The following is a 43,595-nucleotide window of genomic DNA, read 5'->3' on the forward strand; positions in this document are numbered from 1 at the left end:
AGCGCCCCCAGATCCGGCAGTGACGGTACCTGGATTACCGGGGCAATGCTGCTCGCCTACGAGGAGATGCACCGCCTGGGCCACGCGCACTCGCTGGAGGTCTGGCGGGGCGACGAATTGGTGGGCGGACTCTACGGTTTGGCCTTCGGAAGGGTATTTTTCGGCGAATCCATGTTTCACCGGATACCAAATGCGTCCAAAGTCGCTTTTGTCCACCTGGTGCGCGAATTAGAATTGTGGGGCTGCTCGCTCATAGACTGTCAGGTTAGCAATCCGCACCTCCTGAGTCTCGGAGCGAAGGAGATTCCCCGCAAGGAGTTCGAACACCTGCTGCGGGAGGGCCTGTCGATGCCGCCCTTCCAGCAGCCGTGGAGATCCGTGTGGCGCTATGAGTAAGTTATCCCGGCTGGATTCCGTGCGCCTGCTGGCCACCCTGCCCCACCCCTGTGGCTACCTGCCCGACCGGGAGGCCACCACTGTGTTTATCGATCCGCAGACCCCGGTGGACCGCAGGCTCTACAGTCGCCTGTCGGAACTGGGGTTTCGGCGCAGCGGCAGCTATCTGTACCGCCCCCAGTGCGCCGACTGCAGGGCTTGCGTGCCCACCCGTATCCCGGTGAATCTCTTCCGCCCAAACCGCGGGCAGCGGCGCTGCTGGCGCCGTAATTCGGACCTGGAGGCTTTGCAGGTCCAGTCCATCGACACCGACGAACACTACGAACTCTACGCGCGTTATATCGAGAACCGCCACGCGGACGGTGAGATGTATCCACCCAGCCGTCAGCAGTTGCGGGATTTTCTTATCCCGGCCTGGGATTCTACCTGTTACGTCGAATTTCGTGCCCAGGGGCGACTAGTCGCCACAGCGGTTACGGATCTGCTGATCGCCGGAATGTCGGCCATCTATACTTTTTTTGACCCGGAAGAGCGCCAGCGCGGACTGGGCAACTACTGCATCCTCTATCAGATACAGTGGGCGCGCCAACTGGGGCTGGACAGCCTCTACCTCGGCTACTGGATCGAACAGTGCGACAAAATGGCCTACAAGAGGCAGTTCAGGCCGGTGGAAATGTTGCGCGGCAACCACTGGTCCCGGTTGTCTGAGGGGGACTGAATCCGGGGTCTAATCGCGGAAATTTTGCGCTGGCGTGCCTTTTCGTGCAAAATGCACGCCCGTCGCACCGCGGCCCCGGCTGCGGGCACCGGGCTTAAAGTCAGAACACAAGTTAAAGGTTGTTGCCGCATGGCAAAAGACGATTATATCGAAATGGAAGGCGAAGTGATCGACACCCTTCCCAACACCACTTTCCGTGTCAAACTGGAGAACGGTCATGTGGTAATCGCGCATATTTCCGGAAAAATGCGCAAAAACTATATTCGAATCCTCACCGGTGACAAGGTCAAGGTAGAGCTGACCCCCTACGATCTCAGCAAAGGCCGGATCACCTACCGCGCCCGCTGACCCGGGTCTGCACGACGCAGACGAAAAAGGCCACCGCAAGGTGGCCTTTTTTGCTCAGTAGGCCCCGCTCAGGCGGGAACAGCGGTTTTCAATGCCAGTTCATCGTCCTCAATGGCGACCTCGACCCGGCCACCCTCTTCCGCCAGTTCGCCGAACAGTACCGCCTCGGCCAGGGGCTTGCGCAGCTTGTCGCGAATCAGGCGGGCCATGGGCCTGGCGCCCATTTTCTCGTCATAACCATTGACCGCCAACCATTCGCGGGCCTCACTGCTGACTGCCAGCGTCACCTTCGACTCATCCAATTGGGCCTGAAGCTCGACGATAAACTTGTCCACCACTGTCTTGACCACGTCTAAATCCAGCGCGGCGAACTGAATGATATTGTCCAGCCGGTTGCGGAATTCCGGTGTAAACAATTTCTTGATTTCCTCCATGCCATCGCTGGAGTGATCCTGGCGGGTAAAACCGATTGAACGGCGGCTCAACAGCTCGGCGCCGGCATTGGTAGTCATTATCAGAATGACGTTGCGGAAGTCGGCCTTGCGGCCGTTGTTGTCCGTCAGGGTACCGTGGTCCATCACCTGCAGCAGAAGGTTAAACACCTCCGGGTGCGCCTTTTCAATTTCGTCCAGCAATACCACACTGTGGGGGTGCTTGGTGACCGCATCGGTCAGCAGCCCGCCCTGGTCAAAGCCGACATACCCGGGAGGGGCACCGATCAGGCGGGAGACAGTGTGCCGCTCCATATATTCCGACATGTCGAAACGGATCAGCTCGATACCCATCACCCTGGCCAGCTGGCGGCAAAGCTCTGTTTTGCCCACTCCGGTGGGTCCGGCAAACAGGAACGAACCTATGGGCTTCTCCTCGGCCCCCAGACCCGCCCGGTTGAGCTTGATGGCGGTGGACAGTTCGGCGATCGCCCGGTCCTGTCCAAACACCACCATGCGCAGGTTGTCATCCAGTTTGGCCAGGCGTTCCTTGTCCGATGCGGACACCGTCTTGGCGGGAATGCGGGCCATCTTGGCGATGATCTCCTCGATCTCGCCAATACCGATTTCCTCTTTGCGCTCTTCCGGCGGCAACAGCGCCTGGTAGGCGCCCGCCTCGTCGATCACATCGATGGCCTTGTCCGGGAGGAATCTCTCGGTGATATGGCGACTGGAAAGCTTGGCGGCGGCCTCCAGGGCACCGTCGGTGAATTGCACCTTGTGGTGGTCCTCGAAGCAGGTTTTCAGCCCCTGCAGTATCAGTACCGTCTCTTCCACCGAGGGTTCGTTGACGTCGATCTTCTGAAAGCGGCGCGACAGCGCGCGGTCCTTTTCGAAAATGCCCCGATATTCGGCAAAGGTGGTGGAGCCAATACACCTCAGCTGGCCGCTGGACAGGAGCGGCTTGAGCAGGTTGGAAGCATCCATCACACCACCGGATGCGGCGCCGGCGCCGATGATGGTGTGAATCTCATCGATAAACAGCACTGCATGGTCGCGCTTCCTGAGTTCAGCCAGGAGCGCCTTAAAGCGCTTCTCGAAATCCCCGCGGTACTTGGTGCCCGCCAGCAGTGAGCCCAAATCAAGTGAGTAGATGGTTGCATCCAGAAGCGGGCCAGGGACATTTTCGTCTACGATGCGGCGCGCCAGTCCCTCGGCAATCGCTGTCTTGCCGACTCCGGACTCGCCTACCAAAAGTGGATTGTTTTTGCGCCGACGGGCCAATACCTGAGTGACCCGCTCCACTTCCGGGCCGCGCCCGACCAGGGGGTCGATACGTCCCAGGACCGCCTCCTGGTTCAGGTTGGTGGCGTAGCTTTCCAGTGGATCGGAACCGCCCGGCTCCGCCGCTGAGGACAAATCCTCGTCAACCTGTTCCGCCCCGTGATCGGATGTCGGGCTGTTGTTTCCACTGGAGCCGACCCGCGACCTCGAGATACCGTGGGTGATATAGTTCACCACATCAATACGGGCCACACTCTGCTGTTTCAGGTAATAGATCGCCTGGCTTTCCTGCTCGCAAAAGATGGCCACCAGTACATTGGCTCCGGTCACCTCCTTCTTGCCCGACGACTGCACGTGAAACACCGCCCGCTGCAGCACCCGCTGAAACCCCAGGGTGGGTTGGGTTTCCCGGTCCGTATCGGTCTCGGGAATCAAAGGCGTGGTCGAGTCGACAAACTCCAGAAGCTCCCTGCGCAAAGCGCTGAGATCAGCGCCGCATGCATGCAGCACATCGGCGGCTGACTCATTATCCAGTAACGCCAGCAACAGGTGCTCGACGGTCATGAATTCATGACGCTTCGCCCGGGCACCCTTAAAGGCCAGATTGAGCGTTACTTCCAAATCCTTGCTGAGCATTGAAACCTCAACCCCAAACGACAAATTGACCCGCCAAATACACTCCGCGCACCTCTATGTCTGATAGGTTTCTTGAGTGTGCCCGATTCCGTTCGGGCGACGGGGCCCTCGCGTCAATCATCGCCGCTGTCGTCGGCTTCAATCTCGCACAGCAGGGGATGCTGGTGCTCGCGGGCGAATTGATTGACTTGTGCGGCTTTTGTCTCCGCTATATCCCGAGTATAGACACCGCAGACCGCTTTTCCCTGGGTATGGACCTGCAGCATCAGCTGTGTGGCCCTCTCCCGGTCCACCGCAAAAAACCTCTCCAGGGTCTCCACCACAAAGCCCATTGGCGTGTAATCGTCATTGAGCATGACGACCTTGTACATAGGTGGAGGCTTCAGCTGCGGGGCCGCCTCCTCCAGCGCCACATCGCCCACAAAATCGTCCAGATCGGGGCTGTCAGTGTCGGGATCGTGGGAGTTTAGTTCAATGGCCGTCAATATTCCCATAGTGTTCGAGAGGTCAGATCCGGTGGAGAATTGGGCAGTATTAATTGTCTCTGTCAGCCTTCTTAGCGGCGAATCCACATTGTAACCTTAATTTTGCGCCGAAACAGTGCACAGCGACAGTCCTTGACATTCGCAGGGCAGTTGGCTACAAGAGGAGCTGTCCGCGATTTCTCGGATCATATCGCAAGCAGGACTGCGGTATGGGTGCAGAAAGGCACCGATAAAAATAAAAACTTTATTAAGCGGCCAGGGGGTCGCCAAGGCAATTTAGAAGGATTTCGCCATGCCTACCGGTACCGTCAAGTGGTTCAACAACGCCAAGGGATACGGGTTTATTCTTGCGGACGAGGGGGGAGAGGATTTATTCGCGCACTATTCCGCAATTCAAATGGAAGGTTACCGTACGCTGAAGGCGGGACAGCAGGTCACTTTTGACATCATCAAGGGCGATAAAGGCTTACACGCCGCCAACATCAGTGTTAACACACCTGCGGCAGCGACTGCCGAGCCGGCTGAAAGCGAGCCGGTGCAAGAGAAAGAGCCCAGCCCCGAACCCAGCTGAGCCCCTGTGAGCACCAGCTTCGGCTGCGGCAAAATAATTTTCCCTATGCCCGGCTGGTTTATCGCAAAACTTTTGAACTAGCCCCGGCGCCAACAGGCGCGGGGCTAATGCAGTTTTTTGTGACCGGTGGTTTGTCTCAGCCCATGTGCTTAATGACTTCGTCGCCGAATTCCGAGCAGGATTTCAACACGGCACCATCCATCAGGCGTTCAAAATCATAAGTGACCGTCTTGGCCTCAATGGCGCCCTCCATACCCTTGATGACCAGATCAGCTGCCTGGTTCCAACCCAGGTGACGCAGCATCATTTCGGCCGAGAGAATCAGAGAGCCGGGGTTGACCTTGTCCTGACCGGCGTACTTGGGCGCAGTGCCGTGGGTGGCTTCGAACAGGGCGACTTCATCGGAGAGGTTGGCGCCGGGTGCTATGCCGATGCCCCCGACCTGCGCCGCCAGCGCGTCGGACAAATAGTCACCGTTCAGGTTCAGGGTGGCGATCACATCATACTCAGCCGGGCGCAGCAGGATCTGCTGAAGCATGGCATCCGCAATGACGTCCTTGATTACAATTTCCTTACCTGTCTTGGGGTTTTTGAATGTCAGCCAGGGGCCGCCGTCCAGCGGTAGCGCGCCAAATTCATCTCGGGCCAGCTCGTAACCCCAGTCGGCAAAGGCGCCCTCGGTGAACTTCATGATGTTGCCTTTGTGTACCAGGGTCACGGAGTCCCGGTCCTGGTCAACGGCGTACTGGATGGCTTTGCGGACCAGGCGCTTGGTACCCTCTTCCGATACCGGCTTTACGCCGATGCCACAGTGTTCCGGGAAGCGAATCTTCTGTACGCCCATCTCCTCCTGCAGGAACTTGATGACCTTTTTCGCCTCTTCGCTGTCGGCCTTCCACTCGATGCCGGCATAGATATCCTCGGAGTTCTCGCGGAAGATCACCATATCCACCTTGTTCGGCTCCTTGACCGGCGAAGGTACCCCCTGGAACCAGCGGACCGGGCGCTGGCAGACATAGAGATCGAGCTCCTGGCGCAGAGCCACGTTCAGGGACCGAAAGCCTCCACCAACCGGGGTCGTCAATGGACCTTTGATGCTCACCACATAGTCCTTGATGGCCTCCAGTGTCTCCGCTGGAAACCAGTCACCGGCGTAGGTTTCAGCCGCCTTTTCGCCACAAAAGACCTCCATCCAGGCGATGCCCTTGTCGTTTCCGTAGGCCTTCTGGACCGCAGAATCGATGACTTTGCGCATGACTGGGGTAATATCCACACCGATACCGTCGCCCTCAATAAAGGGGATGATGGGGCGATTTGGCACCTGCAGTGAACCGTCGGAATTGACTGTAATTTTGTCGCCGTCTGCCGGCACTTGGATATGACCCATATTGCTTAAACTCCCAAAGGTTCCGTGACTGTTTTAGATCGGGTATCGCTTCCCGTCCGCCCCTCTGCACCGGGCGGATAAAAAATCGGCGGGATTATACCAGCATCGGCCCATTTTTGTAGTTGTATTACAATACCCGATTTGGACCCGGGCATGAGCCAGATCATCCTGCTCAATAAGCCATATGGTGTTTTGAGCCAATTTACCGACGCCGAGGGGCGCCCCACTCTGTCGGACTATATTCAACGCACCGGCGTCTATCCCGCGGGCAGGCTCGACTTTGACTCGGAGGGGTTGCTGCTGTTGACCGACGACGGCCAGCTGCAGCATCAAATCAGTCACCCGGGTAAAAAGCTGCCAAAAACCTACTGGGTGCAGGTGGAGGGGGAAATATCACCCCAGGCCCTCGACATACTGCGCAACGGCGTCCCGTTAAAGAGTGGCTTGACCCGGCCGGCCAGAGCCAAAAGACTCGCCGCCGCCGGCGTATGGCCGCGCCATCCACCGGTGCGCAAGCGCCTGTCGGTGCCCACCTCCTGGCTGGAACTCACCATTCGCGAGGGCCGTAATCGACAGGTACGGCGGATGACAGCGGCGGTCGGCTTCCCCACCCTGAGACTGATCAGGGTCGCGATTGGAAACTGGCGGCTGGGCACACTGCAACCGGGGGATTTCACGATGGTGGAAGTCCACCCTGGCCGCAAGCGGCCGCCCGTGGCCAGAAAGCCCGTTCACAGGTAGAATTGCGCCCTTTTTACAGTCAGGCATCTGTTCAATTTATGTCCAACTCTACAGTGTCTAGCCAGCGCGTCATCGTCGGCATGTCCGGCGGCGTGGACTCTTCCGTCGCCGCTCTGTTGCTTATGCAGCAGGGCTATCGGGTTGAGGGGCTGTTCATGAAGAACTGGGATGAGGATGACGGCAGTGAATACTGTACCGCCAAGGCGGACCTGGCGGATGCGCAGGCTGTCTGCGCCAAACTTGGCATCAAGCTGCACACAGCGAACTTCGCGGCCGAATACTGGGATCATGTATTCGAGTATTTTCTCGCCGAATATCGGGCCGGGCGAACGCCCAACCCGGATATTCTGTGCAATCGCGAAATCAAGTTCAAAGCTTTTCTGGAGTACGCCGAGGTACTGGGTGCCGATGCCATCGCCACCGGTCACTATGCGCGGCGCAGGGATAGCGGCGGCCATACCTATCTGCTCAAGGGGCTGGACAGTAACAAGGACCAGAGCTACTTCCTGCACGCGGTGGGCGAAGCAGAGTTTGCCCGCTCCCTGTTTCCGCTGGGCGAGCTGGAAAAACCCGAGGTGCGCCGGCTTGCGGAAGAGCGGGGTTTCGTTACCCACGACAAGAAGGACAGCACTGGGATCTGCTTTATTGGAGAGCGCCGCTTCAAGGATTTTCTGGAGCGCTACCTGCCCGCTCAACCGGGTGATATGGAAACGCCAGACGGCAAAGTGATGGGACAACACAGCGGCCTTATGTACCACACCATAGGCCAGCGCCAGGGGCTGGGTATTGGCGGCGTCAAAGGCACTGGGGATTCGCCCTGGTATGTGGTGGGCAAAGACCTGCAGCGCAATGTGCTGTTGGTGGCTCAGGGCGCCCATCACCCACTGCTCTATGCCACCGGGCTGGAAACCGCGCCCGCCCATTGGATCAGTGGTCCGGCGCCGGCGGAAGAGTTTCGCGCGCAGGGGAAAACCCGCTATCGACAGCCGGACCAGGACTGCACTGTACGGGTAATGCCGGACAAAAGCCTGTCTGTGACTTTCGACCGGCCACAGCGCGCCGTCACGCCGGGCCAGTCGCTGGTGCTCTACCGGGGCGAAACCTGCCTGGGAGGGGCGGTTATCGAAAGACCCAGGGGCACGGGAAGCGCATTGCCGGACAATTTCGACAGTGATTCCGCGTAAGTGCGCAGGTTTTCAAGGGCGACAATCCAATCGATGAGGGATGATTGATTGGATTACCGGGTCAATGCGGCACATGGAGGTGCCACCGCCGGACGGAGGCCGGGGCAAGCCATTGAAAACAAGCGATTCCGCGTAATTGCGCAGGTTTTCAAGGGCGACAGTCCAATCAATGAGGGACCATTGATTGGACTACCAGGTAAATAGTTGAGTAAGGAGCGACTTTGAGCAATTGGCGGGAACAGGCACTGGCGCTGGCCGGTATTTTCCAGGCAGCGGTGCTGGTGGAACGACTTGCGAAGACCGGCAGCGCTCCCCAGGATGAGCTGGAAACCGGTGTATACAGTCTTTTCCAGCAAAACCCGGATAGAACAGAAGATGTTTTCAACGGGGCCGCGCAACTGCTGCCGGGGCTACGGGTCTCGCGCGAATTGCTGCAATCCCGGCGACACCCGGAGTACACCGACTCGCTGCGTTATGCGCTGTCGATCCTGTACTTGCAGCGTCAATTGCAAAAGAAGCCGGATCTCCTGTCTATTATCGGCAGCCGACTCGAAAAGGCCAGGGAGCAGGCAGAGCACTTCAGTCCCACGCACGAAAACGTAATCTCTAACCTGGCCGGTATTTACAGCGATACCCTGAGTACTTTCCGTTTCCGCATCCAGGTTCTCGGAGACTTTAATTTTTTGCAGCAACAGCGTATCGCCAATCAGATTCGCACCATGCTGTTTGCGGGTGTGCGAGCCGCCACCCTGTGGCGGCAGCTCGGTGGTCGTCGGCTGCACCTGTTGTTTCAGCGCAAGAAGCTGCTCGCGGCAACAGAGCAATTGATCGGCCAACTGGATGCTGCCACCTGAAAACTAGCAGGCTGTTGAAATTCGCAGAATTTCGACGCCTGGTACCGGAATATGGATGTTCCGGCAAAATCAACGACGCCTAAGTCGTTGATTTTGGGAGAAAAGTGAAAATCACATTTTTCGCTTTTCGTGTTTTGAAACAGGCAGGATGCCTTTTTCAACAACCTGCTAGTAATTTCGCTTAATGGCGCCGGAATTCAAAAACGCCAATCCGGATGTCAGGGATAAACGGCTGGGTTGTCCAGTGACTAAATTGGAGCAAAAACATGACAGTTGACTTGTCCGCACTCACCGCTGTATCCCCTATTGACGGGCGTTACGCGAGTAAAACAGCCCCGCTGCGTGATATTTTCAGCGAGTATGGGCTGATCCGCGCGCGGGTGGAAGTCGAGGTGCGCTGGCTGCAGCAGCTCTCGCGGCACCCGGACATCGCCGAGGTGCCGGCATTCGACCAGGCTTCTGAGCGCCTGCTGAACGATCTCGTCGTCAATTTCGGCCCACAGGATGCCGAGCGCATCAAGGAAATCGAAGGCACCACCAATCACGATGTCAAAGCGGTGGAATACTTCATCAAGGAAAAAATAGCTGCGCTGCCACAGCTGGCGGAGGTCAGTGAGTTTGTGCACTTTGCCTGCACTTCCGAAGACATCAACAACCTTTCCCACGCACTGATGCTGCGAGCCGGTCGCGATCAGGTGCTGCTGCCGGCAATGCAGAAAATCGAGACGGAAATTGCCGCGCTGGCGAAAAAATTCGCCGATGTACCCATGCTTTCGCGCACCCACGGCCAGACAGCGAGCCCCACCACTGTCGGGAAAGAATTTGCCAATGTGGTAGCGCGGCTGCGCCGCCAGATCCGGCAGGTACAGCGTGTCGAGTTACTGGGCAAGATCAACGGCGCGGTAGGCAACTACAACGCACACCTGAGCGCTTACCCAAATATTGACTGGGAAAGAAACGCGGAAGAGTTTGTCACCTCTCTGGGATTGACCTGGAACCCCTACACTACGCAGATAGAACCGCACGACTATATAGCGGAACTGTTTGATGCCATAGCGCGCTTCAATACCATTCTGATCGACTTTGACCGCGATATCTGGGGTTATATTTCCCTCGGTTACTTCAAGCAGAAAATTGTTGCCGGCGAGGTGGGCTCCTCCACTATGCCACACAAGGTCAACCCCATCGACTTCGAAAACTCAGAGGGCAACCTCGGGCTTGCCAATGCCGTGTTGCAGCATCTCGCCACCAAGCTGCCGGTCTCCCGCTGGCAGAGAGATCTCACCGATTCCACCGCGCTGCGCAATATGGGTGTCGGTGCCGGCTATGCCGTCATTGCCTATGGGGCAACGCTGAAGGGAATCGGCAAACTGGAGATCAATCGAGAGCGGCTGGCGGAAGACCTGGACGCTGCATGGGAAGTATTGGCCGAGCCGGTTCAAACCGTCATGCGCCGCTACGGAATCGAGGAACCCTACGAAAAACTCAAGGCGCTGACACGGGGCCAGGGCATCAACCGCGAGACCCTGAAGACTTTTATCGACGGGCTGGATATACCCGCCGAAGCGAAGCGGTCGCTGCAGGCGTTGACTCCTTCAGGTTATGTTGGAAATGCTGTGGAGCAAACCCGCAAAATTTAGGCCCTGACCGTGACTATTTCACCCCCCCTCACCCACCTGGGCACAATGCCAGTAGCGGAATTCCTGCGGGATTACTGGCAGCAAAAGCCACTACTGGTACGCAACGCCTTCCCCGGGTTCGAATCCCCCATCTCCGGGGAGGAACTGGCCGGCATGGCGCTGGAGGACACAGTTGAATCCCGCCTGGTGCTGGAACAGGGCGGCGATGGCCCCTGGCAGCTGCGCAACGGGCCCTTTCGGGAGGAGGATTTCCTCACACTGCCCAAGAGCCACTGGACGCTGCTGGTACAGGCCGCAGATCAGTGGCTGTCGGAAATAGCGCGGCTCAAGGGGTATTTCCGCTTCCTCCCGGACTGGCGTCTGGACGATGTGATGGTCAGCTACGCCGCGGACCAGGGCAGTGTCGGCCCGCATTTTGACTATTACGACGTCTTTCTCCTGCAGGCCGAAGGCAGACGCCTGTGGCACCAGGGGCCCAAAGTGGACCCCCAGAGTCCGCGCCTGGAAGGTACGCCGCTGCATGTACTGCGGGACTTCGAGGCACAAAACAGCTGGCTGCTGGAACCCGGTGACATGCTCTATCTGCCGCCGCAATTCAGCCACTGGGGTATTGCCGACGGTGCCTGTACCACCATTTCGATCGGATTCAGAGCACCCTCCGCAGCTACCATTCTTGAGGATCTGGCCGCAGAAGTGGCCCGCTCCCTGCCCGACCAGTTGCGCTACGCCGACCCCGGCCTGCAAGTGGCTGCCAGCCCGGCTGAAATCGATCCGGCCGCGGTGGCGCGTCTGCGCAACCAACTGGGCCAGTGGCTGCAACAGGAAGATCCCATCGCCCAGTGGCTGGGAGCCGTCATGACCGAACCCAAGTATCCGGATGTCGTGGCGCTGGATGCCGGCGAAGCAGAGGACTGGCGCCAACAACTGCCGTCAGGTACTGAGCTGGTTCTAAATCCCGCCTCGCGCTGTGCCTTTTGTCGCCAGCCGGAAACACTGTTTATCGACGGAGAGGCGCTGCCCGCACCCATCGCTTTTGCCGAGCGCCTGTGCGAGTCCCGAAGCCTGACCCGAAAAGATATTGAAGCCTGGCCCCAGCTCGCCGATACTGACGGCCTCATCGACCAACTGGTGTCCCAGGGGACCCTCATCTATCCACCAGAGGATTTCTGAAGTGTCAGCCAAGGTTAGTCCGGCAGACTGGCATAAGGACCAGAGTAAAATTCGCGCCCTGCGCGATCAGGTGTTTGTCCGCGAACAAAAGGTTCCGGCACATATTGAATGGGATGACCAGGAGGCCACCGCGCAGCACTTTCTGCTTAACTGTGATGGTTCAGTAGTGGGCACCGGGCGTATTACAACCACTGGCAAGATTGGACGCATGGCTATTCTGCGAGAAAAACGCGGGCTGGGCCTGGGGCGCCAACTGCTGGAGAGCATCTGCCATCATGCGCAGACGCGGGGACTTGACCAGGTCTACCTGCACGCCCAATGCCACGCCGAAGCTTTCTATCGTAAATGTGGTTTTGAACCAGTGGGAGAGCAGTTTTTCGAGGCGGGCATAGCCCACATCAAAATGGTGCGTAGATTTGTCTGACAGCGGACGGATCACCGCACAAAAACTGCAGGACCTGCAAGGTTTCCGACTAGCCGTGGGCACACTCCTGCAACGTGCCAGGCGACATCTCAGCATATTTTCCCACGAACTGACGCGGCCGCTGTACCACGATCCCCGAATTGAGCAACTGCTATCGGGCTTTGCCCGCAGAAGCCGCGACAGCCGGGTGAGAATCCTGGTATGTGACAGCCAAGCTGTGGCACAGCGGTTTCACCGGGTCCTCGCCCTTACACATAAACTCGGCACCCATATTAAAATCCGCAGGATTCAGGCCGCTGTGGAAGTACCCGAATGGGAATTCGCCATCGCCGATGACCGGCACGCGTTGGTGAGAGAGGATTTAGACCAGTGGCTGGGATTTCTCTCGCTGGATGAACCACTCCGGGTGCGCAAGCTCAGCGAGAGGTTTGAGCAGGCCTGGTGCCGCGCTGCAGAGGACCCTGCCCTACGCCGCCTGTCGCTTTAGCTGCTTGTCGCACAAACCTTTCCTGGTCACTCTCAATCCGGAATTGCGGCACATGCCCGCAAAATCGTCACCACAAATCAAGCAGTTGCACGCTTGATTTGCAACCCGAACACCTCTGCTTGGAACAAGAAGTGTTGCAAGCTATTTCTTCAACAGCCGGTTGATTCACTTGCACTTCTGAGCAACCAATAAGTTTCAGGCGAAAAAACTGTCAGCGTAAAAATTTGCTGAGGGAATGCCCAGAAACTTACCATTCCCCCGCGTAGATCTGTCTCAAATCGTAAATCGCGTATCCTATGGGAGTAACTCCGATTTCTCTATCCAATTTGTAGACTGGCCTAGTAATTAATAGTTTGAAAAGTCACATAAATTATATTTCGCTTTCGTATATAAGACACAAATTTTTACAGACCTATTTGCTTTTATTGTTTGCAAAATCTCTAAAATCCATATAGTACATTAAAAAATTTAATAAAATTTTACAAAAACATTTAATCCTATCTAAACCCTTTATATGATAGCGTTATAAAAACGCTATAAGGATAGGAGCACTATCCATGAGAAGTTTGTTATCCTCGTTAAAAGCCTATTTCATAAGTCTTGTATTGATCTTATTTTTATTTATTTGTATTGCATGTGAAAGAGAAGACAGTAAGTTCAGTGATTCAGAGCCCAATGAAGTTGAAGTGGTCGCCAAGATCGATAATGTCAATATCACATTGTCTGAAGTTGACAAAAAAATTATCCTTAAACGCCACGATCTCTATTTGGCAGAATATCAATTGCGCTTCAATACCTTAACAGCGATTGTTGAAGATCATATTCAGGCCAGACCTCCTGGAACTGATAAGGCAGTTGTAGAGTGGCTGCTACCCTACCCTGAACCACCTCGGTTGAAGCTCGATTTGAGTGGGAGGAGCCTACGGGGAAACCCCAATGCACCCATCAAAATGGCAGTATTCTGTTCTTATCAGTCTGTTCACTGTGCGCGCTTGAATCTTGTACTACGCAAACTGCTCAATGACTATGCAGGCTGGATTGCCGTAGTACCCTTCGATTTCCCGATGGACTATCACCGCCAGGCCAAAGCTGCCGCGCTGGCGGTCCGTTGCGCAGATACAAGGGACTTGGCATGGCTATACACTGATGGAATTTACGCTCGTGCTAAAGAAATGGCGGATAAACCAATTGAACAATTGGCTTCCCAGATCGGAATTTCCCCGGAATCATTCAAGGGATGTTTAGAGCGCAAAGATCTGCAGACGGCTATAGCCAAAGATATTGCTTTAGCACAGGAAATGGGTTTGCGCAGTGTTCCCGTAGTATTTGTAAACGGCCTCTATGTAAAGGGGCCAATGCCTTACGAGCACTATGCCATGTGGATCGAGCGGGAGTCAGAACGGCTGGGATTTTCCGCAGCAGACCCACACCCTGAGGCAGCGTCTTTTCGAACTGCTTCGGCCGGACTCAGCGAGACGCTACTGCCTCTCATTCTCACAGGTACCAGTATTTCATCAGATCAGGATAATTCGACGGCCTTGATTGCTGTTCGCACTAACCCCCCACAAGCCTTTTCAATTGGTGACATGCTCCTGGCAGGTGTGGAGTTGTTATCTATTGAACGCCAATATGTCATTTTAGGTACCCCAAGTGGTCGTGAGAGATTAAGTCTAAAGGGCGAAGATGGAACCTATATGCAGGTTCTGCTAACCGGTGATATAGAGCGGGATGATGCGACAATGCGCAGTATCGAACAATTGGAGGGTTCCACCAGCAAGCTGATCGAACCTTCGGCAGTAGTTCCCTTGGGGCGCGAATGGCTCCAGCAGCAGTTGCAGTCTCGCGCTGAACTGGAAGAGAAGTTTGTTTCCGCCGAGCATGTTGTGGATGGACAAAACCTGTTAAAGCTGGAAGATATCGGTGGTAATGAGTTTTTTACCGCTCTTGGCTTTGAAGAAGGTGATGTAGTCCTGCGCGTCAATGACACCTGGGTCCATAGTGGACAAAATCAATTATGGGAAGCTCTGAGCAGCGGTCAGGTGATCGATGTAACTTTTATGCGCAAGGGTTTACCCCAGCGTTACCAATACATAGTCCAGGAAAAAGGGTATTTTGAACAATCTGAGGGGGATCAGTAGAATAGGTAAAAACAATCTGTATCGAGCTAAAATTACTCGGGACCAGCTTGCCTCCGAGGTTTTGAAAACGGAAGGACTCCAGTAGTGGAGTCCCTGTTCACCGCACAGAAGTTATTTATCCGGATTGCCGGCCCACATCAGGTTGGCAACGGTATTTTGTCCCTGAATGCTTGGATGAAAGCAATCTCCGCCATTCATATCGTCGGCTGTAAACTGGAAGGTTCCCACGTTCTGTTGGGCCTCTCCGGTGTATTCCGCCACCACTTCGATACCGTTGATACCGTTGTAGGCAGCGGCTTCCTGTTGCAGCACCTGGTTGTATAGCTGCTGAGCTGCCGCAATACCCGCTTCACGGGTCGCAAAGGATTCGCCATTTAAGGTGCCACCATTTGTAGCGATTCGACAGATGTCGAAGCTCGACCAGACACTTTCACAATCCACCGCCGGATTTCCAGTCTGCTTACTGATACCCGCAGCACGCAAGTCCTGCACCCGTGGCACCGAGCCTAATACGATAGTGGACCCCACAGGCAAGCCATTGATCAGCTTATCCAGGCCCGCGGTGACGGCACCACGCCACTCAGCCTCTGTATAGAGTGGATCGGTGCAGTTGGCCGGATTAACACAATCGCGATTACAGATGTCGTTGCCACCCAGCAGAACTTCTACATGGTCTGCAATCGGAGTCTCTGCCAATACGCGATCTGCCTGAATACTGAAGCTATCCCCACCGGAACGCATTTCAGCACCGGAGCGGGCGGGATTTTTATTGGCCACGATGTTTGGATCCAAGGCCTTATACTTGTCGTGTACGCTATTGACACTGGCGTTGGAGCCATCAAACCAGCTGCGCTCCGGTTGGTCTCCTCCCAGCAAGCAGAAAAGGCCGATAAAATCATTGCTGGTGCAATTGGCGGCGAATGCCATAGTAATACTGTCGCCTGCGGCTGTGGTTTTGGCAGGTAATGCCCAAGTGTGGAAGGAGGTTAAACTCGATACGACTAGGAGGGACAACAACAGATTTAATTTTCGCATAGTATATTCTCCGATCATCTATTTAGATCTTTATTGTTTGTTATGACGCGGTGAACGGAACTATTTTAAATACTCTATAAAGGGTTTTTTGCTTTTTTCTCATGACCAAATAGTCCGCCCCTCTATTTGAGAGGTAAGTCGCTAATCTGTCGCCACAAGCTTTTCAGTTTGTTACATAAGGGATGTTTCTTACGCTGGCACGCATAGGGCTTTATGACCATCTGACGCCCGATTTTTCAACCTGATATAGAATTTCTTATAGAAAGTATCTCTGCATATAGTATACAAAGGTAAAAATTGAATTTTTTTGTATTTTGAAATAACAGGATTCTGCACAAAAAAACTATGATCTATTTTCTGTCTTGCTATCCCGATCCAAAATAAATCGAAGAAGCTATGCCGGCATCGTAAGGTCACCAGGATCATTTGCAGAGCCCCCTATACCCTTTAGATGGTGATCCCCTTCATTGAGCTTATAGTAATTTCGACGGTGGCCGAATATACGACACCCTGGTTGCAAACTAGCGGTTTCAATTCGTGGCCCATTGCAGAAGTGCTCAATCGGGGAGAGACCTCCCTCTTCACGCTGGTGAAAATAAGCTACAGATGGGAATTTATTGTCCTTAGAGGAGATAGACTCCAATCACGTGCCCGGATATATCCACAGCCTTCTGGCGGTCTAGTCGAAACTATCTACCAGGGAAAAATCGGATTCCGGAGCGTTAGCTGCAGCAAACTTTGATTTCAAGTAATAAGTAGTTAGTGTCTGACCAATGAACTATCCCTGTTTCGCCTTCGCAGTATCCGCCAGTTTTCGAGGTATGCCATCCACTGTCTTGGCAAACCCAAGAGAGTTCCAGATGGGCATAGAGGACATCTCCTTTCGACATAGACTGGCGACGCCACCACCTCCGCTCAGTGTCTCAGTCAGTGTGCACAGGCCCTAGCATTTCACTCTAAAACCTGGCCAAAAGTTAGACGATTATTCGAGAGAAATGCCAGGCCTCCGCCCCCTGACAAAAATCGATGATTCGTTTATTTATCGGGACCGATGGCGCTTGAATCAACTTGACGATGCGATACTATGGGGAACGGACTTTGGCCTCCGTCTATCCAGACGGGTCAAAAGCCAGACTAAACCCTGCCATTGGCAGTGGCGCCCCGCTCCGGGCGTTATTTGTACTGCACAATCCGGCCGGGTCCCGTATCTATCCATACAATGAAGATCAAGTGCGAACCACTCGGAGAAATTATGCGTAATTCCCTGATCGCCACCGCTATTGGCGCCAGTCTGGTACTGGCAGCCTGTTCGAACAGCAGTCAATCAACCGATCCGCAGGCCTTGGCCACGACGCCCGATACCACCGGTTCTCAGAGCATGGAAATGAAAAATAACTCTGCCACCAATCCGCTGATGAAGCCCAGCCCACTGCAGGATCAGGCACCCCAGTTTGACCGAATCAAAACCGGGGATTTCCGCCCGGCCTTCAATGCCGGCTTCAAAGAGCATCTCCGTGAGATCAACAATATCGCCTATAACCCCCAGGCGCCCTCTTTCGACAATACCATTGTTGCGATGGAGAGAAGTGGCGAGCTGCTGTCACGGGTCTCGACAGTCTTCTTTAACCTTGCGGGCCTGATCTCGGATCAGAAGTTTCAGGACATCCAGTCAGAAATGGCCCCAAAGCTGTCGGAGCACAGTGACAAAATCTACCTAAATCCGGCACTGTTTGACCGTGTCAATAAAATCCACCAGCAAAAGGCCAAACTGAATGCGGAAGACCAGCGGCTGGTCGATTACTACTATGACCAATTTGTTCGAGCCGGTGCGAAATTGTCGGATCATGACAAGTCTAAAGTCCGGGAGATCAATACCGAGTTGGCCAGGCTCTCTACGGAGTTCAACAACAACATCCTCGCATCCTTCAAGAACGATACTATCCTGGTGAAGGACAGAAAAGCGCTCAGGGGATTGTCCGAAGACCAGATTGACTCTCTGGCGGCGGCCGCCAAAGCTGATGGCAAAGAGGGGTATATGATCACCCTGGTCAACACCACACGCCAGCCGATCCTGGCCAGCCTGGACAATCGCGCACTGCGCAAGAAAATCTGGGAAACATCGGCCAACCGCGCCGCCGACACCAATGGCCCACTAACTATCCGCATGGCGACACTGCGTGCAGACAAAGCCAAGCTACTGGGTTACCCCAACTGGGCATCTTATGTTACTGCGGACCAAATGGCCAAGACACCGCAGGCCGTTTTCAAGATCCTCGACGACCTGGCCCCCAAGGCGGTATCCAAAGCCAAGTCAGAGGCAGCCGACATCCAGTCTATGATCAAGGCGCAAGGGGCCAATTTCACCGTGCAGCCCTGGGATTGGGCTTACTATGCGGAAAAAGTTCGCGCTGCCAAATATGACCTGGACGCAAATGAGGTCAAGCCTTATTTCGAATTCAACCGGGTGCTGAATGACGGGCTGTTCTTCGCCATGCACCGCCTGTATGGCATCACTGTGAAACCACGCAATGATCTGCCGGTATGGCATCCCGACGTCAGAGCATTCGAAATCTTCAATGAAGACGGCAGCTCCATCGGCCTGTTCTATCTCGACCCCTATGCCCGCGAAGGTAAGAATGGCGGTGCCTGGATGAGTGAATATGTCACCCAGAGCGGCCTGCTGGGTAACAAGCCCGTGGTCTACAATGCGCTGAACATTCCCAAGCCGGCAGAGGGACAACCGACACTAATGACCTTCGACGAGGTCAATACCATGTTCCACGAGTTCGGCCACGCCTTGCACGGCCTCTTCTCACAGGTCAAATATCCGAGCTTGGCAGGCACCGCCACTGCACGCGATTTCGTGGAATTTCCATCACAGTTCAACGAGGACTGGAGTATCGATCCGCTGGTGTTGGCCAACTACGCCAAGCACTACAAAACCGGAGAGACTATTCCACGGGCGCTTCTGGACAAGATTCTCAAGGCGCACAAGTTCAATCAGGGCTTTGACACCACGGAATACCTGGCAGCAGCGCTGTTGGATATGGAGTGGCACAGCATCCCGGCCGGGACCCAAATCAAGGATTTCAACGCCTTCGAGAAGAAAGCGCTGGCCGAGCACGGCATCGACTTTGCCCCAGTTCCGCCCCGCTATAAGTCCGCATATTTTAGCCACATTTTCGCTGGCGGTTACTCCTCCGGCTACTACGCCTACCTGTGGACCGAAGTCTTTGCGGCCGATGCTTTTGCCTACCTGAAAGAACACGGTGGACTGAACCGTAAAAACGGTGACAACTACCGCGATCACATCCTGTCCATGGGCAACAGTCGGGACCTGATGCAGGACTACATCGACTTCCGAGGCCAGGAGCCATCCACCCGAGCGCTGTTGGTTCGCCGCGGTCTGGTGAGCAAATAAATCGCAACCGCTATTTAGGAAAACAACCGGTCAGCTTTCGCTGGCCGGTTTTTTTGAGTAAACTGTTTCTCAAGCCAAATCTTGTGTTTAGTGCACCATTCACGTGCGACAGCACCTACCCGATAAAACAACCTTAAAGACCCTTTTGCGGTACCGAGCTATAACGGCTGGCCAGTTGGAATTGTTGAAAGTGTTAGCGGTCATCGCCACGAAACAATCTCTATTTGGAGAGTCTGGCCTCAAACCTCTACTTGCTGTGATTCCTGAATTGGCGATGGTGAAACTTGCAGTGCCTATTACCAACTGTTACCTATCGTACTAAAGATAGCGTCAGATATTCCAGAAGATGCAAGTCGATTGTGGAGGGGAGAGACAATCAGGCAGAATTTCTGCTGCACTCAATATAATGCCACGCTTGGTGGAACTACGAGTAGTCAAACTAGCTTCACGGTCCCACCACTAACAAATGTGGGGCAACCGCGTTAAAATCCACTGCCATAGTAATACTCAGCGCGGTGACTGTAATGATGGAAATGGCAAATACCTGGCGCGCCCAGCGGGTAATATCAATACCCTGCCGAAAGCCGCGCATCGCCATGGCCAACCACCACAGGCTGGTTGCACAGGCAACTACCATAAAAGTACTACCGGTATAACCCGCCAACGGCAATAGTGCCGTAACCAGACCGAATACAACAATATACAGAATAATATGCCACTTGGCCCTGGCGATTCCCTGCGCTACCGGTAACACCGGAATACTGGCCGCTTCGTAGTCCTTATAGCGAAAAATTGCGATAGCATAGGCGTGCGGCATCTGCCATAAACAGAACATCAGCAACAGGATCAGCGCGGCAGCGTCGCACTGCCTGGTTACCGCACAGTAGCCAACCACCGGAGGAACCGCACCGGACAGGGCGCCGACATGGGTGCCGTAGACAGAGTGCCGCTTCATATACAGACTGTAAATACCCACATAAACCACATAGCCGAGTGCCGCAAAGGCGACACTGACCGTATTCGTATAAGCCATCAGCACGCCGAAACCAACTACGCCCAACAATACACCATGCCACAAGGCCGCGCGAACAGATATCTCACCGGTCACTGTCACCCGATTCCGGGTGCGTTGCATCCGGGCATCAATATCACGGTCAATACAATTATTCAGTGCGCAACCGGAAGCCACCACCAGAGACAAACCAATCACTGTGGCAGAAAATAACAACCAATCGATCTCACCGCGGGCGGCGAGAAAAAAACCTCCCGCTACCGAAATCAGGTTTCCGGCAATGATCCCAGGCTTGGTCACCTTTAAGTAACGGCCAAAGTTAGTCTTCATATCAGTGCATCATCATCGCGTTGGATGCATAGATAACCCATATCGACAGACCTACAAACATGACGATGATTAATGCGGTGAACAGAAAGGCGAAAGTATTGGCCTGTCCCTTTGTAGAAAAGTTCAGATGCAGGAAGTATTTCAGGTGAACAACCACCTGTACCACCGCCAGGACTACGACCAGAGGAATAGCGATCGACTTGGAAAAGTAACCGGTCATCGCCGCCCAAAAAGGAATGACCGTCAGGATAACCGACAGTACAAAGCCGGTCAGGTAGGACTGAACGCTGCCATGGTCTGCATTATGGCCTGCGCCATGAGCAGCAAGGTGATCGACATTTTGCGTAGAGGAATGTGAACTCATTACATGACACCCATCAGGTAAACAACGGTAAAAACACAAATCCAGACAATGTCCAGAAAATGCCAGAACAAGCTGAGACAGCTGAGGCGGGTCACCGTCTTGCTGCCCAGGCCGCGCTTGATGACCTCGGCCATCATTACCAACATCCACAAAAGGCCGGCAGTGACGTGCAAACCGTGCATGCCGACCAGGGTAAAAAATCCAGACAGGAAAGCACTGCGGGACGGGCCATTACCCTCGACGATCAGGTGGTGGAATTCATACACCTCCATGCCGATAAACACAGCGCCGAGGGCAAAAGTCACCAACAGCCAGGCCAGAGTGGCGCTCTTGTTCTGCTTGTGGGCAAACAGCAGGGCGAAGCCGTAAGTGATACTACTCACCAACAGTGCAGCAGTTTCTACCGCAACATAGTCCAGCTCAAAGATATCCCGACCGGAAACACCGCCGGCGGTATTGATAAACAACACCGCGTAGGTGGCAAAGACCGATGCGAAGAGTACACAATCGGTCATCAAATAGATCCAGAAACCGAATACCGTGGTATCACTGGTATCGTGGTGCTCGTGGGTTTCCTGATCCCAGTTTGATTCGTCGGCCAGGTAGGCGCTATCCGTCATGACGTTCATGCGGTGGCCTCCCTGACTTGACGCAAATGGAGAGATTCCAGGCGCTCGACTTCGTCGGGCTGCACATAGTAATCCACATCATCGTTGTATGCCCGCAACAGCAGGAAAACGACAACGCCGGCCAGGCTCACCGCGGCCAGCCAGGCGATATGCCAGATGGCGGCGAAACCGAACAGGGTAGCCGCACCGCCAATCAGCAAACCGCTGGGAGTGTTTTTCGGCATATGGATCGGTGTGTAGCGCGGTAGTTTTCGATAGGCAGTGCCCTGCTCTTTCATCTCTGTGAAGGCATCGATATCGTGCACCTTTGGTAACCGGGCAAAATTGTAGAACTGGGGCGGAGATGCGGTGGACCATTCCAGGGAGCGGCCGTTCCATGGGTCACCGGTTAGATCGGGGTTCTTCTCGCGGTCGCGAAAGGCAAGATAGAGCTGTATCAGTTGCAGCAAAATACCCAGCAGGATAATAAAAGCACCGATACAGGCGATATACAGCCAGATATTCCAATCCGGGTTGTCAGTCTGGTGCAAACGGCGGGTCATACCCAGAAAGCCCAGTACATACAGTGGCATAAAAGCCACATAGAATCCGATCTGCCAGCACCAGAAGGACGCCTTGCCAAGGCGTTCATTGAGGTGAAAACCCATGGCTTTCGGGAACCAGTAGGCGAATCCCGCCAAATAACCGAAGACGGCGCCGCCGATGATGGTATTGTGGAAATGGGCAATCAGAAACAGGCTGTTGTGTAGTACATAGTCGGCACCCGGCACCGCCAGTAGTACGCCGGTCATGCCGCCAATCGTAAAAGTCACCATAAACCCAAGGGTCCAAAGCACCGGAACTGTCAGGCGGAGCCGCCCGCGGTAGATGGTGAACAGCCAGTTGAACAACTTAACCCCGGTCGGCACTGCGATGATCATGGTCATGATGCCGAAGAAGGCATTGACGTTGGCACTGGAACCCATGGTGAAGAAGTGGTGCAACCACACGATAAAGCCGAGAATGCAGATGACACCACTGGCCCAAACCATGGACTTGTAGCCGAACAGGCGCTTGCCGCTGAAGGTGGAGATCACATCTGAAAAAATACCGAATGCCGGCAAAATCAGAATGTACACTTCCGGGTGGCCCCAGACCCAGAACAGGTTGATATACATCATGGCGTTGCCGCCAGCCGCATTGGTAAAAAAATGGAAATCGAAGTAGCGGTCCAGTGTCAGCAGACCCAGTACCGCGGTCAGAACCGGAAAGGCCGCCAAAATCAGGATATTGGCCCAGGTGCAGGCCCAGGTGAAGATCGGCATATCCATCAGCTTCATACCCGGTGCACGCATCTTCAGGACCGTTACCAGGAAGTTGACCCCCGTGAGCAGGGTCCCGATCCCCGATAACTGCAACGACCAGATATAGTAATCGACCCCTACCCCCGGACTGAATGACTGCTCCGACAGGGGTGGGTAGGCCAGCCAGCCGGTTTTGGCGAACTCCCCCAGGCCCAGAGACAGGTTGATAAGCACGGCACCGCCGGTAGTCAGCCAGAAACTCAGGTTGTTCATAAACGGGAAAGCCACGTCCCGCGCACCAATCTGTAATGGCAGAGCGATGTTCATCAAACCGATCATAAATGGCATCGCCATAAATATGATCATGATGATACCGTGCGCAGTGAAGATCTGGTCGTAGTGCTCCGGAGGCAGGTAACCCTCAGCACCATTTGTGGCCAGCGCCAGCTGGGTACGCATCATAATGGCATCGGAGAAGCCGCGTACCAGCATAATCAGTGCCAGCACGATATACATCACACCCAGGCGCTTGTGGTCGACGGTGGTAAACCAGTCGTTCCACAACACACCCCATTTTTTGTAGCGGGTGATTGCAATGGCAACCGCGGCGCCGACTACAGCAACCACCGCCAGCGTGCCCATGATGATGGGCTCGTCAAAGGGGATGGCATCGAGAGATAATTTACCGAGCAAAGACATGGCTACTCCTAGCTCCTCTCAGCATCTGCCGCCCCAGGCTGAGCAGCGTTGTGTTCAGAAATTTCGCGACCGGATTTAGCGGCCTTCGGGCCCTTGTTCCAGTCGTTATAATCCTTCATGTACTTGTACATAATGTCGTGGAACAGGCTCTTGCTCACCGAACCGAAATACTCTACCGGAACCTCAGAACTCGGCTTGGCCAACTGCGCATAGCTGGCGTTATCCAGTCTGTCTTTGTCCTGCCTGAGTGAGTCGATCCAGCGTTGGAAGCCGGCGTTGTCGGTAGCCACAGTCTTGAATTGCATACCCGTAAAGCCAGCACCGCTGAAGTTGGCGGAATAGCCCTCGAAGGTACCCGGCTCGTTGGCGATCAGGTGCAGCTTGGTCTCCATACCCGCCATGGAGTAAATCTGGCTGCCCAGCTGGGGGATGAAGAACGAATTCATAGTGGACTCAGAGGTGATCCTGAAACGCACCGGCACATCCGTGGGGATCACCAGCTCATTCACCGAGGCGACCCCCTGCTCCGGATAGATAAACAACCATTTCCAGTTCAGCGACACCACTTCAACAGTCAGGTGTTTTTCCTTGTGAGCCAGCGGCTTGTAGGGATCCAGTGCCTGGGTCGAACGCCAGGTGATCACACCAAGGATCAGGACAATCGCCACCGGCACCAGCCAGACAATTGTTTCGATCCTGGTGGAGTGTGCCCAGTTGGGAGCGTAGATTTCATGATCCCGCCCTTCCCGGTATTTCCAGGCGAAGTACAGAGTCATGACAATGACCGGAACCACCACCAGCAACATCAGTAGGGTCGAGATAATTATCAGGTTCTTCTCATCGACACCCACTTGGCCTTTGGGGTCGAGCACGCCACCCTGACATCCCGCCAATGCGAACACGGCGGCAGTCAGTGCTGCGCTTTTAAGGCTACGAACTAACACGAGGACAGATCCCCTCCACTCAGAGGTTTACCACGGCCGCCTAACAGAAGTGAAAGGCAGAGTGAACAACGCACTGGAGGCGCCCCTAATTTAGGAGCCAGCCATCACTTGGCGCCAATAACCGGCCAGACAAACAGCCAGAGGACAAACCTGTGGCTGCTATACCCAATCAGATGCGTATGACAATCAGATTTTTGTGGGACAGACCGGCAAAATCAGCCGGTAAAGGGAGGATCTCGGCTGCCGTGGGCCGCCCGGGGTGCAGAGTGCAGTATCGGCGTGCACGGCATTAAGCTGCGCTGGCGCAGGAGAATAGCCGTGCGGAAGGACCTGGCCATCGCCAGCAAAAGCAGATAGTGCCTATAGTTGAAAAGGTTCCAAATCAGCAGGCCACCCAGCAGCATACTGGCCGACACATACACACCAGCGTAACTATCCAGGACCGACACCAACTCGATCGCATCGGAAGCCAGGCCAAATAGGGTCAGAAAATGGAAAAAGCCGATAGCGGCACAAGCGATGGGTACAAAGGCCAGCACAGACTCAACCCACCGTCCCAGCCGGGGGCGAGGGGTTAGGTTCGGTAGTGCAGAGGGCCTGAGCGCTTTCAATACTTCATCCAGCAGCTAGAAATTGAGGATTGGACTGCATGGGCTCGATCAGGGGGCGAATGAACAACGACAACACCTCGAGTGAGCCTGGATGCGTAAGCTAGCAAAAATTTCAGAATCACACAAAGACTATTTATTAAGCGGGCAACCCAATAAGCTGCCGGCCTAATGCGACACGAGGATATGCCGCTGCCGGGCGGGGACCGGCCCAAGCCCTTGAAAAGTAAGTAATTCTGTAAAATTGCGCAGCTGTTCAAGGACGACTATCCGATGGATAAGGGACCAACAGTTGGATTGCCCGTTAATGGGTAAACTTCTCAGCGATACTCTCGGAGTATCTTGAACTCTGGCTGCCGCCAAAATCTGACTGATCAACCAGCCCCGGCCCACCAGTGACTAGATGGTGACCGCTGGTCGGCCCAATTAGCCCGGTCACTATCCCCCAACTGCAACAATGACCCTTAAGTCAGGGGCTCAAAATATCCACTATCCACACCCACCAATGGGCCGGTCAGGTCATCCCGAAGCTACCAGGAAACAAATGAGTCCGTTTGCTTGCCATCCGAACCGATCCAGCTGTAGACAGGGATTATGGTTCAGTCGGAGCGGGCTTGTTCGCCCACTCCTTCCATTGCCAAATTGTTGTGCAGCCAAAGGACAACCTGATGGTACCGAACTCAGTGATATGACAGTGGTAAATGACCCGGCATCGACTTCCTTCATTTTTACCCGCACTAAAAGCAGGTAAGAGCAGCTGTCACCTCTGTCGGGGTCCGGCCGCAGCCCCCTTTTCGTAATCCTATCAATTGCAGATCCCCGCGGTTTTAGCCCACTGTAATTACGACAGAGTTCCTTGACTATTGACCCGACAGCTAATAGATTGCTGCAAAATCCCTCCCTGACTTTTCTTAGCTCGCCAACAAATTATCGGGTTAATAAGAAGCCAGCTTCAGACCCTTCCTCAGGAACCGCCAAAAGAATTTACAAATTCTAAAGCCCATTAAAATCACTTGACCATGACAAAAATTAGGGAAAAAATAAGCTGGTTTTATAGCCTGGCTAATCATTTAAAAATAAGGCACAACATTGACTATAAAGAAGCGGCTAACCTCACTATTTGCCCGCTGGTATACCAGCGATAAAAGGCGGGCAAGACTTTATCGCCGCGCGGAGCGGCAATTGACCAGGCGAAATCGTCAGGATCAGGGCGACTGCTATCTTCGCGCAGATGACCCCTACTCCTATTTATTGAGCCAGTTGATCCCCCGGTTGTGCGAAACCTACTCCCTCAACTTGGACCCTATTATCGTTACCCATCTTCCAGACAATTGTTATCCGGAACAGCAATTGCTGGCTGACTATGCCCTTGGGGACTGCCAGCGTTTGGCCGCCGCCTATGGCCTTGAACCGCCCATAAAGCGCAGTGCCATGTCGGAAAAAGCCAACCTCGCATTGTGTAAAGCCGCGCAACAACCTGATCCCTGGTCAGCTATAGCGGCCATCTTTAAGGCACTATGGGCAACACAGGAGGCCATCCCCGGCATTCACGGTCACGAGGTCGCAGCACTGAGGAAACAACTCCACAACAACAATCTTCTTATGGCAAAACGTGGCCATTATTTGACGGCCATGATTGACTATGCCGGAGACAAATACTGGGGGCTCGACCGGTTACATTATCTGGAACGTCGCTTTACGGACGGCGAATTGCTGTTTCCATGTCTCGACCAGGAAATACCGGCGGGACCCGCCGGTGCCGGGAAAGGTAAATCACTGAGTTGTTACTTTTCCATCCGCAGCCCCTATTCGTATATTCTGTTGCCCAGATTGTTTGCACTGGCGGATCACTATCAGTGCGAATTAAACCTGAAACCTGTGCTACCTATGGTTACCCGCGGCCTGCCAGTTCCTTCTGTGAAACGATTCTATATTTTGCTGGATGTCAAGCGGGAGGCAAACCGACACCAGATACCCTTCGGTTATATTTCCGACCCATTGGGTAAGGGTGTGGACAATGCACTGGCGCTGCACGATTATGCCAAAAGCATGGGGAAAGAACGTGCATTTCTGCTAGCCATTACCAAAGCCTGCTGGTCGGAAGGAATCGACCTTTCCAACACCAAAAACCTCCATTCCATATGCCGGCAACTGGAACTGGATTGGCCAAGCTGTGAACAGGCCTTACAAAATGATAACTGGCGTTCTGTTGTGGAAGAAAACCGCCAGGAACTCTATGAGTATGGGCTCTGGGGCGTGCCGGCTATGACAGTTGACTCCCTTGTTGTATGGGGACAGGACAGATTGTGGATGGTCGATCGGTATCTTAGAGCCTAACGTTGACACTAACTGAGTTGGGCCTAGTCAAACCGAGTAATTCAAAAAGCCCGACGCAGTAGTAACCAGACTGTTAGCTTCTTATTAAAGGTACGACAGTTTTTTGGCGCTAACAATGCGCCTTTATTTTCTGTCAGAGTATTTTACAATCTCTACATTACACAGAAGAGATCGTCAAGCGCAGAAAAATCCTGGCCAACTGTGAACAGCACAGTGATTCACGGGGCCTGCGCGAAAATTAAGCACCAAAGATGGACAAAACCCTGTTGCCCAAGGTAATGAAGACTCCAGCTGCACGAACAGTTGTATAAACTTTAAATAAGCTATCATCCCCCATCTCAATATCTCATCTACGAATAAAAGAAAAATATTACCAACCTTCCCAATAAAGGATTAAGACGACAACTGTGCTTGTCCACCTCTCAAAAAAAAGGAGCAAATATATTGAGGAAAGTCCGCGATAGTCACGTTATTTCAATAGTTAATAGCGTCTAAAATGAAAAATTATGCTTTTCAACTAAAAATGTAATGGGGTGTAATAATCTGTAATGGGACGTAATGGATACCTACTCCGATTTATCGCAGAATGGGATGCGGCATTAATACCGCCGCCTCAACGCAACAGGCTTTTATTAAATCAGGAAAACAGGTGAATTTTTTCTCAATTTCCGTCACGCTGAATGATGACTAATACTGGGCATATTAATTAAATATCTCCGACTATAGCCACGGAAAATCTAAGTTTCTTTGATTTATTAAATTTTCTTTTTTCTTCTTTTTGCAGGGTATTAACTGTCCTGTATTTTTGGCGTTGCGCGATCCTTAATCGGTTTCTCTAACTAACTATTTACCCTCGGAGGGGTATCCATGAGTCTTTCCGACCAGACCTTGTCCATTGCGGATTTTCGCCGCCTGGGCGCATTTGAGCTTTACCATGAGGCAGAGGTGAAAGCCTTTGTTGCCGGCAAAGATATAGCGGCCGACGCAGCCGCACAGGAAGAAATTTCCGATGATTTGTGTTTTCGCCTGGGGGATATGTTTGCATCTCCGACAAAATTTCCCCGTCTATTGTGGCTGGCCCGACGGCCGGGCCTGTTGCCCGAGCAGCTGGTGCGGCAGTTTGCTTTTGAGGTAGCTAGCGAATGCCTCAATCGATTGTCTAAAGAAGGGGTGCTGTCCGATATTCGCCTCACCGCCGGAATAGCCGCTGTTAAAGCCCACCTGAAGGGCGAGCGCCATGTGCGGTCGCTGGAACCGCTGCACCGTGCCGCCGTTCAGGCGAGGCTGGATCATCAGGAGCACGCCTGTGAAAGGGCCTCCGATGGTTGCCACGCAGTGGAAGCCGCCTTGGACCCCAGCGCTTACGAGGCTGCGGCGGAGACGGCCTACGCCTTTTTAGGCCTGTTTGACGACACCGAAAGCGAAGCCTGGATCCGCACCTGTTTGCGGGAATTGATCCAGAACGCCGACTGAACTTCCGGGCCTTTCCGGCCCAGCCTTTTCTGATCTTCTTTCAAAACCTGGCTGCCAGGGGCGGTCACTTGGATAAATGGAGTTATTTATGGCTCAGATTGATATGAAAGCCGATGCACCTGTGGGCGCGATCGTCGCATTTTTCGGCAATGATCCCACCGTACTAGCCGATTATGGCTGGCTGGTCTGCGACGGCACCTCTCTGCCGCGCAGTGACTGGCCGGATTTGTTTGCAGCTATTCAAACCGCGTTTGGTTCCACCGGAGACGAAGAATTTTCTCTGCCCGATCTGCGGGGGGTTTTTATGCGTTCACCGGATCTCGGCGCCGGCCGCGATCCCAATGCGGCGGACCGCACAGGGTCCGGGCCAAACGGCACTGGTAATGACGGGGATGCCATCGGCAGCCTGCAGACCTGTGCCACCGCTCAGCCCGTCAAAGGCACCTTCTTTATCAAAGACAACCTCAATTTTGGCGGCTACAAGACCCACGACGGGTGTAGCGACAGCGACCGGATCAAGTACAAAGATGATGACACTGCGATCTCTGTTACCGGCGGCGATGCGGAATCCCGTCCTATCAATATCGCTGCCCACTATGTGATCAAGGCAAAAGCCAACAGTGCAGTGGACCCGGCTATTGGCGAGATTCCCCTGGGGTGCTCTCTGGCCCTGCCCTATGATCCGGACAAACGGGACGATAATCCCGTGGATGACTTTTGGCGTTATTGCAACGGCCAAACTTTTATCGGCGCGCAGGGCAGCACTTTTTATCCCTTATTCGAAGCTATCGGGCAGGCCAATGGAGGCGAAGAGGAGGGAGAAAACAGACCACTGCGTTTCGCCATTCCCGACCTGACCAGTGTTTTTGTCCGCGGTGTGGCCGGTGACCGCCAGGAAGCAAGCCTTTTTGATCCCGATCGCGACGAACGCGAAACGCCGCGCCCGGATCTCACTATCCCGGGCAATGGTGGCAATGCCGTTGGCTCCTATGAAGATTGGGCCACGGCCATGCCCAACAAACCCCTGACTGCAAAACTCAAAAACTATCCGTTCAGCAAGACCGATGGTTACCAGGCCGGCGCCGCTTCGGCTTCCGCGTACAAGACAGATACCAAAAATTTTGATGTCGAAAGTGGGGACGAAGAAACACGGCCCCTGTCCATGGCGGTAGGGTGGTATATCCGTTTTCTAAAATCCGGCCGCTCCGATGAACCCGGAGCCTATCTGCCCCTTGGCAGTATTGTGGCAACCGGCAGTGCGGTGGAAGTCAGCCAATGGCAGCCCTGCAATGGGCAGGAACTGCTGATTAGTGAATACAGTGACCTGTTTAAAATTATTGGCACCACTTTTGGTGGTGACGGTGAAACCACCTTTAATCTCCCGGATCTGCGCGGCAGATTCCTGCGCGGTGTGGAACGCGGCGGTGCTGGCCAGCGCAATCGCGGTGAAGCGCCAGCGTCGGAAGGTGAGTATCAGGATGCGGCCACCGCCCAACCCCACAATGCCTTTCAATATCCGGTGAAAGGCTACCCAACCAGTAAAAACAATATCATCAATTACGGCACCGGCACGAAATTATTAAAGATCGATGGCAGCAAGACTTTAGAGACATCCGGCGGAGACGATGAAACCCGCCCCATCAATATCAATGTTCAGCACCTGATCAAAGTACTGCCCTGAGCCCGGCCATTCGATCGCAACAAGGAATTTCCAATGACTCGTTATCTTAATCCCACGGCCGTAAGGCACCAGGGGCGCGGCGTTCTGATCGCCGAACGTTTTCAATCTGATCCAAACAGCGGCGTCGAAACCCGCGAGCTGGTGTATAACATTCTTGCCCTGAATCCCGACATCACAGATGACGGGCTGGGTTGGCAGGGTTTTTTGCAACTACCCGATCAGGATGCGCGCCAGACCAGCGTGTCCGGTTTTAGTGTATTGCGAGTAATGGGGGTCGACGAATTTAACGGCCCCGCCCAAGTGGTCTCCGACGAGCGCCATATCTATCTGTTCCGCCCCGACGGCCACACTTTATCGGTGGAGCGCTTCCTGCTGGTGGAGGCGGCGGACCCCAAAGCCCGGGACGGGCGCGGATTTGTGCTGACCCCGGATTGGGAAGTCCGCTTTCGGCGCAGTGGCAATGCAAATTTACCGGCATCTGCGGACGATGTATCCGCTTTCCGCAATCCCGACGGTGTGCCTTTTCTGGACCCGCGTCGTTACCTGTCCCTGGCCCCCGGGGCCAGCAAGCTGGATCTGGCACAGGGATTTCATGTGATGCTGCTCGCCGATGGCGACAGCGGCAAACTGATTTGGCGACTCTTTGCCCGCAGCACTGACGGTACCAATTTGCTGAGCTATTCGATTCCGCGCCTGGACGACGGCTGGTTCGACCTGGGTGCGGTCAAGCGGGACGACTCAGGGTTGGTATTGCCCGTCTCCAATCTGACCCTGGAGCTGGAGACCGAAGACGAACCCAGCCCGATGCAACTCACCGGTGCCATTGGCGCCACCTTGTATCAGCGGTTGGAGCCTATGGTCAGTGCCGAGGGCGAAACGGTGCAGATGCGCACCGCCAGCCGCGTCCTGGTGGCTTGTCCGGCCGTGTTGTCGCCACCGGACAATGCGGCGTGTGAGAAGGGTGAGACAGATGCCCGCCTGGCGACGTTGGACTTCGAAGTGGACAGTGCGGGGGGCACCCTGGCCTTTGACGGCGGCGAAGCAACCCAGGTTCTGGTAGGGGAAACCGGACCTGAAACCCTCAGTGTGGATTTTCCACTGCCGTCTTCGGCAACCATTACCTCACCGGTGGCGGCAACCCCGAAGTTCACCCTGCAAGCCTGGCTGTGTCCACAGCGCGGGCCGGTAGCTGCCGACCAGGCTGCGGCAACACGCCTGTTGCTGTCCCAGTCCGGCAGTGTCGAGCCGGCCAAGCGGGGACCGACGCTGGCGATCGTCAACCAGTTTCAGGTACGAATAACCTTCGGCTCCGGTGAAGCGGAGGTGTCCGCCACTACAGTGGGCAATGTGCTTACCTATGGTGTCTGGAGCAATATCTCGGTCACCTTTGACGGCACCACGATTCAGATTTACATGAACGGCGCTGCCGTCCCCGTGACACAAAAAGGGGATCCCGGCGAGGGGCCTGTCGGCGAGATCGATCGCCTGGGTGCTGCCAATGGCGGCTTCGTCGGGCAAATGACCGAAACCCGGATCTGGTCTCGCGCTCTGGACGGCGAGGAAATCCGCACGAGCTTGTTCGAGCCGCTGCCAAATCCCACCGAAGCGGAGGGCCTGGCCGCCTACTGGCCCATGGACGGCGGCACCGGTACCACCATCGTCGACGCCTCCGGCAAGGGTCACGATGCAAAGATGGCCGGCACCGTCTGGACCGATACCACTGCGCCGCTGGCACGACCCAATCAACCCATCTATCAGCTGGACACCCCCAATCGCGGTTTATCTGCCGGCTGGCTGACACCCACCGACACCTATCCGGCATTCGGGCCGGTGGTCGCCGATGCACGGCCCTGCGCCCTGGCTACCGGAGATGGCCCCATCCACCTGTACTACCCGGCGGCGGAAACGCGCCTGCTGACCGCCGCCCGGCTTTCCGGTACGGCGACCCGGGCCTTTTTTTCCGGCGGCTGGTCGGCGGCCGATGGAGACGCTACGGTAGAAACCGGCGGCCTGGTGTTTATTTCCCGCCAGACCGGGGCCTACAACAGCTTTACTTCCATCGACCTGGCTGCGGGCGACGATCCCCGCGTAACCGATGCCACCTTCGGCGGTGTCAACACCGGCAGTGGTTTTGCCGCCAAAACCCTGATGCAATTTGTGCGTTCCTCCACCACTGCGACAGAGATCTGGCGCGGTGTGCCCCGCCGGCTCGGTTACTTTGACCTCATTATCGCCGGCAGAGCAGTGGCAGACCCGAGCGATGGCCGCATTGGTGAGGGCCGGGCGATTTTTTATGACTATGAAGGTGTCCGTAAACAGGTCCTTATTGGTCTCGGACACCCATCGGCACTGGCTGGATTGCGGGTGGTGGGCACTTCAACCGGTGACTACAGCCTGGCGACCCTGACCGGTGCCACCAGCGACAACAAACTCTCCCTGAGTCTGAGTGTGGCTACACCATTGGGCGAGCCTGCCATTGTCAGCTTCGGCCCAGTCACCGCGTCCGCCGATGCAATGATCAGTCTGTTGCGCGGTGGCGCGGCCGATTCGGCCTATGCGGAGACGAAAAATTCCACCCCCGCCTGGGCCTTGCCGGCGGCGTCCAAAGACCTGTTTGTAATGGCGCCCCGTCGCAAGGACGGAAACTTTATGGTGGCCTCCGCGGTGTTTACTTTGTCCGCCGGGGAATCCCTGTATCTGGCCGATTTTAGCGCCGGCCTCACACTCAGCGATGACACCCAGTTGGCCGCCAGTTGGAAAAATGCGCCCCGGGATGCGGCGGCTTTCGTTGCCTTTCTGAGTACCGATCCAACGCCGGAACAGAAGGCGGTTCTGGACCTGCTGACGTTTCTCGATTGCACCGAGGGCATCGCCCTGGATGCCGATTCAGTAAAAGTGGAGCAGCAGAGCAATTTGCGCTATGCCACGGCATTGGTTGCGGCTTTTCGCGAGGGAGGGGACGGAACCCTACCCGACAGTTTCGACCTGAGCGCCGAAATACTGCAGGGTGTGGATGGCTTAAATGTGGAACCGGATGCCAGTGTATCCTCCGCCGTCGTTTCTATGCAGGCGTTGACCAGGCCCAAGTCCGGTTATCCCGCCGGCGTTAATCTGGCGAAGACCCCGGTGGGTATTGCTCTGGCCAGCGCCGGCCGGGATGGCGGCTGGTTGGCGGATCCCCCCCGTTACGCCGAGGCTTTCAACGGTGCTGGCGCCCTGTCCGTGGACCTGACCAAATTGGTTCCGGCACCTGACGTCTATGAAGCACCCGGACCGGTGACCATCGAGAGTTGGGTACAACCCGATCCCTCCCGCCGCGCAGCGGATCGGGATCAGGATACCTTGCAGAGTTTGCTGCACTTCTCCGCCGCTGAGAATGGCATCTCCTACACCCTCGGCATGAAACCGGCAGAAACGCCACGCTTTTTCGAAAAGGTCCAGTTCGCGATCACCCAACCCGCCGATGCGGAGCCGACGGATCGCCTGGTGCGCGACAATCAGTACACGGTGCAGATTTACCTGCGCCCGTCATTGATTGCACCCGGGACCTGCGCATTCTGGACCCGCACTGCCGATGCCAGCGAGGTCAAAGAGGCGTTGTCGATCCGCGTGCTGGCGGCGCAATCCGGTGGGCAACCGCAGAAGTGGCGATTGGTTCTTAATTCTGCCGATATCGAGATGGAAGTCCCCAAAGATCTGTCTGCCGGTCAATGGACACTGGTTACACTGGTGCGGGACAACAGCGATGTGGCCATCTATCTCAACGGTGAATTGGCGCAGTCGCGCGACGATGTACCGCCAGTGTCGATCGAGCAAAACCGCTATACCGTGGCAAATCCTGCGAACAATGATTTGTTCGAGTTCGACCCCAATGAATTTGCCGCCTGGAATCGGCCGCGAACCGCCGAGGAAATCCGCGGCAGCTATCTGATGCCGCTGACCGGGGCGGAACCCGGCCTGGCGGTATTGCTGCCGCTATCGAGAAAGGAAAACAACTATGCCTTGACCAACCTGTGCCGCTGGACCACCACCATCTACGATACCCAGCTCACCAACCGGCCGTTTTTCACCAACACCGGCCTGTTCTTCGATTTGGTGGGCGCGTTTGGCGATCATGCCGCCATGTCCTCCACCCCGGCGCTGGCGCCTGGGCGCTGGCGGCATGCGACTGTAGTCCTCAACCGGCGCGGCGCGCTGGCGCTAATGCCGGGGCAATCGGCTGCCACAGATGGCGTCCGCGAGTCCCGCGTCGGTGGCAGCTTTAGTCTGGATGCCCGTATTCTGTTGGCTGACCAGAGTCTATCGCGCCAAGTGGTTGTCAGCCGCTTCGGCAACGAATTGCCGCAACAGTTGTACGAATTGGGAGTGCGGGAAGATGGTCAGGCCTATGCCACGATACGCCTGCAAGCCGTCGGCAACCATCGGCTCAGTTCCGACCAGGGGCTGATTACCCTGCTAGGACCCCACGACCGGCGTATCCTTCCGGGCGAACCCCATCATCTGGCGGCTACCCTGGCACTGGAAACTTTTAACGACAAGCGCACCGGCCGCGATGTGACGGCACTGCAGGGAAGCGTCTATGTGGATGGCGTGGGGGGTGAACCGGTAATCGATCCGCCGGAAGATATCGCCACCCAACGGCTGGTGACGGTGATCGGCGGCAGTGGTTCCGGCTTTTATAGTGAAGGGGAAACCGTCACTATCACTGCCACCGACCCCACCCACTTCCGCGGCTGGTACGCCACGGTCGATGTGGCGGATCACGCCCTATTTAAAACCACTCTGACCATGGGGAGTGGCGATGACTTTGTAGATATCACCGTCGCCGCCAATGCCTTCGTCGATCCGGTGGAATTTAATCAGACCAACTCGCTCACCCGGGTCGGTCAGTCCGGTGGCCTGGGTGATGGACCTTTCAACGGTCAGGTTTCAGACGTGCGCTTGTGGGGCCTGGCCCTGGATACGGCCGCTGTCAACGAACTGTCCGCCCAACCCGGCGCCAGCCCCTTTGATGACAAGCTGGTTTCCTGGTGGCCGTTTACCGAACAGTCCGGCCGCCTGGCCAAGGATGTGATTGGTGGGAATGACCTCACCCTGACCGACAGTACCTTGTGGACCTGGTTCGACGCTGCCACCGCGGCCTTTTATATCGATGGCCAACCCCTGCCTGCCCTGGGTATGTCACAGCCGCCGGTCAGCACCACACCGAGGCAGATGCGTATCGGCGGTATGGTAGAAAACAGTGCCGGCCGTTTCGGAGCCGGTATGCGGGGCAAGCTGGATGAGTTGCGACTGTGGCGCGGCCAGCGCACCCGCGAGCAGATTCTCAACAACCAGGCCCGCTACCTGACCGGGGCCGAGAAGGGGTTGATCGGCTATTGGCGCTTCGACACCGGTTCTGGCAACGTGGTAGCCGATCGCACCATCCACCGCGGCGACGCCCGCTACTATGACAGCGCCGGCAAACCGGCCACTATCCCCTGGACCGCTTCCTCGGCACCGGTGGGATTCGACGCGGCTATCGTCGACGACGCCCTAGATACCCGCCAGAGCCCCCAGGTGGTGCAACTGGCCGATGCCGCTACGGCCATTGCCGTGTTTGAGTATGGCGACTCCTTGCCTCTGCCCGACGGCACCCTGCAGAGTGTCCTTAAACGCAGTTATGTGTACGAGGGCATCAGCGGGCTGAGGGATGACACCGGCTACAAGGTGGGCGACCTGGAACGTTTTTATATCGGCCAGGTACAAACCGACCCCACCGTGTTGGGGTATGTGGAGGGTGCGCCACCCTTACCCAGTGAAAATCTGACCCGGCCATTGACCGAACCCGCCGATGTGGATACCTACAAGGGCATTTCTGCGGTGTCCCTCTCCGATCAGATGGGCCAGGGAGTCAATTACAGCTCCAGTCGGGAGGATTCTTCCACCAAAGACTTTAAACTGAGTGTCGGCGCCGCTGGGGCGGCGGAAAAGGACGAAGTGATCGGCATACCACCGATCCAAAGCGCGGTTAAATCCGTCAAATTCGAGCTGAAACTGGGCGGCGTCGTCTCCGCCACCCTGGAGTCCAGTGAGAGTGAAGAAGGAGGATTGGCCGCCAGTGCCGACCGGGCTCTTACCCAGCGGCTGGCCAATGGCGGCCAGTGGGAACGCAAAAACCCCGATGGCGAGTACTTCCTGGATAGCGGCGAGCGCCGGTTTATTCCCGGTAATACCGGCTCGGCCCTGGTCAAGTCGCGGGTGGCGGACCTGTATGGCTTGCGTATTCCCGCCACTGGTGCCCTGGTGTCTCTGTCCGCGGAGCCCAACCCGGATATTCCAGAGGATATCAATATCCTGCGCTTCCCCATTGATCCGCTCTACCAGCTTGCCGGTTCACTGGATGGGCGCATCGGCCTGCAAAAAGCCCCCATGACAGAGTCCAGTTATTACAAGCCCAGGGAAGCCTATACCCTCAAGCGGGATGTGGAACGGCAGCGCCAGGCGCTGGCTGCTTATTTTGAGCAGACCAATTTGCAGGCGCAGTTGGGAGACGGGGTTGATATCAGTGCTATTGCGCGGGCTAACCCTCTCTTCTCACCAGATCTGGAAACCCCGGTACGCGATATGGTGAACACCTATGTCTGGTCCGCCGGCGCTGGCACCTATGCCGAATCCGAGGGCTTTAGTACCGAATTGAGCGAGAGCTACAGCCTCGGGAACTCCACGGAAATCGGCAAGGGTTTCAATTTCAGTATTTTCTTCACCATCTTTGGTGGGGGTGTCACCATCGAGGGCGAGGCGATCTGGTCCGACAAAGTCAGCTTCAGCGTCACCAAATCCCTGTCGCGCAGTCGCGCTTTGCAAATGGAAGTTGAAGCGGCACCGGACAGTTTCCCCTTCAAGTACGACGAGAATGGGGAAATGAGTAGTGAACCAGTGCCCGGCAAGGTGGATGGCTATCGCTTTATGACGTTCTTCCTTGCCAACCGGCAGGACAACGCCTCCAACTTGTTCAGCTCAGTGGTGGATCAGCGTTGGCTGCGAACGTCACAGGACCCCAATGCCGCTGCCATGCGCCAGGCCGAAGCACTGTCTGCCGGTACAGCGCCCTGGCGAATACTGCACCGCGTGACCTATGTCAGCCGTATCCCCCCCCGGTTCCAGGCAGTGCCTTCTCTGACCGACAAAGTCGCACTGCCCGAGGCCCCGAATCAGGATCAGAATGCCGTATTTCTGGATCTGGTGCGAGCCAAGCTTCCCCCGGGCGGTGCCTCGGCTGCGGAGATTTCCGCTGCAGTACAGGTGATACTGGAAACCGATATGACCGCCCTGGCACCCTGGTGGGCGGACTTTTTGGCCGCAGCGCAAGTGGATAACTCCCCGGAGCAAACCACCTATCGCCAAATCCTGTCGGATTCCATCGACTACGCCATCTCGGTTATTGGCGTGAGCGCCTAACTGTGCCTTGACCCGCTGAGCGCCCGCCGGATAAAAAAACCGGCGGGCGCGTGCGAGAAGCGGGTCGTTAAATACGCCCGCTACAGATTTCACGATTATTTCACCGAGCACTTCCTACTATTGGTCAAAATGTAGGGAAAATGCTTATGTCATATGTCAAACATTCCATTAACCTTGAAAAAGTAAGTCACTCCTACCGGAGCGCCACCAGTGAGGTACAACTGTTTAAAAACCTGTCTCTCACTATTGAAACAGGGAGAAGCCTATCAATCGTCGGTGCATCCGGGGCTGGAAAATCAACATTGTTGAGCCTGATAGCGGCACTTGAGCCACCCACCAAAGGACATATTACCTACCAGCTGGGCGATCAAACTCTACCTGCCGAAAAACTACGAAAAAACAGTGGTTTTATCTTCCAACAATTTCATTTAATACCAGAATTGGACACACTCACCAATGTGGCGTTACCTCTCCTACTCCACGGCGACAACCAAGCCTATAGGAAAGCTTCGTGCTGGCTGGAGAAAATCGGGCTCAGCGCAAGGTCGTCCTTCAAATCCAACCAACTCAGTGGCGGCGAACAGCAGCGAGTCGCCATTGCAAGAGCCTTTATCTCCGAGCCGCATTTTGTCTTTGCCGACGAACCTACTGGCAACCTTGACGAGGATACCTCCGCACATGTCTCACAACTGATGTTTGATTGTGCCCGCAAGACAGGTAGCGCCCTGGTGCTGGTCAGCCATAACCCCACACTTGCCGCAGAAGCCGATGATTGCTATCGGTTGAGCCAGGGCAAGCTGGAGCTAAGGCAATGAGAGATATCACCCTGGTAAAGAAAATTTTCCGTAAAAGCATCGGGCAGCGCGATCAGTTGCTTGTCCTTGGAATCCAGAGCTGCTTGGTTTTTTTCCTGGTAACACTCTCCCTGACCAGCGCATCCATTCAGGAATATCTCACCAAGAATCTGCAGTCGTTACTGGGTTCCGACATGGTTATTGCTCAGCACTACCCTCTCACCACTGGGCAACTGAATAGATTGCGGACTTATGGCACAGTGGTCTCAGAAACCACTGTGCAGGTAGTAAATATAACCCGGGGAGTAAAGTGGCAGCGTGTACAATTGAAGCAGGTAGACAATAACTACCCCGTCCAGGGCCAATTGACTTACAGCACAACCATGGGCGGAGTAGCAAAAGCAACCAGCAGCCCTCCCGCCGAGGGTGAAATATGGGTGGACAGCCGGGTCGCCGCCCATCTCAACCTCTCGATCGGTAACAGGATCACCCTCGGAAAAACGACTTTACGGGTCGGCGCCATCCTTGGGCATGAGCCTGACCGTTTGCTGGAAGGCCACAATGTAGAGATGCGCGCTCTTGTTTCCTCACACTCCCTTATTGACGAGAATCTGGGTACCGGCAAAATACAACATCGGTATTTGATTGCTGCAAGTAGTGCTTATTCCAGGGAGGCGGTCACGCAATGGGTTTCTGAGACTCTGCCCGAGGCACAGCTCCTTGACCGTCACAGTGGCCAACACCCACTTTCGAAGCAGTGGCAAAGGATAGAAAACTTCCTTGGCCTTGTCTCGGTTTTATTTTTTTTCATGGGCATTATTGCTCTACATATGGTCAGTCGGCGTTTACTGGAGCAACAGCAATACCGTTTTGCGCTATATCTGTCCTTTGGCGTGTCCCTAGAACGCTGTATCCGCATGTCCATCTTTGAATGGGGAATGATCTTTATATTGGCCCTCGCCCCTGCACTGCTCCTTGCCTACAGTGCTCAACATCTGATCGTGATGTCGCTGCAAAGCCAGTTTGCGGGTATAGCGGCCGATTTCCATTGGAAAAGAGTGCTGGAAACCTTGCAACTGGCTTTTCTCGTTCTTTTCTGCAATCAGCTGCCACTTTTCTGGCAGTTGAAAAACACCGCCATCACCACTTTGATCCGCCAACAAACCCAGTATTCAGTACGCTGGCAGCTGCTTGGGAGTAGCTTGGCGCTGTTTACCTTGATTGCCTGCTACTCTGATAACTGGCTGCTTACCAGCATGGTTATCGCAGCGATGGTATCTACTGTCCTGCTGATTTTAATAACCAGCTGGATTCTGATAACACTAGCCGCCCAGGCCAGCCACAGATTCACTGGAATACTTTCCTTTGCTTTCGCCATCATGAAACAGCGTGTATTCAATAAATTCACACAGATTTTTGGGTTCGGCCTTTGTATGACTCTCCTGCTGTTTTCCCTGATGTTGATGAGAGATATCGGCGATGCCATGCACAGCCAGATGCGCCAGTCCAATGGCAATCTCCTGATCTCCGACGCACAGGATTGGCAAATGGATGCAATCTCAGCATGGTCACGACAAACTGACAGCGAAATGCGTGACTTTCATGCCTACACCCCCGCCCTACTCAAGCGTATTCACGGCAGGCCAATACGTGACCTTTCACTACCACCCAGTGACAGTCTGACACGGCTGCAACGTCCAATCAGATTGAGTTGGTCTGAGCAGATTCCCACGAATAATAAAGTACTACAAGGGAATTGGTGGTCGCCTGAAGGCAACCACTGGCAGCAAGTATCGGTTGAAGGCGAAGTTCTTACGGATCTGGGACTAAAGCTCGGTGAAAAAATCAGTTTTGACCTGGAGGGCAAAGAGTATGAGTTTACCATAGTGGCCAGCCACGACTTCAAGCCGGGAGGAAGCCAGATCACCTTTTGGTTTCGCATTCCCTCGGTGGCAGTTCAGCATATCAAGCCAAAAGTCCACTATATGGGCAATATGGAGCTACCCATGACAGCCTGGGAAAAGCTCGGCCAACTACTACGGAAACACCCTTCTCTGGCCCTGACATCCCTTCAGGAAATTACCGAAAAATTCGATAAAACCATGGCCCTGGTGAGAAAAGTCGCTGTCAGCTTCAGTGCAGCTATTCTCCTTTTTTCCTTGATTGTGGTTGCCGCATCCATTGCCGGCTTTGAGAGCGACGACAGAAAGCGGCTCGGCCTGCTACTCAGTATGGGGCTAAAAAAACGGGACTGTCTCAAACTGGTGGGTTATGAGTGGTTAATCACCGGCCTGATTGCAGCAATCGGCGCCATCCTGGGGATATGGGTGGCAGGAAATTTGATATACAGCTCCCAGCTGTCGCTGACTTATAACCCCGACTATGCCTGGCTGTTGAGCACACTTGGCATAAGCTGCTTTCTGGTTTGTGTAACTGGTCTTTTATTCTGCCGCCGAAACTTCAAAGTTTCCATTCGCGAGCTTATCAACGAATAGGTTCACCAATGAAAAATATAAACTATTTAATAACAACTCAAGTTAAACTCCTCTATGCACAGGAGTGCGGGCGAGCTCAAACTAAGGACCCTCTGATTAAGTCAGTACTGTCTCAGCGAAGCAATACAATCCAAGTGACGCCACACTCCGCCTACGGAGCTTTGCGCCGAGTCCGCTGGCTGTCTTACAACCGCTAGAAAAGCAACCAGCATTCCCCCGCGACTGCGTCTAACTGGCACACTCAATGCAAAGCCTCAGTTTGCGCTGACTTAATCAGAGGTTCCATAAATCACCGCTAGTGAAACCTGCGATGAGTTTGCGACGGGAGAGGGGTGAAAAGCGGATTTCCCACAGGCAAAATTTGGGCACGGGGGAATTTCTCATCGTGCTGTTTTAAACGTCAGCGATGGTAAAACTTTTCATTATTCTTGTATCTGGGCGCAAGGGAAATCCGAGTTAGAAGTTTATTGAAATGAGGTCAGAAGGTACAAAAGCCCACTCGCAGCGGGCTTAAAAATTAATTTAACTGGCGGGCGTCTTACCAGGAGCCACCAGAAATTTAATCTAAATTATACATAACTTGAGATATTTGACTCTGCGGCCTTAGTGCTTATTGCACCTTCTCTATGCAGAGCCTAGAAAAACTCAAGGTGTCAGCCAGCACCACCGAAAATACCATCAGTGGTACATGGTAAATGGCTGTAGCAAGTGGGATCACCGTCATTCCCTCCGCCCAAGTCGTCACCACCACCCAGACCGCTGCCACCTGTACCGCCGCCAGAGTCGCCCCCACTACCCCCACTACCAGAACCCCCTTCATCTCCAGAACTTGCAGGAATATAGCTTGTCATGTAATGCTCATTGCGCATAGACTGATACGTGTAAACCGCTTTATCGCCGGTCGTAGTCGATGTAACAACGACTTTGTCACCTGACCTCCATCGAGTCACATCCTTATTGACTTCAGTTTTAATATGTAAATTTACTTCCTCCGTGTTAGCCACATCACCATCCATACTGGTGTAGTAAGTTGCTGCAAACGCAGCCACGGCAACAAAACAAAGCGACCAAAGAAAAATATTTTTCTTACTGTGCATAAAAAACCCTTATTTTTTATTAGAATATAAAGATACAACAATTGCTGTTTTTCTGAGCGTATACCTCCTTTAAAACTGGCTCCTTCTGATATGGGTACAATACGGCTTCCAGATGCTGGACAATTTTCTGGTTGTGATTCTTATAAATGATGGGTATATATTGACTATATTCTTCAAAAATTATTTGTGCTGTCTTTGAATAAAAATAGGCCCGGTTAAAATTGACTTCGACACCCTGGCCATAAAAATATGTAGATGATAGTTGAGCTAAAGCTCGCACACTGCCCGATGCCCATGCAGCTTTTAAATATTCGATACTTGATTTTCTAAATTCATCGACCTCATCCTGGCTGAAAGATTCATGATTTACAGGCAAATAATTAGGAAACTCCAGTTGAGCTGTTACATATCCACCATCTGCGGCTGCTTTTAAACTCTCATACTCAGATGGCAAGTGATACTCTTCAAGCTTTTTACATATATCGGATGAAACTGGAATAAACTTAGTCCTGCATAGATAATGCGCCTTATATAAATTAAAAGCCGCTCTAGGCTCAACAGGTTTATTTAAGTAGTCATTGATATTAAAGTCCCGAACACCTACAGCCATTGGACCATCGCCCGCAAGCTTCTTGAGTTTTGCCCCGGAGAATATGTCTTGAAATTTCCGCTCTTCAGATTCCCTTATCGGTCCCTTTTCAATACCATCCTCAACGCTGGCTTGGTTGAAGTCAGTATTTTGGAAGTCTTTTTCAGCAGGTTTTCCTTCCACCACTTTTGAATTCTCATTTATTGCATCAACGGCAGAGGCATTAATAGGTTCACGCTCATAAAGAGAAAAATAGAGCACAACTCCGACGAAGCCGGCAAGGGAAAAAGCAAAGATGGTTCGTTTATAAATCTGCATTACATGAATTCATCTATTTATCGTTTAGAGTAAATTTACGCTAAGGAACCTCTGAAAAACTGCTTCAGTCTGGCATAATTTACCCCATTTCCAACATACACAGATTCAATCATGAGCCAACTGACCTTCGCCGAAGCCGAATACACTATCAA

At 54.4% G+C, this 43,595-nt stretch carries 31 protein-coding genes (1 of these 31 only partly in view); 19 read left to right on the forward strand and 12 right to left on the reverse strand.

Annotated elements, in window-relative coordinates:
* The 3 genes from aat to infA all read left to right on the forward strand — a co-directional run.
* Window positions 1–396 carry the 3' portion of a leucyl/phenylalanyl-tRNA--protein transferase gene (gene aat, locus ABVT36_RS12765; RefSeq protein ID WP_368456911.1) on the forward strand. Its footprint begins 324 nt before the window's first position, so 396 of the gene's 720 nt are visible here — the last part of the coding sequence; the start codon falls outside the window, past its left edge; the stop codon is at window positions 394–396.
* Window positions 389–1,114, forward strand: a complete 726-nt coding sequence (locus ABVT36_RS12770; protein WP_368456912.1) for an arginyltransferase — start codon at window positions 389–391, stop codon at window positions 1,112–1,114. The genes aat and ABVT36_RS12770 overlap by 8 nt, the downstream gene beginning before the upstream one ends.
* A gap of 129 nt (window positions 1,115–1,243) precedes the next feature.
* Window positions 1,244–1,462, forward strand: a complete 219-nt coding sequence (infA, locus tag ABVT36_RS12775) for a translation initiation factor IF-1 (RefSeq protein WP_010130378.1) — start codon at window positions 1,244–1,246, stop codon at window positions 1,460–1,462.
* Window positions 1,463–1,530: 68 nt separating this feature from the next.
* Here the strand turns inward: infA and clpA are convergent, their stop codons facing one another.
* Both clpA and clpS read right to left on the reverse strand, forming a co-directional pair.
* Window positions 1,531–3,813, reverse strand: a complete 2,283-nt coding sequence (clpA, locus tag ABVT36_RS12780) for an ATP-dependent Clp protease ATP-binding subunit ClpA (RefSeq protein WP_368456913.1) — start codon at window positions 3,811–3,813, stop codon at window positions 1,531–1,533.
* Between the two features lie 113 nt (window positions 3,814–3,926).
* Window positions 3,927–4,307 (reverse strand): ATP-dependent Clp protease adapter ClpS, encoded by a 381-nt coding sequence (gene clpS / locus ABVT36_RS12785; protein WP_367150312.1) that lies wholly within the window; start codon window positions 4,305–4,307, stop codon window positions 3,927–3,929.
* Window positions 4,308–4,590: 283 nt separating this feature from the next.
* On the opposite strand from clpS, the gene cspD reads away from it, so the two are divergent.
* A complete protein-coding gene (cspD, locus tag ABVT36_RS12790) occupies window positions 4,591–4,869 on the forward strand; it encodes a cold shock domain-containing protein CspD (protein WP_367150311.1) in 279 nt (92 codons plus the stop codon).
* Window positions 4,870–5,005: 136 nt separating this feature from the next.
* Here cspD and icd read toward each other — a convergent pair whose 3' ends face one another.
* Window positions 5,006–6,256, reverse strand: a complete 1,251-nt coding sequence (gene icd / locus ABVT36_RS12795) for an NADP-dependent isocitrate dehydrogenase (protein ID WP_368456914.1) — start codon at window positions 6,254–6,256, stop codon at window positions 5,006–5,008.
* A gap of 153 nt (window positions 6,257–6,409) precedes the next feature.
* Between icd and ABVT36_RS12800 the strand changes: the two genes are divergently transcribed.
* The 8 genes from ABVT36_RS12800 to ABVT36_RS12835 all read left to right on the forward strand — a co-directional run bounded on the left by ABVT36_RS12800 (window position 6,410) and on the right by ABVT36_RS12835 (window position 14,894).
* The gene (locus ABVT36_RS12800; protein ID WP_368456915.1) at window positions 6,410–6,997 is read left to right on the forward strand and encodes a pseudouridine synthase; all 588 of its coding nucleotides are present in this window, start codon (window positions 6,410–6,412) and stop codon (window positions 6,995–6,997) included.
* 38 nt (window positions 6,998–7,035) lie between these two features.
* Window positions 7,036–8,181, forward strand: a complete 1,146-nt coding sequence (mnmA, locus tag ABVT36_RS12805; RefSeq protein ID WP_368456916.1) for a tRNA 2-thiouridine(34) synthase MnmA — start codon at window positions 7,036–7,038, stop codon at window positions 8,179–8,181.
* A 221-nt stretch (window positions 8,182–8,402) separates the two neighbouring features.
* Window positions 8,403–9,035, forward strand: a complete 633-nt coding sequence (hflD, locus tag ABVT36_RS12810) for a high frequency lysogenization protein HflD (protein ID WP_368456917.1) — start codon at window positions 8,403–8,405, stop codon at window positions 9,033–9,035.
* 266 nt (window positions 9,036–9,301) lie between these two features.
* Window positions 9,302–10,675 (forward strand): adenylosuccinate lyase, encoded by a 1,374-nt coding sequence (purB, locus tag ABVT36_RS12815; RefSeq protein WP_368456918.1) that lies wholly within the window; start codon window positions 9,302–9,304, stop codon window positions 10,673–10,675.
* Between the two features lie 9 nt (window positions 10,676–10,684).
* A complete protein-coding gene (locus ABVT36_RS12820; protein ID WP_368456919.1) occupies window positions 10,685–11,845 on the forward strand; it encodes a cupin domain-containing protein in 1,161 nt (386 codons plus the stop codon).
* 1 nt (window position 11,846) lies between these two features.
* The gene (locus tag ABVT36_RS12825) at window positions 11,847–12,269 is read left to right on the forward strand and encodes a GNAT family N-acetyltransferase (protein ID WP_368456920.1); all 423 of its coding nucleotides are present in this window, start codon (window positions 11,847–11,849) and stop codon (window positions 12,267–12,269) included.
* Window positions 12,262–12,756 (forward strand): hypothetical protein, encoded by a 495-nt coding sequence (locus ABVT36_RS12830; RefSeq protein WP_368456921.1) that lies wholly within the window; start codon window positions 12,262–12,264, stop codon window positions 12,754–12,756. The genes ABVT36_RS12825 and ABVT36_RS12830 overlap by 8 nt, the downstream gene beginning before the upstream one ends.
* Window positions 12,757–13,313: 557 nt before the next feature.
* A complete protein-coding gene (locus ABVT36_RS12835) occupies window positions 13,314–14,894 on the forward strand; it encodes a thioredoxin domain-containing protein (protein WP_368456922.1) in 1,581 nt (526 codons plus the stop codon).
* 111 nt (window positions 14,895–15,005) lie between these two features.
* Here the strand turns inward: ABVT36_RS12835 and ABVT36_RS12840 are convergent, their stop codons facing one another.
* A complete protein-coding gene (locus ABVT36_RS12840) occupies window positions 15,006–15,947 on the reverse strand; it encodes an SGNH/GDSL hydrolase family protein (RefSeq protein WP_367150301.1) in 942 nt (313 codons plus the stop codon).
* Between the two features lie 1,234 nt (window positions 15,948–17,181).
* Between ABVT36_RS12840 and ABVT36_RS12845 the strand changes: the two genes are divergently transcribed.
* Complete coding sequence (locus ABVT36_RS12845; RefSeq protein ID WP_368456923.1) at window positions 17,182–19,350, forward strand: M3 family metallopeptidase; 2,169 nt, start codon at window positions 17,182–17,184, stop codon at window positions 19,348–19,350.
* 445 nt (window positions 19,351–19,795) lie between these two features.
* On the opposite strand, the gene cyoE is transcribed toward ABVT36_RS12845, so the two are convergent.
* The 6 genes from cyoE to ABVT36_RS12875 all read right to left on the reverse strand — a co-directional run bounded on the left by cyoE (window position 19,796) and on the right by ABVT36_RS12875 (window position 25,150).
* The gene (cyoE, locus tag ABVT36_RS12850) at window positions 19,796–20,692 is read right to left on the reverse strand and encodes a heme o synthase (protein WP_368456924.1); all 897 of its coding nucleotides are present in this window, start codon (window positions 20,690–20,692) and stop codon (window positions 19,796–19,798) included.
* Window position 20,693: 1 nt separating this feature from the next.
* Window positions 20,694–21,056 (reverse strand): cytochrome o ubiquinol oxidase subunit IV, encoded by a 363-nt coding sequence (gene cyoD / locus ABVT36_RS12855; RefSeq protein WP_368456925.1) that lies wholly within the window; start codon window positions 21,054–21,056, stop codon window positions 20,694–20,696.
* A complete protein-coding gene (gene cyoC, locus ABVT36_RS12860) occupies window positions 21,056–21,685 on the reverse strand; it encodes a cytochrome o ubiquinol oxidase subunit III (RefSeq protein ID WP_368456926.1) in 630 nt (209 codons plus the stop codon). The genes cyoD and cyoC overlap by 1 nt, the downstream gene beginning before the upstream one ends.
* Window positions 21,682–23,667 carry a cytochrome o ubiquinol oxidase subunit I gene (gene cyoB / locus ABVT36_RS12865; protein WP_368456927.1) on the reverse strand — a complete coding sequence of 662 codons (1,986 nt, stop codon included), beginning with the start codon at window positions 23,665–23,667 and terminating at the stop codon, window positions 21,682–21,684. Before cyoB ends, cyoC begins: the two co-directional genes overlap by 4 nt.
* Before the next feature lie 8 nt (window positions 23,668–23,675).
* Window positions 23,676–24,611 (reverse strand): ubiquinol oxidase subunit II, encoded by a 936-nt coding sequence (gene cyoA, locus ABVT36_RS12870; protein ID WP_368456928.1) that lies wholly within the window; start codon window positions 24,609–24,611, stop codon window positions 23,676–23,678.
* A 215-nt stretch (window positions 24,612–24,826) separates the two neighbouring features.
* Window positions 24,827–25,150: a hypothetical protein gene (locus ABVT36_RS12875; protein WP_368456929.1), complete on the reverse strand. Its 324-nt coding sequence runs from the start codon at window positions 25,148–25,150 to the stop codon at window positions 24,827–24,829.
* A 1,419-nt stretch (window positions 25,151–26,569) separates the two neighbouring features.
* On the opposite strand from ABVT36_RS12875, the gene ABVT36_RS12880 reads away from it, so the two are divergent.
* The 6 genes from ABVT36_RS12880 to ABVT36_RS12905 all read left to right on the forward strand — a co-directional run bounded on the left by ABVT36_RS12880 (window position 26,570) and on the right by ABVT36_RS12905 (window position 41,439).
* Window positions 26,570–27,556 (forward strand): DsbA family protein, encoded by a 987-nt coding sequence (locus tag ABVT36_RS12880; protein WP_368456930.1) that lies wholly within the window; start codon window positions 26,570–26,572, stop codon window positions 27,554–27,556.
* 867 nt (window positions 27,557–28,423) lie between these two features.
* On the forward strand, window positions 28,424–29,029 hold the full coding sequence (locus tag ABVT36_RS12885; protein ID WP_368456931.1) for a hypothetical protein: 606 nt from the start codon (window positions 28,424–28,426) through the stop codon (window positions 29,027–29,029).
* Window positions 29,030–29,117: 88 nt separating this feature from the next.
* A complete protein-coding gene (locus tag ABVT36_RS12890; RefSeq protein ID WP_368456932.1) occupies window positions 29,118–30,710 on the forward strand; it encodes a tail fiber protein in 1,593 nt (530 codons plus the stop codon).
* A gap of 33 nt (window positions 30,711–30,743) precedes the next feature.
* Window positions 30,744–38,150 (forward strand): LamG-like jellyroll fold domain-containing protein, encoded by a 7,407-nt coding sequence (locus ABVT36_RS12895; RefSeq protein ID WP_368456933.1) that lies wholly within the window; start codon window positions 30,744–30,746, stop codon window positions 38,148–38,150.
* A 146-nt stretch (window positions 38,151–38,296) separates the two neighbouring features.
* Complete coding sequence (locus tag ABVT36_RS12900) at window positions 38,297–38,965, forward strand: ABC transporter ATP-binding protein (RefSeq protein ID WP_368456934.1); 669 nt, start codon at window positions 38,297–38,299, stop codon at window positions 38,963–38,965.
* Window positions 38,962–41,439, forward strand: a complete 2,478-nt coding sequence (locus tag ABVT36_RS12905) for an ABC transporter permease (protein ID WP_368456935.1) — start codon at window positions 38,962–38,964, stop codon at window positions 41,437–41,439. Before ABVT36_RS12900 ends, ABVT36_RS12905 begins: the two co-directional genes overlap by 4 nt.
* A 653-nt stretch (window positions 41,440–42,092) precedes the next feature.
* On the opposite strand, the gene ABVT36_RS12910 is transcribed toward ABVT36_RS12905, so the two are convergent.
* Window positions 42,093–42,536: a hypothetical protein gene (locus ABVT36_RS12910; RefSeq protein ID WP_368456936.1), complete on the reverse strand. Its 444-nt coding sequence runs from the start codon at window positions 42,534–42,536 to the stop codon at window positions 42,093–42,095.
* Window positions 42,537–42,555: 19 nt separating this feature from the next.
* Window positions 42,556–43,443, reverse strand: coding sequence for a hypothetical protein (locus tag ABVT36_RS12915; protein WP_368456937.1), 888 nt, complete (start codon window positions 43,441–43,443; stop codon window positions 42,556–42,558).
* Between the last annotated feature and the right edge of the window lie 152 nt (window positions 43,444–43,595).

The sequence above is a fragment of the Microbulbifer sp. TYP-18 genome (assembly GCF_040932045.1).
In the GTDB taxonomy this organism is placed as follows: Bacteria; Pseudomonadota; Gammaproteobacteria; order Pseudomonadales; family Cellvibrionaceae; genus Microbulbifer.

Excerpts from the sequence above, each read along its gene's own strand:
- ABVT36_RS12895 (WP_368456933.1), top strand. The coding sequence starts at position 30,744 with ATGACTCGTTATCTTAATCCCACGGCCGTAAGGCACCAGGGGCGCGGC.
- infA (WP_010130378.1), top strand. The coding sequence starts at position 1,244 with ATGGCAAAAGACGATTATATCGAAATGGAAGGCGAAGTGATCGACACC.
- ABVT36_RS12885 (WP_368456931.1), top strand. The coding sequence starts at position 28,424 with ATGAGTCTTTCCGACCAGACCTTGTCCATTGCGGATTTTCGCCGCCTG.
- ABVT36_RS12890 (WP_368456932.1), top strand. The coding sequence starts at position 29,118 with ATGGCTCAGATTGATATGAAAGCCGATGCACCTGTGGGCGCGATCGTC.
- purB (WP_368456918.1), top strand. The coding sequence starts at position 9,302 with ATGACAGTTGACTTGTCCGCACTCACCGCTGTATCCCCTATTGACGGG.
- icd (WP_368456914.1), bottom strand. The coding sequence starts at position 6,256 with ATGGGTCATATCCAAGTGCCGGCAGACGGCGACAAAATTACAGTCAAT.
- cyoC (WP_368456926.1), bottom strand. The coding sequence starts at position 21,685 with ATGAACGTCATGACGGATAGCGCCTACCTGGCCGACGAATCAAACTGG.
- mnmA (WP_368456916.1), top strand. The coding sequence starts at position 7,036 with ATGTCCAACTCTACAGTGTCTAGCCAGCGCGTCATCGTCGGCATGTCC.
- clpA (WP_368456913.1), bottom strand. The coding sequence starts at position 3,813 with ATGCTCAGCAAGGATTTGGAAGTAACGCTCAATCTGGCCTTTAAGGGT.
- ABVT36_RS12910 (WP_368456936.1), bottom strand. The coding sequence starts at position 42,536 with ATGCACAGTAAGAAAAATATTTTTCTTTGGTCGCTTTGTTTTGTTGCC.
- ABVT36_RS12915 (WP_368456937.1), bottom strand. The coding sequence starts at position 43,443 with ATGCAGATTTATAAACGAACCATCTTTGCTTTTTCCCTTGCCGGCTTC.
- ABVT36_RS12840 (WP_367150301.1), bottom strand. The coding sequence starts at position 15,947 with ATGATCGGAGAATATACTATGCGAAAATTAAATCTGTTGTTGTCCCTC.
- ABVT36_RS12835 (WP_368456922.1), top strand. The coding sequence starts at position 13,314 with ATGAGAAGTTTGTTATCCTCGTTAAAAGCCTATTTCATAAGTCTTGTA.
- clpS (WP_367150312.1), bottom strand. The coding sequence starts at position 4,307 with ATGGGAATATTGACGGCCATTGAACTAAACTCCCACGATCCCGACACT.
- ABVT36_RS12905 (WP_368456935.1), top strand. The coding sequence starts at position 38,962 with ATGAGAGATATCACCCTGGTAAAGAAAATTTTCCGTAAAAGCATCGGG.
- cyoB (WP_368456927.1), bottom strand. The coding sequence starts at position 23,667 with ATGTCTTTGCTCGGTAAATTATCTCTCGATGCCATCCCCTTTGACGAG.
- ABVT36_RS12845 (WP_368456923.1), top strand. The coding sequence starts at position 17,182 with ATGCGTAATTCCCTGATCGCCACCGCTATTGGCGCCAGTCTGGTACTG.
- ABVT36_RS12770 (WP_368456912.1), top strand. The coding sequence starts at position 389 with ATGAGTAAGTTATCCCGGCTGGATTCCGTGCGCCTGCTGGCCACCCTG.
- ABVT36_RS12800 (WP_368456915.1), top strand. The coding sequence starts at position 6,410 with ATGAGCCAGATCATCCTGCTCAATAAGCCATATGGTGTTTTGAGCCAA.
- cspD (WP_367150311.1), top strand. The coding sequence starts at position 4,591 with ATGCCTACCGGTACCGTCAAGTGGTTCAACAACGCCAAGGGATACGGG.
- cyoE (WP_368456924.1), bottom strand. The coding sequence starts at position 20,692 with ATGAAGACTAACTTTGGCCGTTACTTAAAGGTGACCAAGCCTGGGATC.
- ABVT36_RS12900 (WP_368456934.1), top strand. The coding sequence starts at position 38,297 with ATGTCATATGTCAAACATTCCATTAACCTTGAAAAAGTAAGTCACTCC.
- cyoD (WP_368456925.1), bottom strand. The coding sequence starts at position 21,056 with ATGAGTTCACATTCCTCTACGCAAAATGTCGATCACCTTGCTGCTCAT.